This window comes from Haematospirillum sp. H4485 (assembly GCF_012102745.1).
Lineage (GTDB): Bacteria > Pseudomonadota > Alphaproteobacteria > Rhodospirillales > Rhodospirillaceae > Haematospirillum.
Genome location: NZ_JAAVSY010000003.1, coordinates 1 through 56,053 on the forward strand (window position 1 = coordinate 1; position 56,053 = coordinate 56,053).

55 protein-coding genes and 1 tRNA gene (1 of these 56 cut by a window edge) are annotated in these 56,053 nt (G+C 55.3%); 15 read left to right on the forward strand and 41 right to left on the reverse strand.

What is annotated here, in order from left to right:
• Positions 1 to 73 precede the first annotated feature (73 nt).
• From HEQ61_RS03515 to HEQ61_RS03530, 4 genes are all read right to left on the reverse strand, one after another.
• A complete protein-coding gene (locus HEQ61_RS03515; protein WP_167820868.1) occupies positions 74 to 1,357 on the reverse strand; it encodes a tyrosine-type recombinase/integrase in 1,284 nt (427 codons plus the stop codon).
• Positions 1,358 to 1,846: 489 nt separating this feature from the next.
• Complete coding sequence (locus HEQ61_RS03520) at positions 1,847 to 2,563, reverse strand: autoinducer binding domain-containing protein (protein WP_168019494.1); 717 nt, start codon at positions 2,561 to 2,563, stop codon at positions 1,847 to 1,849.
• Positions 2,564 to 2,671: 108 nt separating this feature from the next.
• Complete coding sequence (locus tag HEQ61_RS03525; protein ID WP_168019493.1) at positions 2,672 to 3,385, reverse strand: autoinducer binding domain-containing protein; 714 nt, start codon at positions 3,383 to 3,385, stop codon at positions 2,672 to 2,674.
• A 146-nt stretch (positions 3,386 to 3,531) separates the two neighbouring features.
• The gene (locus HEQ61_RS03530) at positions 3,532 to 4,251 is read right to left on the reverse strand and encodes an autoinducer binding domain-containing protein (protein ID WP_168019492.1); all 720 of its coding nucleotides are present in this window, start codon (positions 4,249 to 4,251) and stop codon (positions 3,532 to 3,534) included.
• 410 nt (positions 4,252 to 4,661) lie between these two features.
• On the opposite strand from HEQ61_RS03530, the gene HEQ61_RS03535 reads away from it, so the two are divergent.
• The 4 genes from HEQ61_RS03535 to HEQ61_RS03550 all read left to right on the forward strand — a co-directional run bounded on the left by HEQ61_RS03535 (position 4,662) and on the right by HEQ61_RS03550 (position 8,284).
• A complete protein-coding gene (locus HEQ61_RS03535) occupies positions 4,662 to 5,363 on the forward strand; it encodes a helix-turn-helix transcriptional regulator (protein WP_168019491.1) in 702 nt (233 codons plus the stop codon).
• A 193-nt stretch (positions 5,364 to 5,556) separates the two neighbouring features.
• Positions 5,557 to 6,981 (forward strand): phosphomannomutase, encoded by a 1,425-nt coding sequence (locus tag HEQ61_RS03540; protein WP_168019490.1) that lies wholly within the window; start codon positions 5,557 to 5,559, stop codon positions 6,979 to 6,981.
• Positions 6,978 to 7,931 carry a UDP-glucose 4-epimerase family protein gene (locus HEQ61_RS03545; protein WP_209315613.1) on the forward strand — a complete coding sequence of 318 codons (954 nt, stop codon included), beginning with the start codon at positions 6,978 to 6,980 and terminating at the stop codon, positions 7,929 to 7,931. Before HEQ61_RS03540 ends, HEQ61_RS03545 begins: the two co-directional genes overlap by 4 nt.
• Before the next feature lie 8 nt (positions 7,932 to 7,939).
• Positions 7,940 to 8,284, forward strand: coding sequence for a DUF2293 domain-containing protein (locus tag HEQ61_RS03550; RefSeq protein ID WP_168019489.1), 345 nt, complete (start codon positions 7,940 to 7,942; stop codon positions 8,282 to 8,284).
• A gap of 10 nt (positions 8,285 to 8,294) precedes the next feature.
• On the opposite strand, the gene HEQ61_RS03555 is transcribed toward HEQ61_RS03550, so the two are convergent.
• The 4 genes from HEQ61_RS03555 to HEQ61_RS03570 form a co-directional block, all read right to left on the reverse strand.
• On the reverse strand, positions 8,295 to 9,047 hold the full coding sequence (locus HEQ61_RS03555; RefSeq protein ID WP_168019488.1) for a metallophosphoesterase family protein: 753 nt from the start codon (positions 9,045 to 9,047) through the stop codon (positions 8,295 to 8,297).
• Between the two features lie 51 nt (positions 9,048 to 9,098).
• A complete protein-coding gene (locus HEQ61_RS03560) occupies positions 9,099 to 9,734 on the reverse strand; it encodes a hypothetical protein (protein ID WP_168019486.1) in 636 nt (211 codons plus the stop codon).
• A complete protein-coding gene (locus HEQ61_RS03565) occupies positions 9,731 to 10,681 on the reverse strand; it encodes an Hsp33 family molecular chaperone HslO (protein WP_168019484.1) in 951 nt (316 codons plus the stop codon). Before HEQ61_RS03565 ends, HEQ61_RS03560 begins: the two co-directional genes overlap by 4 nt.
• Positions 10,682 to 10,850: 169 nt before the next feature.
• Positions 10,851 to 11,666: an ABC transporter permease gene (locus HEQ61_RS03570; RefSeq protein WP_168019482.1), complete on the reverse strand. Its 816-nt coding sequence runs from the start codon at positions 11,664 to 11,666 to the stop codon at positions 10,851 to 10,853.
• A 128-nt stretch (positions 11,667 to 11,794) separates the two neighbouring features.
• Here HEQ61_RS03570 and HEQ61_RS03575 point away from each other — a divergent pair, with 128 nt between their 5' ends.
• Positions 11,795 to 12,373 carry a regulatory protein RecX gene (locus HEQ61_RS03575; RefSeq protein ID WP_168019480.1) on the forward strand — a complete coding sequence of 193 codons (579 nt, stop codon included), beginning with the start codon at positions 11,795 to 11,797 and terminating at the stop codon, positions 12,371 to 12,373.
• Positions 12,374 to 12,391: 18 nt separating this feature from the next.
• On the opposite strand, the gene HEQ61_RS11475 is transcribed toward HEQ61_RS03575, so the two are convergent.
• Positions 12,392 to 12,883, reverse strand: a complete 492-nt coding sequence (locus HEQ61_RS11475) for a plastocyanin/azurin family copper-binding protein (protein ID WP_209315612.1) — start codon at positions 12,881 to 12,883, stop codon at positions 12,392 to 12,394.
• A gap of 126 nt (positions 12,884 to 13,009) precedes the next feature.
• Here HEQ61_RS11475 and HEQ61_RS03585 point away from each other — a divergent pair, with 126 nt between their 5' ends.
• Positions 13,010 to 15,430: a PAS domain-containing protein gene (locus HEQ61_RS03585; RefSeq protein WP_168019478.1), complete on the forward strand. Its 2,421-nt coding sequence runs from the start codon at positions 13,010 to 13,012 to the stop codon at positions 15,428 to 15,430.
• Positions 15,431 to 15,711: 281 nt separating this feature from the next.
• On the opposite strand, the gene HEQ61_RS03590 is transcribed toward HEQ61_RS03585, so the two are convergent.
• Entirely contained in the window at positions 15,712 to 16,584 is an 873-nt protein-coding gene (locus HEQ61_RS03590; RefSeq protein ID WP_168019476.1) for a hypothetical protein, read from the reverse strand.
• Positions 16,585 to 16,749: 165 nt separating this feature from the next.
• Here HEQ61_RS03590 and HEQ61_RS03595 point away from each other — a divergent pair, with 165 nt between their 5' ends.
• A complete protein-coding gene (locus HEQ61_RS03595) occupies positions 16,750 to 17,787 on the forward strand; it encodes an aspartate-semialdehyde dehydrogenase (RefSeq protein WP_168019474.1) in 1,038 nt (345 codons plus the stop codon).
• A gap of 367 nt (positions 17,788 to 18,154) precedes the next feature.
• Here HEQ61_RS03595 and HEQ61_RS03600 read toward each other — a convergent pair whose 3' ends face one another.
• Both HEQ61_RS03600 and gap read right to left on the reverse strand, forming a co-directional pair.
• On the reverse strand, positions 18,155 to 19,348 hold the full coding sequence (locus tag HEQ61_RS03600) for a phosphoglycerate kinase (protein ID WP_168019472.1): 1,194 nt from the start codon (positions 19,346 to 19,348) through the stop codon (positions 18,155 to 18,157).
• 79 nt (positions 19,349 to 19,427) lie between these two features.
• The gene (gene gap, locus HEQ61_RS03605; RefSeq protein ID WP_168019470.1) at positions 19,428 to 20,435 is read right to left on the reverse strand and encodes a type I glyceraldehyde-3-phosphate dehydrogenase; all 1,008 of its coding nucleotides are present in this window, start codon (positions 20,433 to 20,435) and stop codon (positions 19,428 to 19,430) included.
• Positions 20,436 to 20,716: 281 nt separating this feature from the next.
• On the opposite strand from gap, the gene HEQ61_RS03610 reads away from it, so the two are divergent.
• Positions 20,717 to 22,324, forward strand: coding sequence for a polyphosphate kinase (locus HEQ61_RS03610; RefSeq protein ID WP_168019468.1), 1,608 nt, complete (start codon positions 20,717 to 20,719; stop codon positions 22,322 to 22,324).
• Between the two features lie 9 nt (positions 22,325 to 22,333).
• Here the strand turns inward: HEQ61_RS03610 and HEQ61_RS03615 are convergent, their stop codons facing one another.
• The 4 genes from HEQ61_RS03615 to HEQ61_RS03630 all read right to left on the reverse strand — a co-directional run bounded on the left by HEQ61_RS03615 (position 22,334) and on the right by HEQ61_RS03630 (position 27,373).
• Positions 22,334 to 24,472 (reverse strand): EAL domain-containing protein, encoded by a 2,139-nt coding sequence (locus HEQ61_RS03615; RefSeq protein WP_168019466.1) that lies wholly within the window; start codon positions 24,470 to 24,472, stop codon positions 22,334 to 22,336.
• 157 nt (positions 24,473 to 24,629) lie between these two features.
• Positions 24,630 to 25,190: an HD family hydrolase gene (locus HEQ61_RS03620; protein WP_245183112.1), complete on the reverse strand. Its 561-nt coding sequence runs from the start codon at positions 25,188 to 25,190 to the stop codon at positions 24,630 to 24,632.
• A 46-nt stretch (positions 25,191 to 25,236) separates the two neighbouring features.
• Complete coding sequence (locus HEQ61_RS03625; RefSeq protein ID WP_168019462.1) at positions 25,237 to 26,505, reverse strand: MFS transporter; 1,269 nt, start codon at positions 26,503 to 26,505, stop codon at positions 25,237 to 25,239.
• A gap of 55 nt (positions 26,506 to 26,560) precedes the next feature.
• Positions 26,561 to 27,373, reverse strand: coding sequence for a hypothetical protein (locus HEQ61_RS03630; RefSeq protein WP_168019460.1), 813 nt, complete (start codon positions 27,371 to 27,373; stop codon positions 26,561 to 26,563).
• A gap of 283 nt (positions 27,374 to 27,656) precedes the next feature.
• On the opposite strand from HEQ61_RS03630, the gene HEQ61_RS03635 reads away from it, so the two are divergent.
• Complete coding sequence (locus HEQ61_RS03635; RefSeq protein ID WP_168019458.1) at positions 27,657 to 27,920, forward strand: hypothetical protein; 264 nt, start codon at positions 27,657 to 27,659, stop codon at positions 27,918 to 27,920.
• Here the strand turns inward: HEQ61_RS03635 and HEQ61_RS11480 are convergent.
• The 3 genes from HEQ61_RS11480 to HEQ61_RS03650 are packed head-to-tail and all read right to left on the reverse strand — an operon-like array spanning position 27,866 to position 30,607.
• Positions 27,866 to 29,323, reverse strand: coding sequence for a sensor histidine kinase (locus HEQ61_RS11480; RefSeq protein ID WP_168019456.1), 1,458 nt, complete (start codon positions 29,321 to 29,323; stop codon positions 27,866 to 27,868). The genes HEQ61_RS03635 and HEQ61_RS11480 overlap by 55 nt on opposite strands.
• A 5-nt stretch (positions 29,324 to 29,328) precedes the next feature.
• A complete protein-coding gene (locus HEQ61_RS03645) occupies positions 29,329 to 30,012 on the reverse strand; it encodes a response regulator transcription factor (RefSeq protein WP_168019454.1) in 684 nt (227 codons plus the stop codon).
• Positions 30,013 to 30,055: 43 nt separating this feature from the next.
• Positions 30,056 to 30,607 (reverse strand): PepSY domain-containing protein, encoded by a 552-nt coding sequence (locus tag HEQ61_RS03650; RefSeq protein ID WP_168019453.1) that lies wholly within the window; start codon positions 30,605 to 30,607, stop codon positions 30,056 to 30,058.
• Between the two features lie 122 nt (positions 30,608 to 30,729).
• Between HEQ61_RS03650 and HEQ61_RS03655 the strand changes: the two genes are divergently transcribed.
• Positions 30,730 to 31,230, forward strand: coding sequence for an EF-hand domain-containing protein (locus HEQ61_RS03655; protein ID WP_168019452.1), 501 nt, complete (start codon positions 30,730 to 30,732; stop codon positions 31,228 to 31,230).
• Positions 31,231 to 31,236: 6 nt separating this feature from the next.
• Here the strand turns inward: HEQ61_RS03655 and rlmH are convergent, their stop codons facing one another.
• From rlmH to rplU, 8 genes are all read right to left on the reverse strand, one after another.
• Positions 31,237 to 31,695 (reverse strand): 23S rRNA (pseudouridine(1915)-N(3))-methyltransferase RlmH, encoded by a 459-nt coding sequence (rlmH, locus tag HEQ61_RS03660; RefSeq protein WP_168019451.1) that lies wholly within the window; start codon positions 31,693 to 31,695, stop codon positions 31,237 to 31,239.
• A gap of 31 nt (positions 31,696 to 31,726) precedes the next feature.
• Complete coding sequence (gene rsfS, locus HEQ61_RS03665) at positions 31,727 to 32,149, reverse strand: ribosome silencing factor (RefSeq protein ID WP_168019450.1); 423 nt, start codon at positions 32,147 to 32,149, stop codon at positions 31,727 to 31,729.
• Positions 32,150 to 32,183: 34 nt separating this feature from the next.
• Positions 32,184 to 32,825 (reverse strand): nicotinate-nucleotide adenylyltransferase, encoded by a 642-nt coding sequence (locus HEQ61_RS03670; protein WP_322099178.1) that lies wholly within the window; start codon positions 32,823 to 32,825, stop codon positions 32,184 to 32,186.
• Complete coding sequence (locus tag HEQ61_RS03675; protein WP_168019547.1) at positions 32,813 to 34,111, reverse strand: glutamate-5-semialdehyde dehydrogenase; 1,299 nt, start codon at positions 34,109 to 34,111, stop codon at positions 32,813 to 32,815. Before HEQ61_RS03675 ends, HEQ61_RS03670 begins: the two co-directional genes overlap by 13 nt.
• Positions 34,044 to 35,243: a glutamate 5-kinase gene (gene proB / locus HEQ61_RS03680; protein WP_168019449.1), complete on the reverse strand. Its 1,200-nt coding sequence runs from the start codon at positions 35,241 to 35,243 to the stop codon at positions 34,044 to 34,046. The genes HEQ61_RS03675 and proB overlap by 68 nt, the downstream gene beginning before the upstream one ends.
• The gene (gene obgE, locus HEQ61_RS03685) at positions 35,231 to 36,379 is read right to left on the reverse strand and encodes a GTPase ObgE (RefSeq protein ID WP_168019448.1); all 1,149 of its coding nucleotides are present in this window, start codon (positions 36,377 to 36,379) and stop codon (positions 35,231 to 35,233) included. Before obgE ends, proB begins: the two co-directional genes overlap by 13 nt.
• A 202-nt stretch (positions 36,380 to 36,581) precedes the next feature.
• Positions 36,582 to 36,851 carry a 50S ribosomal protein L27 gene (rpmA, locus tag HEQ61_RS03690; RefSeq protein ID WP_168019447.1) on the reverse strand — a complete coding sequence of 90 codons (270 nt, stop codon included), beginning with the start codon at positions 36,849 to 36,851 and terminating at the stop codon, positions 36,582 to 36,584.
• 34 nt (positions 36,852 to 36,885) lie between these two features.
• Complete coding sequence (gene rplU / locus HEQ61_RS03695; protein ID WP_168019446.1) at positions 36,886 to 37,185, reverse strand: 50S ribosomal protein L21; 300 nt, start codon at positions 37,183 to 37,185, stop codon at positions 36,886 to 36,888.
• Positions 37,186 to 37,644: 459 nt separating this feature from the next.
• Here rplU and HEQ61_RS03700 point away from each other — a divergent pair.
• Both HEQ61_RS03700 and HEQ61_RS03705 read left to right on the forward strand, forming a co-directional pair.
• Positions 37,645 to 37,734, forward strand: a tRNA-Ser gene (locus HEQ61_RS03700).
• Between the two features lie 475 nt (positions 37,735 to 38,209).
• Complete coding sequence (locus HEQ61_RS03705) at positions 38,210 to 38,884, forward strand: hypothetical protein (RefSeq protein WP_168019445.1); 675 nt, start codon at positions 38,210 to 38,212, stop codon at positions 38,882 to 38,884.
• Positions 38,885 to 39,013: 129 nt separating this feature from the next.
• Here the strand turns inward: HEQ61_RS03705 and argF are convergent, their stop codons facing one another.
• The 9 genes from argF to HEQ61_RS03750 form a co-directional block, all read right to left on the reverse strand.
• On the reverse strand, positions 39,014 to 39,946 hold the full coding sequence (argF, locus tag HEQ61_RS03710) for an ornithine carbamoyltransferase (RefSeq protein WP_168019444.1): 933 nt from the start codon (positions 39,944 to 39,946) through the stop codon (positions 39,014 to 39,016).
• Positions 39,943 to 41,160, reverse strand: coding sequence for an aspartate aminotransferase family protein (locus HEQ61_RS03715; protein WP_167805198.1), 1,218 nt, complete (start codon positions 41,158 to 41,160; stop codon positions 39,943 to 39,945). Before HEQ61_RS03715 ends, argF begins: the two co-directional genes overlap by 4 nt.
• A 2-nt stretch (positions 41,161 to 41,162) precedes the next feature.
• The gene (locus tag HEQ61_RS03720) at positions 41,163 to 42,194 is read right to left on the reverse strand and encodes an acetylglutamate kinase (protein ID WP_168019443.1); all 1,032 of its coding nucleotides are present in this window, start codon (positions 42,192 to 42,194) and stop codon (positions 41,163 to 41,165) included.
• A 38-nt stretch (positions 42,195 to 42,232) separates the two neighbouring features.
• On the reverse strand, positions 42,233 to 43,258 hold the full coding sequence (gene argC, locus HEQ61_RS03725) for an N-acetyl-gamma-glutamyl-phosphate reductase (RefSeq protein WP_168019442.1): 1,026 nt from the start codon (positions 43,256 to 43,258) through the stop codon (positions 42,233 to 42,235).
• A gap of 32 nt (positions 43,259 to 43,290) precedes the next feature.
• Positions 43,291 to 44,340 carry a hypothetical protein gene (locus tag HEQ61_RS03730; RefSeq protein WP_168019441.1) on the reverse strand — a complete coding sequence of 350 codons (1,050 nt, stop codon included), beginning with the start codon at positions 44,338 to 44,340 and terminating at the stop codon, positions 43,291 to 43,293.
• 608 nt (positions 44,341 to 44,948) lie between these two features.
• Positions 44,949 to 45,122: a hypothetical protein gene (locus HEQ61_RS03735; RefSeq protein WP_168019440.1), complete on the reverse strand. Its 174-nt coding sequence runs from the start codon at positions 45,120 to 45,122 to the stop codon at positions 44,949 to 44,951.
• Positions 45,123 to 45,322: 200 nt separating this feature from the next.
• A complete protein-coding gene (locus HEQ61_RS03740; protein ID WP_168019439.1) occupies positions 45,323 to 46,000 on the reverse strand; it encodes an amino acid ABC transporter permease in 678 nt (225 codons plus the stop codon).
• The gene (locus HEQ61_RS03745) at positions 45,990 to 46,670 is read right to left on the reverse strand and encodes an amino acid ABC transporter permease (protein ID WP_168019438.1); all 681 of its coding nucleotides are present in this window, start codon (positions 46,668 to 46,670) and stop codon (positions 45,990 to 45,992) included. Before HEQ61_RS03745 ends, HEQ61_RS03740 begins: the two co-directional genes overlap by 11 nt.
• Positions 46,671 to 46,689: 19 nt before the next feature.
• A complete protein-coding gene (locus HEQ61_RS03750) occupies positions 46,690 to 47,535 on the reverse strand; it encodes a transporter substrate-binding domain-containing protein (protein ID WP_168019437.1) in 846 nt (281 codons plus the stop codon).
• Between the two features lie 629 nt (positions 47,536 to 48,164).
• On the opposite strand from HEQ61_RS03750, the gene proX reads away from it, so the two are divergent.
• Positions 48,165 to 49,163, forward strand: a complete 999-nt coding sequence (gene proX, locus HEQ61_RS03755) for a glycine betaine/L-proline ABC transporter substrate-binding protein ProX (RefSeq protein WP_168019436.1) — start codon at positions 48,165 to 48,167, stop codon at positions 49,161 to 49,163.
• A gap of 30 nt (positions 49,164 to 49,193) precedes the next feature.
• Here the strand turns inward: proX and phbB are convergent, their stop codons facing one another.
• The 3 genes from phbB to HEQ61_RS03770 form a co-directional block, all read right to left on the reverse strand.
• Positions 49,194 to 49,922: an acetoacetyl-CoA reductase gene (gene phbB, locus HEQ61_RS03760; protein ID WP_168019435.1), complete on the reverse strand. Its 729-nt coding sequence runs from the start codon at positions 49,920 to 49,922 to the stop codon at positions 49,194 to 49,196.
• Between the two features lie 129 nt (positions 49,923 to 50,051).
• Positions 50,052 to 51,227, reverse strand: a complete 1,176-nt coding sequence (locus HEQ61_RS03765; RefSeq protein WP_168019433.1) for an acetyl-CoA C-acetyltransferase — start codon at positions 51,225 to 51,227, stop codon at positions 50,052 to 50,054.
• Positions 51,228 to 51,329: 102 nt separating this feature from the next.
• Positions 51,330 to 52,580 (reverse strand): alpha/beta fold hydrolase, encoded by a 1,251-nt coding sequence (locus HEQ61_RS03770; protein ID WP_168019431.1) that lies wholly within the window; start codon positions 52,578 to 52,580, stop codon positions 51,330 to 51,332.
• A gap of 345 nt (positions 52,581 to 52,925) precedes the next feature.
• Between HEQ61_RS03770 and phaR the strand changes: the two genes are divergently transcribed.
• On the forward strand, positions 52,926 to 53,501 hold the full coding sequence (gene phaR / locus HEQ61_RS03775; protein ID WP_168019545.1) for a polyhydroxyalkanoate synthesis repressor PhaR: 576 nt from the start codon (positions 52,926 to 52,928) through the stop codon (positions 53,499 to 53,501).
• Between the two features lie 451 nt (positions 53,502 to 53,952).
• Positions 53,953 to 54,348, forward strand: coding sequence for a helix-turn-helix domain-containing protein (locus HEQ61_RS03780; RefSeq protein ID WP_168019543.1), 396 nt, complete (start codon positions 53,953 to 53,955; stop codon positions 54,346 to 54,348).
• 60 nt (positions 54,349 to 54,408) lie between these two features.
• Here the strand turns inward: HEQ61_RS03780 and queG are convergent, their stop codons facing one another.
• Positions 54,409 to 55,557 (reverse strand): tRNA epoxyqueuosine(34) reductase QueG, encoded by a 1,149-nt coding sequence (queG, locus tag HEQ61_RS03785; RefSeq protein WP_168019429.1) that lies wholly within the window; start codon positions 55,555 to 55,557, stop codon positions 54,409 to 54,411.
• A gap of 32 nt (positions 55,558 to 55,589) precedes the next feature.
• Positions 55,590 to 56,053: the 3' portion of a 16S rRNA (guanine(966)-N(2))-methyltransferase RsmD gene (gene rsmD, locus HEQ61_RS03790; protein WP_168019427.1), read on the reverse strand. 103 nt of this gene lie beyond the right edge of the window; only the last 464 of its 567 coding nucleotides appear in the window; its start codon lies beyond the right edge, outside the window; it ends in the stop codon at positions 55,590 to 55,592.

Below are 56,053 nucleotides of genomic sequence, written 5' to 3' on the forward strand. Positions count from 1 at the left end.
GTGGCTGATCACCCGTGCGGAGCATTCATTATCGCGCAGCGGGTATACCACAACGCTTACATGTGAGTCGGTTTCAGACTGATTGCGCGAGAGCGATAAGGCGCTCCAGATCCCGCCGCGAAAGTCGCTTGACCAAATCTTCGACCTGCTCTGTAGGTGTCGTGCATCCAGTCAGATAGTCCGCCCAGTCCTGCATCAACGCTGTGCGTTTTTCGATCATGTCTCCGCGCCGGTAGGCGGCTTCAACCTTGTTCTTGATTGTGTGTGCGAGCGCCATTTCTGCGACAGCGCTCGGATGCTGGGTTGCCTCGGCAGCCCAGTCCCGGAAACTCGAACGGAATCCGTGCACTGTAAGATGGCCATAGCCCAGGCGGCGCATCATCATCAACATAGACATGTTTGACAGCGGCTTGTTCTGGCGTTGGCCCGGAAAGAGGTACTGGGAGCGGCGATAGTCCTTGAGGGTCTCTAGAAGCGAGACAGTCTGCCGTGCCAATGGAACCCGATGAAGCCGCCCCATTTTCATCCGTGCTGGCGGGATCGACCAGACGCGGGCTTTCATGTCAATCTCGCTCCAGGTCGCTTGCAAAACCTCATTGGTGCGGCACCCGGTCAAGATACAAAACTGGAGTGCAAGCGCAGACATTGAGGTGTCTTCGCTGTGCAGCGACATAAAGAAGTCCGGGAGATCTTTCCAAGGCATCGCAGCGAAATGGGCCTTGCTGGTTGCAGGGCGCCGCGGCAGAAGATGATCAAGGTGGCCGCGCATCCGGGCCGGGTTCTCGCCGGACCGCCAGCCCCGCGCACAGGCGTAATCCAGAATTCTTTCGATCCGTCCCCGGACCCGACGGGCTGTTTCAGGCTTTGATAACCAGATGGGGGTCAAGATCGCCAAGACATCGTCAGTTGTGACCTGATCAAGGGCTACTTTACCAATGCGCTTCCTGACGTACGAGGCCAGGGTATTGACCCACTGCTGCTTGTGCGTGGCATTCTTCCACGCGCCCATGTGAGCGTCGAGGTATTCTTTGGCGGCGTCATTGAAGGTTTTTGGCGCCGTGGGGGTGGCTTCATCAAGCGGGGCATCGCTCGTGCTGACCTGCCGGGCTCGCACCCTCAAGGGGTCGATCCCGTCGGCAAGGAGCTTCTTCGCCTCATTCTTGGCAAGCCGCGCGTCCCGCAAACTTACTGCGTCCGCCGATCCCAGTGACATATCCCGCCGTACGCCGTTGATCTGGTACCGGAATACCCACATCTTCCGGCCAGTCGGGCCTACCTTGAGCCACAGGCCGTCACCATCACCGTACTTGCCCGGAGCCGATATTGACTTTACTTGAGAGATTAAAAGTTTCGCCATGCGTCCAAGCCGTCCCACACTTTGTCCCACACTTTGGCGTCATAGCCAAGCTGGCTTTCTATGCGGGTACGAGCATTTTTTGCAACAGTCTTTCTAAAAAAGACTTATTATTCAAGATAGTGGCAATGATTCGTGGTGGCTGCCTGTGGCCGAGCCGTGGCCCGGAAAACGGGACTCTCTCTCCGCCATATTAACGCTATAATGCGTTAATATATAATTTTTTCGCCGAAGAGAAAAAGCGTTGTCGCACGCTTCGTTGAAACAAGCCAAGCTAGCCCCTCCCAGCGCCGCGCTGAGCGTAGCTACCACCAGAGAGTGACCATTCCTGAGCCACTCCCCCAGGAAGATGCAAGCTTGAACCTCATTGCGGTACCGCTGGCCAGAAGCTTTTTGAACAGCGGTGCTATGTCTTTTTAGGAATCAACAAGCAAGAGCCGACTGATCTCTTGCATGATGACGCTCCCCCCGGAGTGGCTCCATCCCCCGTTCTTATTTTGATGGTACAGACGTGATATCCATGGAAATTCCAATCATTTTTGATGAGGGTTCAGGTATCTTGCACGGGACATGGGACCCCAGTCTGTCCATCACATCGCGACGGCAGGCGGCAACGTATCGCTCTGTGACCCCAAGGTAGCTGGCGATAGCATCATCAGCAAAGCCTGACAGGGCCATTTGCAGAATCCTGGTTTCGGTTTCTTCCCGGCCATTGGCCCCGGGGCGTCGTTCAGCCCGCATGTAGTCCTGGAGGAAACGAAAAGCCATGCCTTCCAGGTCAGATTGTTGGTCGTCGCGTATTGCCATTCCCAAGCTTGTAGCAAAGCCGACTGTATAGAGTCGGCTCCCCACATGGATAGGAATAACCATGCCATCTCGTAGGCCAAAGGTCGCTGCCTCATCAAAGAGGTCTTTGTTCATGGCTCTAACGGCATCATATCTTACAGTGATATCACTGGCGGGTGCTACATAAGCAAATGGATCAACGTCTTGATACGATTGATCTACGTATCGTTGAACGAAGTCAGCTGGCCATGAAGCGGCAATGCATGGACAACCAGTATCCTTTATGACGTCCTCATCTTCTTCCCACCCGAAGAATGCCGCAAACTCGAACCCCATCGCAGTGCTGTTTGCCAGAAGCTTTTTGAACAGAGGACTGACATCTTTGTAGGAATCCACAATTTCAAACCGCTTGATCTCTTCCATAACGACGGGTCTCCTCCCTCATTCCCCTGAACAATGCACCCGGAGATTCCGCTGAATATGCGTGCAGCATACGTTCATGCGGTAAAGCAGCCAGGGTTCCGGTAAACTTTACTGTCTCGATGATACCGATGTGATACCCATCGAAATTCCAACCATTTTCGATGATGGCCCGTGTACTTCATACGGTACGCGGGTGCCTAGTTTTCCCATGGCATCTTGACGGCAGGCGGCAACGTACCGTTCCGTTACGCCAAGGGTTCTCGCTATGATATCGTTACCCAAGCCGGAGAGTGCCATCTGTAGAATTCTGGTTTCGATTTCTTCCCGGCCGTTGGCGCCGGGGCGTCGTTCAGCCCGCATGTAGTCCTGCAGAAAACGGAACGCCATACCTTCCATGGTTGACTGTTCGTCTTCGCGAATTTTGACATCGCGACTGGTTATAAAGCTGACGGAATAAAGCCGGTTTCCCACATGTATGGGAACAACCATGCCTTCCCGCAGCCCGAACGCGAACAGTTCATTGAAGAACTCGTTGTTCATATTCCGGACGGCATTATACTTGACGGTCGTGTCGCTGGCCGGAATCACGTAAGTGAACGGATCAACGTCATGATAGCCATGATCTACATACCGCTGGACATAGTTGCCGGGTGTCGACGCCGCAATGCACGGGCAGCCGAGGTCTTCTATGACATCGTCTTCCCATCCAAAGAATGCCGCAAATTCAAACCCCATCGCAGTGCTGTTTGCCAGAAGGTTCTTGAACAGGGGTGCAATATCCTTGTGGGAGTCCACAATTTCGAATCGCTTGATATCTTCCATAACAACCAAATCCTTCTGCTTGCCCCTGAATCAGCGCGTCAAGAGCAACGCGCAAAAATTAAAAATTAACGAAACCACTTTGCGAGAACGTACGAGCAAATCCGGGGTATTCGTCCCTGTTCATTCGAAAGATAGCCTCCTGACTATTATTGCTGCTGTGATGTTGTTGGCACCCTGTAGAGGGGGATGCTGATCATTCTGGACGACCGATCAGCCTCTCCGCAGATCGTACGACGACTTGCATTACCCAAGGTGTTCCGAAGGCTGGCCGAAACGTAACGTTCTTCTATGCCAAGAAAATCAGCAATCGCTTCTTGGGTGTACCCGGCTATGGCCATTGGGAGTATCTTGGCATCCGTTTCTTCCCGGTCACCAATCCCTGCTTGTCGCTCTGCTCGCATGTAATCCTGCAGGAAGCGAAAGGCCATGCTTTCCAAGGCCGACTGTTTGTCGCGGCAAACAGCGATACCCTGACTGGTGCTGAAGCTGATCAGATAAACCCGTTTTCCAACATGCAGGGGAATGGTCACGCCATCCCGCAGACCAAATGCAGCAGCTTCTCCAAAAAGATCGCAATTCATCCCCTTGATGGAGTCCCAATTTATAGCGCCATCACTTGCGGGTGCCAGATAAACCAGTGGGTCAATTTCGTGATAGGCATGCTCCACATAACGCCGGGCAAACTCATCTGGCCATGAAGCCGCAAAGCACGAGCAACCAGAATGTCGTACAGCAGCCTCGTCCCCTTCCATGCCCCAGAAAGATATGAATTCGAACCCCATACCGGCACTATCTACCAAGAGGTCATTGAACAAGGGAGCAATGCTTTTTGATCCTGCAACTTCAAGTCGCTTGACCTTTTCCATAGCAACAGGCCCTTTCCTCTCGCTCTAACCCAGCTATACCCGGAAGAAGACATTCCACGGTTGTCATGTCTAGCGTATTTTCAACAGGGAAGATACCACGTAACCGAACAAATTCCAGAAAAATTTCCAGAATACAAACATAGCGTGTTAAATGAATGCGTACATTCAATGGTGTATTTGATTTTTATGGTTGCGCGTCTGTATGCGTCTTTCTTGTGGGGCAAGACGTTCAATTTTCTTATGGGAGCCGGGTGTCTGTACTTAACCTTGTTGAGCACAGAAGTCGCCTGTGTGCGGCGAAATTTTATCTGGAAAATGTCAATTATGGTTGATACAGTGCCATCGCTGCATCGTAAGGATGTGCAGTGTGGCGATACTGTGTCGCTCCGGCTGATGGCGGGGGATTGGTAATGAACGAAGCAAAAAAAGTTTCAGGCGTAAGGTCGCCGGTTGGTCGTGATGGAGGCGAGCTGTTTACAGATCTCTGTTCCAAGGCCGGGGATTTGGGTTTCGAGTTTGTCTCGTTTCTGGGCGTTACCGGTGATGACGAGGCATCAAGAGATATAGGGTATCCCTTTATTGCGGCATCCTGCCCGCCCGGGTGGGTGGATCTTTACAAGGAACGCGCCTATCACAAGGTTGATCCGGCCCTTTTGCTTGCCCCCGTTGCCATGGGGACGATGAGCTGGGGTGATCTGGATGGTGCAAAGATGGACTTCTTCCGGGAGGCGTCTTCGCATGGCCTGCGAACTGGTCTTTCCATCCCTGTGCAGCTGCCGTTGCGGACGTATCTGTTGAACTTTGCCACGGCAAGGAAGGAGGCGATCAGCATTCCCGTCCGGTCCGAGCTGGAGGGGCTGGCGTTCATGTTCGTCCAGAACTGGTTGCGTGCTTGCCCACAGCAGGAGCCGTCGCCTGCCTTCAGTGAAAAGACTCTCAAAATTTTGCGTATGTGTTTGCTGGGGTTTGACTGCAGCTCCATCGCTACATCTCTTGGCATGACGGCCCACGGTATCTCGTGGCACCTGAAAGATGCCCGCAGGAAGTTGCGTTGCCAGACAACCATGCAGGCCTGTGGCAGGGCCTTGTTCCTGGGTCTTATAAAAGTTTAGTTGCGCTTGAGCCGCATCGCCGTGGGTGCCGGAACGTCTGTGTCCGGCACCGGCGCTTTTTGTCCACCCGCGGAAAGTAATTCTGAAGGTAAGGTTCGTTGCTGTCAGGGGCCTCGACGGACCTTGGACGGGTGGTCATTGGCTTGAGGTTGTGGTACCCGTTCAGCCATTGTCTGGCGATGCGGGTTGTCTTATGAACGTTACTCTTTCTGACATAGCAGAACGGTCTGGGGTTCGCTTTGGGACCAGTGGCGTGCGTGGCTTGGTTGATGCGATGACTGATGAGGTCTGCCAAGCTTATACGCAAGCGTTCCTGACGCTCGTCAAAGATAGAGGCCGGTCTTGTGATCTGGTTGTCGGTCATGACCTTCGCCCCAGTAGTCCCCGCATTGCGTCAGTCTGTGCCTCTATAGCTCAGGAGGCTGGTTTCCGGGTTCGCTATGCTGGCGTTCTGCCGACGCCTGCCTTGGCTTGGTATGGGCAGATGATCAAGGCTCCTGTTCTTGTGGTAACTGGCAGCCATATTCCTTTCGATCGTAATGGCATCAAGTTTTATTGTCCGGACGGGGAACTGTCCAAGGACGATGAGGTGGCCATGATGCAGATGCCTGTGGCGAAGATGGTAACGATGAAACCGGCTGTGCTGCCAGCTCCGGACACAGTGGTCGCAGAAGCTTATGTGCGTCGGTATGTGGATTTCTTCGGGGCAGGCGCCCTGGAAGGGATGCAGGTTGCCGTCTTTGAACATTCCAGTGCGGCGCGTGATATCTTGCGGGTCATTCTGGAGGCGTTGGGAGCCCGTGTTCTTTCCATCGGCAGGACAGACAGTTTTGTGGCCATCGATACCGAGGCTGTCAGCCCTGCTGATGTGCGTGCTGCCCGCGAGTGGGCGCAGAGCCTGGATTTTGATGCCGTTGTTTCAACAGACGGTGACGGTGACCGGCCCCTTGTCGGGGATGAGGGGGGTAACTGGCTACGGGGTGATACTGTTGGTCTTTTATGTTCCCGGTTTCTTGGCGCTGATCATGTTGTGACGCCGGTCAGCAGCAATACGGCCCTGGAGCACTCAGGTTGGTTTAAGGCGATAACACGTACGCGGATTGGGTCGCCTCATGTTATTGCAGCCATGCAGCACGATGCGGCTGGACAAGGCATATGTGCCGGATACGAGGCTAATGGCGGTTTCCTGCTGGGAAGTCGTATCGTTTATGAGGATCGTGTTCTTGAGCCATTACTGACCCGTGATGCCGTTTTGCCGATCGTGACGCTTCTTGCTGCGGCGCGTATGCGCGGGTGTTCCCTCTCTGCTTTGATGGCTGATCTGCCGCAGCGTTTTACGGCCAGCGATCGTTTGCAGGAGATTGATCCAGTCCGGAGTTCGGCTCTACTGGATGAGTTGCGGAAGGACGTGGATGGTTTGTTGCGTTATCTGCCCCCCGATTGTGGTGCCGTTGTCCTTGTTGACCAAACAGATGGGCTGCGTGTGACGTTCTCCTCGGGTGATATCGTGCATTTGCGCCCTTCGGGCAATGCACCGGAGCTGCGGTGTTATACTGAGTCCGGAACCCCTGGTCGTGCAGAGGCTCTGTGCCGTTTCTGCCTGGAGTCGCTGTCGTGAGGGTTCTGGTCACAGGGGCAAATGGTTTTGTCGGGCATGCACTGTGTGTGGCCCTTGCTGCATCGGATCATTTTGTGCCCGTTCCTGCTGTTCGTCTGGACGGGCAGTCCGTTGCCGGCATTCCGGCTGTTCCCGTCGGGTCTATTGATGCCGGTACTGATTGGTCCCATGCCTTGGCCGGGTGCGACGCGGTTGTGCATCTGGCGGCCCGCGTTCATGTTATGCGGGAGCATCATCCTGATCCTTTGTCCGCTTTCAGGGATGTGAATACGCAGGGAACCCTGGCTCTGGCGCAGCAGGCTGTACAGGCTGGCATCAAGCGTTTCATTTACATCAGTACCATCAAGGTTTCCGGGGAAGGTCGCGAGGCAGAAAAACCCTATCGGGAAGATGATCAACCAGCACCTTCTGATGCTTATGCCTTGTCCAAATGGGAAGCAGAGCAAGGACTACGTCGTTTGGCTCTTGGCAGTGGTATGGGATGGATTGTGATCCGCCCGCCGTTGGTCTATGGACCCGGGGTCAAAGGCAATTTTGCCACTTTGATGACGTGGTTGCAGAGGGGGATTCCCTTGCCTCTTGCCTCTGTATCCTGCAACAGACGCTCCATGATTGCCGTTGATAACCTTGTGGATCTGATCGCCCTGTGCTTGGTTCATCCAGGTGCAGCGGATCAGCTGTTTCTGGCGGCAGACGGGGATGATGTCTCGACAGAGGTGCTTCTGCGATCTCTGGCTGAGGCTATGGGGACGCGTGCGCGCCTGTTTCCTGTTCCTGTTTCCTGGCTGCGGTATATTGGCCGTTGTATAGGGATGGGACCGGCTGTTGACCGATTATGCCAGTCTCTGACAGTCGACATCTCCAAAGCTTGCTCTGTGCTGGGATGGAGGCCACCTCTTACGCTCCGGCAAGGTTTGGCACGTACTGCGGCCCATCCTGTGGAGAGGTGAGGTGTCCGATGACTCGTCGCCACCAGCTTGAGCAGGCTTTGTCCCTTTTGGCTCCCACCCTTCCACAGTGGGAGAAGCAGGCTGTGCTGGATCATGCCCAGGATTCACCGGGTTTGCGGCGGGGATCGGTTCAGGCTGCGGCTTGGCTGTCTTTGGTGGCTTTGGCCCGTCATCATTTTACAGACTATGATGCCTTGCTTGAGGACGGTTACAGTCGTGATGCAGCACGTTCCATGGTTTGCGGGCAACTCAATGCCGTGCTTTTGTCCTGGGGTTGTCGCCGCACTGTTGGGGAAGATGATCCCGCTTGGTCGGCGGATATATCTTCATCCCGGTCGTCGCGACCGGAATAGGGATGTCATCTCAGTGTGTCTGGATAAAGCTGCGATGGGTTCCCTGAAGAACAACAGCGGTGAGCACGTTACTGCGCCAAGCCCCGGTATCAATTCCGATTCGGTTTGCCCTGTTTTCTGGTGTCGGGTGTATGGTGTGACCATGTACCACGGTGTGCTCCCGCGTATCGGTGCACGACAGGAAGGGTTCCCGGATCCACAACATGTCCCGTCGGCTTTGACGGCCCAGTGAAATTCCGGGGCGTATCCCGGCGTGTACGAAAAGGTAGCCTCCGCACGTCGTCCACAGGGGCATGTTTTGCAGAAATTGGCGGTGTTCCCCGGGGAAGACAGCCCTGAAGGCACGTGACAGCTTGAAACGGTCCAGCGCTTCCGGTTCCTTGTTCGGCGTATCCACACCATAGCTGCGCAGTGTTTCCAAGCCACCGTATTTCAGCCAGTTCAACCCGTCGGCAGGGTGTTCAAGGAAGCTCAGAAGGGAGTCTTCGTGATTACCCAGCAGGCAGCATGTTTCTCCGTTTTCCAGGGAGAGAGTCCGCAAGCGTTCCAGAACGCCGGGCGTATCAGGTCCCCGGTCAACGTAATCACCCAAGGTGATCAAAAGCACCTGCTCTTTTGCCTGGCGTCGCTGGGCTATATCGTGGTCAATCTGTTCCAGAAGAGCGTCCAGAAGATCAAGGCGCCCGTGGATATCGCCTATGGCGTAAACAACCAGTCCGTCCGGAACAGCAGTATGTGTACCCGAGGACTTATCATCTGACATGACGAACCCTTCCGGTTACGCACGGCGCCCAATCTCAGTGTGGCCTTGCTGTCAGGACGTGCTCCGGTCAAGGAGAGCCGTCCCTAGGTGCTGGCGTATAGCTGCCCCAAGCTGAGCATCCACATCCTGCATCAGGTGCTCTACCAGTTCAAACCAGATCTGGTCCCGTTCAGCCAGAGATGCTTTCTCGGGAATTGTTATGGTTCTCCAGGCTGTGGCCGATGCTTCGTGACGTACAACGCCAGCGCCATCGACAATCTGGACCGCGATATTGGCTTTTGCGGCATAGCGTGCCTCTGGCTCGTTGGTAAAGAACCCGGTGATTCCCTTCTTGGTTGGAAGCTTGGTTTCTGTTACGGATGCCTCGCGTATATCAACCCGGATGTGTCTTTGGTGGGTGTGGGTTGTTGTAATCCGGTCCCGAGCCCACGCTCGCATGGCCTGTTCCGGTGACAGGGGCATACGATGTTCGACATGCGGACTGCGCAGTGGCGGGATATAGCTTGTCACAATATCCGGCCCTTGTGCTGCAAACCGGAAGGGAGCCTTGGTCAGGAAGCGTAACTCCGGTTGTTTTGAAACGGGTGGCCCTTGGTCCGAGCACCCGGCAGCAAGTGACAGCATGGCAAAAAGACAGGCCGTGCCCAGAACGGGCAGAAACCGCGAAAACGGGAAGGCATATGTCATGGTGATGTTGTACCTTGGGAGAGGACTTCGATATCCGATGCGCTGAAGATGTATTCCGTGGAACAGAACTGGCACTGGACGCTGACCGATCCATCATCAAGCTGCATCTCGCCCAAACTGTTGGGGCTGAAAGTTGCCAGGGTTTCTTCGACCCTTTGCCGTGAGCAACGGCATCCGAATACCAGGGGGCGGGGTGGGGATACAGACAGATCCTCATCGTGGAACAGGCGGTGCAGAACAGTGCCGGCCTCCAGGCCGGGATCAAGAAGTTCTGCCGTTGTCAGGCTCCCAAGAAGGATGACAGCTGTGCGCCAGGCCTCGTCCGCGTCGTCCTTGGAGATGGAGAGGATTTTGCCACCATCAACCGGCATCCTCTGGATCATCAGGGCAGCGGCCCGCCATCCGTTGTGGTTTGGGCACGGGGCTTCGGATGCAACCTTGATAGCTGTTTCCAGCTGCTCGGACTGACGGAAATAGGCGTGGAGGCACTCTGAAAGGGTTCGGCCTGTCAGTTCCACCAGCCCTTGATAGCGTTCAGGAACATTACCCTGGTCAACCGTGAAGGCCAGGTGCCCTGTTCCCAACAACTTTTGTACGCTTGCTTCCTCGGCAGTGCCCGGGTCATCCAGTCCATCCGCTGTTTCATCGAAGGTGGCGCAGGCGCGGACCTGTCCATCCGATGTTACATCAGCCACCAGCTGCCGCACAGGCCCGCTGCCTTGGGCCTGCAATGTAAAGATACCATTGAATTTCAGGGCATTGGCCAATACCGAGGCCAGAGCCGCAGCTTCCGCTACCAGCCGTGAAATGGCCGCTGGGTATTTATGCCGCTCCAGGATGGCATCCGAGGTTGCGCATGTGCGGGCCAAGCGTCCCCTCAACAAGCCGCCGTGCAATAAAAAGGGCAGGGCAAAATCCGGGGTCTGAGCGGCACTCTGGTCAGTCATGAACAATCTCGGCAACACACGACAAAAGGGCGAAAGAGGATCTGTCAACGGATCTTGGTTGTTAACAGGCTATGAACGCAGTTTATACCCCTGCCGGGAAAGACCAAACCGTCTTTCTGGAGTTTGGGGTTATTTTTCTGCTTTAGCCTGCGTGGTTATGTTAAAGGCCTCAACTTTTCAGGCGATATCCTGACCGGATCAGGACATGGCATGCAAGCACCAGCGCCACGTTTGTCAGCGCAACAACCCAGAGACCGGTTTCAGGGAGGGCTGCTTCATGCCCGATAAAGCCGTACCGGAAGCCGTCAACCATGTAGAAGAAAGGATTCAGATGGGCAATGAACAGGAAGTTATCCGGCAGGCGGTCGATGGAATAGAACGTACCGGACAGGAATGACAGTGGCGTGATGATAAAGTTTGTGATTCCGGCCATGTGGTCAAATTTCTCTGACCATACACCGGCCAGAATGCCCAGAAGGCTGAGAATCATGCTGGCACCGACAGCATGGAACAGGATGTAGCCCCAATTATGGATATGCAGGGTCACGAAAGGCAACATGCCAACCCCGATCGCCACTCCGACAACCATGCCTCGTGTCATGCCGCCAAGAGCAAACCCGACAGTCAGTTCCCAGGGCGAAAGGGGAGGCATCAGGACATCGATGATATTCCCTTGGATCTTGGAGATGATGAGTGAGCTGGACGTGTTGGCAAAAGCATTCTGCACCATACCCATCATGATCAAACCGGGTGCCAGAAATTCCATGAAGCTGACCTGTCCCACGGTTTGCTGTGCGCTGGATCCAAGGGCAAGGGCAAAGATTGCCAGGAACAGAAGCGATACAACCATTGGCGCTGCGATTGTTTGTTGCCAGACCTTGATAAAACGCCGGACTTCGCGCAGATATAGCTCCCACAGGCCAAGCCAGTTTACGGGGCCCATTGCGCGGGGCGCAGGTGGCGGGAATGCGGGGGCCTCGGTCATGGTGACAGCTCTCAGTTTCCGGTTTTGCAGGACAGCAGAAGGAAACGGCCAACACGTGCGAAGGTCAAGATGTCTTGTGTCTTGATGTCAGGGTTCCGATCATTTTGCCAGTACAGGAAACACGCTGCATGTACGAGAAGAAATCGGATCCGGACCCCTTGGGTATAGAGAGCTTGATGAAGGCTGCCCTTCATTATCTGGAGCGGTTTGCGGCCAGTCGTGATGGTGTGCGTCGCGTTCTGGAACGGCGCGTTGCCCGTTCGGATCCTGCCGGGAATATGGATGCGGAAGCTGTGTCTTCTGCGATTACGGCTGTTCTGGATCGCTTGACGGATCTTGGTTATCTCGATGATGCCTCCTTTGCGGAATCCCGTGCTCGTTCCTTGGTGGCGCGGGGTGTTTCTGCGCGGGGTGTACGGTCCCGTTTGCGTCAGAAGGGTGTATCTCCAGAACTGGTTGAACAGGCCCTGTGCGGTCTGGCTGCTGACAGGGCTGGTGATAGTGAGACCGATCCGGATTTGACGGCCGCTGTTATTTTTGCCCGACGGCGCCGTATCGGTCCATGGGGTGACCCTCAAAGCCGTAGTGCCCGGCGTTACAGGGACATGGCTGCCTTGGCCCGTCGTGGATTTGGTACGGATGTCATCCGCCAAATTCTGGATGCTTGTAACCCTGATGATCTGGAATCTGTAATGGGCCCTGTGTAGGGCTATTTCCCCCCGTACTCAGTGGGTGACGTGGATGGTTCCGGTCATTCCGGCTTCGTAGTGTCCAGGAATCAGGCAGGCAAAACCAAATGTCCCGACACGGTTGAACAGCCATACGACATCGTTGGATGTGTTTGGTTGGACATGGGCCATATGAGGCTCGGCATGGCTCATATCCGGGTTGTGCCGCATGACGTCTGCGTGTTCTGCAAGCTTGTCGGGTGTGCCAAGAACGAACTCATGCAAGGTATTGCCATGATTATCGACCTTGAAACGAACTGTTTCGCCTACGCGGACTGTAAGGGTATCGGGTGTGAAGCGCATGGTATCACTCATGCTCAAGACAATCGTTCGGGTCACGGCCTCAGGCATGCCTGCAATACCCCATTCCTGCTGCACGGGCTGGGCGGCATGTTCGTGTGAGTGATGTGCGTGGTGTTCTGCTTCATGCGCATGGGTCGGGCAGGATAGTGCCATGACAAGGCAGGCACACAAGACGAGTTTTTCCACTTTATCATTCCTGGAACGGGGGCAGATAAACGTTCAGGACAGAATCCCGGAACGAGCGTCAAATATATCACGCTCTTCTTCTGTGGTTGCTTGAGTTTTTTCTCTCTACCCGGCACTGTTGCGTGTATGGGGTACCTTCAGCAGATCATCACTTTTCTTTCTCACTACGGAATAGAGCCAACAGCTCTTTTCCCGCCACTGCTGCTGGCTCTATGGTGGTTCTGGTGGCGTTGGTACCGTGACCGTACATCTTGGCAGATCGCGGGAATAAAGTCCGAGATGCTGTCCCATGTCATGGCGGTCAGTCCGGATGGGTGGTATCTGTGGTCCGCATCGGATGACTCTGCCAAGGATGGAGATCTGCTGGGGGGAGGGCAGTGCTCGCGGCGGCTTGCTGTCATGCTGTCGTTGTTTTCCGGTCATTCGGCTTCTTTTGGTGATGTTGTTTCCGTCTTTCTGCCAGGTGATGGTGCACGTCTGTCCTCCCTTGTGCATCGCTTGCGCAGTGAAGGAGAGGGATTCTCGGTTATTCTTGGTCTACAGCCTGCGGAGGGGCAGGAAGACGTATTGCGTCGTGTCGAGGTGTCGGGGGTACGGGCCTTGGCTGATGATGGTCGCTGTCTTGCCGATGTGCTCTGGGCCCGTGATGTATCGTCCGGTGAGGAAGACCGTCGCGAGCTGTTGGCACGTTTTCACTGTGCTGCCAGCGAAGCATCCCGTTTGCAGCGCGTTCTGGATACCATTCCGCTTCCGGTCTGGGTTCGTGATGATGGTCTGGATATTATTCTGGCAAACCGGGTGTTCCTGGATGCGGTTGATTCTTCGCCCGGGCAGAGTGGATCCAGCGTGCAGGAGCTTGTTGCCGGGTCTGCTGTCCGCGATTTGCGGTCTATGGCGTCGGCAGTCCGGGCTTCTGGCCGGGCTCGCTCTGGAACGTGGCATACGGTTGTTGGTGGCAGCCGCCGATTGATGGAAATTACAGAGAGTCCTGTTATTCCTGGCCAAGGTTCGGATGATGGCCTCCACACCGTGGGGGTTGCCCAGGATATTACCCGTCTTGAGGTGTTGCGTCAGGCGACAGAGCAGCAAATGGGCAGTCATGTCGCTGTCCTGGAGCGTTTGGGCACGGCTGTTGCCATTTTTGGTTCTGATACGCGACTGCGTTTTCATAATCCTGCCTTTGCCCGGTTATGGAAGCTTGATCCATTGTGGTTGGCTACATCAAACCCGGACTATGCCGAAGTTCTGGAACAACAGCGGTTGAATCGCCTTCTTCCCGAGGTTGCGGATTACCCGGCTTTCCGGCAGCGTGAACTGGCGCGTTTCAAGGCATTGCTCGAACCGATGGAGGATCTCCTTCATCTTCCGGATGGGAAGACGTTGCGGCGAGTTCTGGCTCCTCATCCTTTGGGGGGGCTTCTGGCGACATACGAAGATGTGACTGACCGGCTGACCCTGGAGGCACGCTTGCGGCAGGTTCTGGCGGTCCAGGACCAGATTATGGATGCATTGCCCCAGGCCGTTGCTGTTTTTGATGCTGACGGGCATCTGTGCCAGGCAAATGCAGCTTTTCGGACCTTGTGGAAAGTAGATGCGGAAACTCTGGAGCGGCACCCTGCATTCGCGATGATTCTGGCCCGACAGCCAGATATTATTCAGGCTGATCCGATCTGGACGGCTGTCCAGACATTCCTGTCCGCACCTCCCGGTGATCGTGGTGCGTTTCCTTCCCTTTCCGGATCGTTGTCAGCAGGGGTTATGGTTGTGGCCCTGCCTGATGGTTGCGTTCTCCTTGTTCAGCCGGATGTTGCAGAGGGAGCATCCCTGCCCATAACGGCCAATCCTGCTTATGTATTGTCATCGCTGGCTGAACTGATAAGGGCTCCTCTTGGAACGGTTGGCAGTCTGTGTGAAGTCTTGTTTACCGGCCACATGGGAGGGCTGGATCCGTCCCGGCAGGAGTATGCCGGGCGCGTGATGGCGCTTCTGCATTTTCTGTCCGTTATCAACGATGCTGTTCTTGATCTGGACTGGTTGCGGGCGCAGTCAGAGGCCCCTTTATCCGGGACCGTGAACTTGCGTGACCTGATGTCTGTTGTTCTGGCTGATGTCCAGGCTGCTGCAACTCATCGGGATGTAGTCTTTGACTATCGCTATGATGCGTCCTGTGACAGGGTTTCTGCCGATGGTTCTTCCTTGCGCCAGAGTCTTGTCCTGGTGTTTGCCTCTGCACTTGCCGTAACTTATAATCGAGGCATCATTTGTCTTGAGGTGCATGACGAGCCGGTTGTCTCCCTGTCTGGTGCGGTTTTGCCAGGGTTGACGGTAACTGTTTCGGATGATGGGGCTGTGCCCGGTCATGATATTTGCTCTGCCATTCTGTCTCTTGCAAGAAGTGGTATCCGTCGTAATGGGGGCAGGTTATCTGTCTTCTCTGTTTCTGACCGTGGAACACGGGTTCAGATCCGGCTGCCTGCCCTTGTCAGCGGGGACGTGCCAGCAGCGGTGGTTTCCGAGCATCATGAAGCATTAACCCGAGAAGCCTGAGTCCCGTTCCGCTTTCCTTATGTCGAATGTGGCTCATTGGTGAAATAAGTCCGGTACTCTCTTGATAAGGCAGTGTTGCTGTACCACGATCTGGCCGCATGTGTGATAGCGCCGGTAGATGGCGCCCAGCACTCCGTAACCGGAAGAGGTCTTGCGCCTGTCGCAAACCGGCATCGGGTTTTTCTTGTCCCCCTGCGCACCAATCCCGGTGAAACTTCCGTCTCTTGCCCCCGGATACCGTTTCCGGGGGTCTTTTTCGGTGTTTGGCGGGGTTGTTTGTATCAGGTCCCGGTTTGTTCCTGGTCTGTATTCAGGGCTGTATCATCCGGGTTATCGGGTGTTACCTGATCATGATCAGGGGCCTGTGGTGTATTTGGCGTGGTTGGAAGAACTGACTCCCGGTTCGGGTTCTGGAAATAGTCGGCAAACAGGGTTTCTCCCAGAATCTCCCGGGCCTGGATATCGGCCTCCTCGCGTGCACCCAGCGCCTCCAGGGTCAGGGCATGGGTTTCAACCGCCATTTCGGCCGCCAGAAGGCGTTCCCGGTCCGGATCGTTGGACAGACGGTCTCGTTCTTCCTTGAGCAAAAAGAGGTACAGGCGGAACTGGCGGAAGGCCTGATCCCGTACGCCTTCCAGGCGCCGCTCTGCTTCTTCCCGCCGGACTTGTTCGGCCAGAAGCTGCTGCTGGAGGCTGTCGTGCTCCCCGGCCAGGCGTTCCCGCTCCATCTCGGCAGAAGCAGCCTGGTCAAAGACTGAATTGAACTCCTCCCTCAGGGCATTGAGTTCGCCGCGAAGCTTGGCAATCGTCAGTCGGGCTTCATCGCTGCCGGGCTCCTTGTTCTTGACCCGCGCTGCCATGTAACGGCGATAACTGATCAGGTATGGAGCAATGGTTTCATGCTGAAGATGGTATCGTTCGGATATACCGCACACGTCGCGCAGGCGCTCGCCTATATCAGCCTGACGCAGCAGGCCCCGCAGGGTGGCCGGGATAATCAGGGGAAGGGCCGTATCAGGCAGGTCACGGCATATGATGGCCCAACGTTGCAAAACCTCCGGGCTGCGGGGGTCGTCAAGCTTGTGGCCGTGCCGGATGGATCCCAGAAGCCGGTCCAGAAATGCCCGCGACGGATCCTGTTCACCACTACGCACGCCTGTTGATCCCCTCTTGCCCAGATACTTACAAGGTACGTCCGGGACCCTTGTACGGCAAGGCTTGATCCGTTGTCCGTACAGACATACCTTGCGGACCCAGGCGAGTCTGCCGGGCCTGTCCCGTACCCGGATCAAGGACTGCTGTCAGAGAAGGATAGTCTGATGAGTTCCCATACCCCTGCTGCTGCCCGTATTGTTCTGGTTGGCGCATCTGGCCATCTGGCCCGTGAGATCCTGGATACCCTTGCCGAGCGGGATGTGCCTGCCGTCCGCTTGGTAGCCTTGGACAGTCAGGCCCGTATCGGGCGTGAAGTCTCTTATGGTGATGATGATGTCCTGAAGGTATCCGGTCACGAGACCTTTGATTTCCGGGCCTCGGACCGTGTTGTTCTGGCAACGGAGCCACGTGATGCGTCTGCCGTTGCATCCCGCGCCATGCGGGTTGGTGCCTTGGTCATTGATCTCAGCGGGCACTTCCGTCGTGATCCGTCTGTCCCGCTGGTGGTGGCCGGGGTGAATCCTGCCAATGTTGACCGTGCGGAAAAGAAGGGTGTCCTTGCGGTTCCATCACCTATGGCCCTGATGGTGTCAAAAGTGCTTGCCCCGTTGCATGACCGCTTTGGTCTTGTGCGGGTTGTGGCCTCAACCTACGAATCCACCTCCGGAGCTGGACGCGAAGGGATGGACGAGTTGTTTCGCCAGACCCGGGGTATTTATGTCAATGAGCCGCCAGCCTCGAGCCGGGAGGTTTTCCCCAAACAGATCGCATTCAATGTGATCCCCCAGGTCGGGTCTTTCTCTGACATGGGAGCAACCGAGGCCGAAGATGAAGCTGCAGCCGGCTTGGCCCGGATGTTGCCGGGTACAGCTATTCACGTGAACTGCGCCCGTGTGGCTGCTTTTGTGGGTGCTGCGGCTTACATCAATATCCAGTGCGAATCCCCTGTTTCCGAGCAGGCGGTCAGGGAGCTCCTGCGTGAGAGCGACAGCGTATCGGTTGTCGATCACCGGGTGGAGGAGGGATACGTCACTCCTGCTGAGACTTCTGGCGAGGAACCTGTTTTTGTATCCCGCCTGCGCGGGGATATCAGCGTTGAAAACGGGCTCTCTTTCTGGTGTGTTGCTGATGCCCTGCGTCAGGAGGCCACAAATGCTGTGGATATTCTGGCGCTGGTGGACCGCTTGGACGAGCAGGCTTAGCGGGCAGTTTTTCCCTTGCGTTGCAGGATGCATTGCAAAGTGCGGGAATCGCTTCTTTTCGGGGGGTCTTTTCCCTTCCCAACCGTCCTTGCAGCCGATTTTGTCCGGTCTTGGGCTTGTTGGCATGGAATCTGCTATCCCCTGTTGTGCGAGGGGACTACCCCGCGCAGCGTGCAGGCAGCCAGCTGTGCCGCTCAGGCGTGGCTGAAAAGGGCGAATGTCGGTTTTCCTTCCGCGCTCGGGAAGCCGGCTATCCCTCCCGCCCGGAATGCCGCGTGCTTCCGGTGGCCGTCGGGTCATTCCCTCCCCCGCCCGACCTGACGGCCACCGCGACGCACTTATACCTATCCCCCTGACGTTCCCACCTTCAGGCCTCCAGGGCTTTGACGCCCGGCAGGTCGCGTCCTTCCAGCCATTCCAGGAATGCGCCCCCCGCTGTGGAGACGTAGGAAAACTGGTCCTGAACCCCGGCATTGGCCAATGCACCAACCGTATCTCCGCCACCGGCAACGGTCAGAAGGTTTCCTTTGCGCGTCAGGTCTGCCGCAGCCCGGGCCACCAGGTTGGTTGCATCATCAAAAGGCTTGATCTCGAAAGCGCCCAAGGGGCCATTCCAGACTAGGGTCCGGAAGGATGCCAGACGATCGGACAGAGCACGGGCTGAGTCCGGACCGATATCCAGGATCATCTGGTCTTCCGGGACAGATTGTACCGGAACAACTTGCCGTCCTGCTGTTTCACTCAGGCTGTCAGCCACAACAACATCAGTAGGCAGAATAACGGTGCATCTCGATTTTTCTGCCTTGTCCAGGATGGCCCGTGCTGTTTCTGCCATTTCTTTCTCGCACAGGGATTTGCCAATCTGGATGCCCTGTGCATGCAGGAAGGTATTGGCCATGCCGCCACCAATAACCAGCAGGTCAACCCGTTGTACCAAGTTGCCAAGCAGGTCCAGCTTGGTTGAGATCTTGGCCCCACCCACAATTGCGGCAACCGGATGCTCGGGGCGTTCCAGCGCCCGTCCCAGCGCTTCCAGCTCAGCCTGCATCAAGCGTCCGGCGGCTGCCGGCAGCAAGTGGGCCAGTCCCTCGGTTGAAGCGTGGGCACGGTGCGAGGTTGAGAACGCGTCATTGATATAAAGCTCACCCAGTTCGGCAAGTGCTCTTGCGAAGTCAGGGTCGTTCTTCTCTTCCTGGCTATGGTAACGAAGATTCTCCAGCAGGACGATGTCCCCCTGTCCCATGCCGTTGACAACCGTTCTGGCGGGCACGCCGATACAGTCTTCGGCAAAGGCAACCGGGATACCTGTTGCCGTGGACAGGGCACGGGCAACCGGGCGCAGGCTCATGGCCGGGACGCGCTCTCCCTTCGGGCGCCCGAAGTGTGACATGACAATGACCTTGGCGCCCTTGTGGGCCAGTTCGGTAAGGGTCTGGGCAGAGCGTTGGATCCGGGTTGAATCCGTAATCTGCCCGTCTTTCATGGGCACATTCAGGTCTGAACGAACCAGAACGTATTTTCCCTGTACATCAAGGTCATCGATTGTCTTGAAAGTTGGCATGGTGCAGTCCGCAAAAGGCCGGTACAAAAAGGAAGAAAAAGCCCTGCACACTTTGGGCAGGGCTTTTCAGGGTGTCAGGTCACAGTGTCTTGCCGATGGCGACAGCCGTATCCAGCATCCGGTTGGAGAAGCCCCACTCGTTGTCATACCACGACATGACACGCAGGAAGTCCCCGTCCATGACCTTTGTGCCACCGGCAGCAAAGGATGACGAGTTCGGGTTGTGATTGAAATCAATCGAGACAAGTGGCAGGTCGTAATAGCCGAGGATCCCCTTCAGCTCACCCTCTGCTGCGGTCTGCATGGCGGTGTTGACAGCTTCGACAGTGGCTGCCTTGCCCAGCATGACCTTCAGATCCACCAAGGAAACGTTGGCTGTCGGGACGCGCACGGCCACGCCATCCAGCTTGCCCTTCAGTTCCGGCAGCACCTCGCCAACAGCCTTGGCAGCCCCCGTTGACGTCGGGATCATTGACATGGCTGCAGCGCGTGCACGGTACAGATCCTTGTGGAGGGTATCCACGGTGTTCTGGTCGCCGGTGTAAGCATGCACGGTGGTCATGAACCCTTTCACGATCCCGAAGTCACGATGCAGGATGTGAGCCACCGGGGCCAAGCAGTTCGTGGTGCAGGATGCGTTCGAGATGACCTTGTGATCAGCCGTAATCTTGTTGTGGTTGACGCCATACACAACAGTCAGGTCTGCACCCTTTGACGGGGCGGAAACCAGAACCCGCTTTGCGCCATTGTCTAGGTGGACAGCAGCCTTGTCGCGGTCTGAAAAGATGCCGGTGCATTCTGCAACGATATCAATGCCAAGGTCACCCCACTTCAGGGCCTTCGGATCGCGTTCGGCAAAGCAGCGGATGGTCGTTCCGTTGATCATCAGGCTGTCATCGGCTGCACGGACATCGGCGGGCAGGATGCCATGAACAGAATCATACTTCAGAAGATGGGCATTGGTGGCAACCGGTCCCAGGTCGTTGATGGCCACGACCTCGATATCCTTGCGGCCGGATTCGACCAAGGCGCGCAGAACCAGGCGGCCGATGCGGCCAAAACCGTTAATTGCAACGCGAACAGCCATAAAGATCCTCCATTCAAACACAGTCTGCCAGACACAGGGGCAGGCCGAAAAACAGGGCGCACACAACGGGAATTTCCCAGACAGATTCTCTGTCTGTATTCATGTTGGCGGTGGCTACGTATGTCACGGAAGATTGTGTAAATCCAGACCCAAGCCAACGTAATGGAAAAAACCTCATCCTTGATGTGGATAAAAGCCCCCGAAACCGGCAATATGAGGGCAGAGGAGGGGCTGTTGTCACAGCTGTCCGAATGCTGGATTTCTCACCGGGGGTAGAATCGATGTTTCGAACCGCTGAACTGGGGCGCAAGATTTCCAGGAAAGAGTTTGACGCCGTAACACCGGCGTTGCGCACTGAGCTGATTACCCTCCAGCAGACACTGCGTCATGCTGATTTCCCGGTTGTCCTGGTGTTTGCCGGTGTGGATGGGGCAGGAAAAGGTGAGAGCATAAACCTTCTCAGCGAGTGGCTTGATCCGCGCTGGATGTCGACGTCCGCTTACGGAGACCCTTCGGATGAGGAGCGGGAGAGGCCATCTGCCTGGCGGTACTGGCGGGATCTGCCACCACGCGGCTGTATCGGCATGTTCATGGGGTCCTGGTACTCTGCCCCGGTGATGGATCGGGCCTGGGAGCGTATTTCTCTGGCCGAGATGGACGAGCAACTGGCGCGGATTGCTCATTTTGAAAAAATGCTGGCTGATGACGGGGCCCTGATCCTGAAGTTCTGGATGCATCTTGGTCGTGATGCCCAGCGGCGTCGCCTCAGAAAGCTGGAGAAAAAGCCCCATGAGGCTTGGCGGGTGACCAAGCGCGACTGGAAGCACTGGGAGATGTACGACAACTTCATCGCTGCCGCAGAGCGTACCATTCGTATGACCAGCGATGGCCATGCCCCGTGGACGATTATTGAAGGCGAAGATGTCCGGTATCGTTCCCTGACCTTGCTGATGACATTGCGTGATGCTCTGGTCCGGCACCTTGAGGCACGGGATCTGCGCCGCAAGCTGCTGGAGACTGTGAAAAAGGATGAGAATGCTGTGCGTGCCGGCCGTTCTGTTCCGGCTGCGGCCAAAACACGCAAGCGTGCCGGAGCACAGGCGGACGCCGGCCTTTTGTCTGTGTCATTGCCCCAGCAGCCGACCATTCTGGATGCCTTGGACATGAGTCTGGACCTGGAGCCTGCTGAATATGCCGAGCGCATTCGTGCCGGTCGCAGCCGCCTTGCCGGGTTGTCGCGTTTGGCACGTGCTTATGGTGTTTCCAGCGTCCTGGTGTTTGAGGGATGGGATGCCGGTGGCAAGGGTGGTGCGATCCGCCGCGTGGTATCAGCGCTGGATGCTCGCGAGTACAAGGTCATACCGACAGCAGCGCCTACGGATGAAGAGAAGGCCCGTCATTATTTATGGCGTTTCTGGCGTCATATCAGCCGTGCCGGTCGAGTAACTATTTATGACCGTTCATGGTACGGGCGGGTTCTGGTCGAGAGGGTAGAAGGGTTCGCCCGCACGGACGAGTGGATGAGGGCTTATGCCGAGATCAACGCCTTTGAGGAGCAACTGTCCGAGTTCGGAACCGTATTGTGCAAATATTGGCTGCACATTACCCCTGAAGAGCAGATGGCCCGCTTTACGGCGCGCCAGAATACGCCATGGAAGGCATGGAAACTGACAGACGAGGACTGGCGGAACCGTGAGAAATGGGATCAGTACCAGGATGCGGTCAACGACATGATCGAGCGGACATCGACGCGCAATGCGCCCTGGACCTTGGTCGAAGCCAATTCAAAACGCTATGCCCGGGTCAAGGTGCTTGAGACCTATACGGACCAGCTTGCCAAGGGCCTGAAGGCACGGGGTATCAACCTCAAGAAGGCGTTGGCTGTTTGATACAGGTTGTTACCGTGGGCCGGATGAGGACGTGTTGTCCTCTGATGGTTTTCCTTGCTTTAGACGCCGTGCTGTTTCGAACACGGTTGTCTCAAAAACATTCGGTGGGCACGGTTGTCCGAATGCGTAGCCCTGAAGCGCGTTAACGCCCAAGCTGCGGAGGTGTTCTGCCATGCCCAGTGTTTCCACGCCCTCGACAACCGCCTTCATGTTGAGGGTGTGAATCAGGGACAGGATCGACTGCATGACCTTTTCTGCATTTGATCCCGGGCTCAAGTTTTGCAGCAAGGCCCGGTCCACCTTGACCTCACGCGCAGCGACTGTGCACAGATAAGCCAAAGACGACCACCCCGTCCCGAAATGTTCAAGGGCAACCCCAACGCCAAGAGAGCGGAGGGCGGCGGCAGTTTCTTCGGGGGACTGTGTATTGTCTTCCCTGTGCATGGCCGCTATCTCGATTAACAGCCGTGCAGGGTTGATGTCTGTTTCCTTCAGGGTCTTTTCCAGCATTGCCGCGTATGTTTCTTCATTGAAGAGGTGCGGTCTGGCATTAATGGAAAGATCCAGCGTATCAAAAGGAGCGCCCATGGATTGCCAGCGCTTGAGGATTCGGCAGGCTTCACGGGCGACCCAGCTGTCAATCTCGGGCATGATGCCAAGGTGTTCTGCCAAGCCTATAAAATGGACGGGTGCCAGCATGCCACGGCTGGGGTGATTCCAGCGCAGAAGAGCCTCGGCCCCCACGATGCTGTTATCTTCAGAACGGTATTTAGGTTGAAGCAGAAGCCTGAACTGGCGATGGCGCACGGCAAGGCGCAGCAGATGGGGGAGCGACAGCATATCCGGGTTGCCAGCATTCATTTCCGGGGTAAAGAACGCATAGCTTTGTGCCCCGGTTTCTGTAATGGACAGCATGGCTGTTTCAGCCCGGCTTAATAGCTCCTGTGCCGTGCTGCCGTCATCGGGACATACGGCAATACCGATCGCCCCGGTCATACCGCAGTCATTACTGTTTGCGGTTGCGGCGTCATTCAGGCAGTCAAGGACACGTCCCGCCAAGGCTCCGGCTTCGGCAGCATCGACCAAGTCTTCGGCCAAGATACCAAAACGGTTGTTACCGAAATCGGACAAGGAGTCACGGGTTCGCAGGCACAAGGTCAAGTTAGCTGCCAGAATATCCGGAAGGCATGGCCGCAGTGTCTGGTTTTTACCGCTCTCCGGTAAGGCCGGGCCATCAATTCTGAGAAGGAGAACGGCTGTCTGGCGTCCTGAGCGGTGCGCACGTGTAATAGCCCGTTCCAGTCGGCTTTCAAAGGAAGCCCGTCCTCCTAAAGACGTTGGCTGCTGTTCTTCTTCGGTCTTCTGTCCGGATTGTTCTGGAGAAGAGTGGGGGGCACTGCTATGGGTCAGCCATCGCAGCAGTACACATATGCTGTACAGGGCAATACCGATTACGGATGCCGTAATGGCGATCAGGATGCCCATGGTTTCACGATCAAGCTTGTGGATGTATACAAGCGACCGTGACCGGGGCAGCACGGTAACAGACGGTAATGCCATGGCATACAGGGTTACAATGCCACCGATCATCAGAAGCCCTGCAATCAGGACTGTCTTTTCCGGGCCGTGCGTTCGGGGGAAGGTTACAAAAGCGGCGCTACAGATCAAAGCTGTGATGCACAATGCGCTGACAGACAGGACGGGGTCATATTCCAGATCCGGTATGATCAGCATTGACTCCAGGATACAGTAGAATGTTGCCCACAGCCCCAAGGCAACGGTTCCGCCAGCTAGCGCACTGCGTGGCAGGTTGGCTTCTGTTGTGTCGATGAGGCTCATGCCGGCATAGGCGGCGAGGACCCCGATAACAAGCCCCAGCGATAGAATGAGGGGATGAAAGCCTGGCTCCAGCGCTGTTGGCAAGGCCAAGAAGGTTGTTGTGTAGCCACCCAGTACCCCAAAGCTGAACAGGACAACGGGCCCCAGCGTGTCAATCTTGCGCCGTATTCCAGTTTGTTCTGATCGTGTTGCCAGAAGGTGGAAGGACATCATCGTGCAGATGGCAAGAAAGAGAACCCCAAAGGCGGCGAGGCCGGGGCTGCCATGTATTGCAGCTGTATCCATGAAAAGCAGCAGCGAGAGCGACATCGGGGGCGTCCTTCTCCAGAGACATCCGTCTGGAACTTGCGCACAAGCAACGGCGGCGTTGTGCTGTGCACAGCGCAGGTATTGCAATGCATACAGATAACCCTGGTATCCTGACGGTGTACACCCGGTCCATAGGAACCAGGGGCGCTCAGGAGGCCTATAAGGCCTTGTGAAGTTCGGAAAATGTGTCCAGGAAGAGACGGGCTGCCTCTGTCGCCGGGAGAGGCAATAGACGGGCCCATGCTGCTGGTTTGGCCTTGATCGACAGGACAGGGCGAATCTCGTGCAAAGAGAACCCTGCAAGTTGAACGGCTTCGGTTGCTGCCGCTATCAGGTCTGCTTTCTTGATCCGGGTCTTGTCCGGGCTGGAAAGGCGGGGCGGCAAGCCAAATCGTACGTGGATTGCACACATCAGTCGGTCCTCAACCTCGCGGAAGACATCCCCTACAACGGCTTTCAGGGGGGTAACCAGGTCATGCGTGACATATTCCGGTGCGTCATGGAGAAGTCCGGCAAGCAAAAGGCTTGGTTCCGGGCGTGGCCTGAACCGTTTCATAATGTCCACGACAAAGACGCTGTGCTGTGCAACAGACCATGCATGTGGCCCAATGGTCTGCCCGTTCCAGCGGCTGTTGCGGGATAGGCCAAGGGCAATATCGGTTATTTCCACATCCAGAGGTGACGGGTCGACGAGGTTCAGTCGACGACCCGAAACCATCCTTTGCCATGTCCTTGGAGCATGGCCCGACAGATGACGGGCTATGTCACCCGACATTGCGCCGTCTTTGTCCAGCTTCTCGCAGCCCGGACGGAACGGTGCGGTGAAGGGCAATTGGCTCGGCTGCCATTGTATCCCCATCTTCTGCTGCCCTGTGGCAATCATCTTTCTGCACAAGGCAAACAACAGACATGAAGACGCCACATGCTGCGATGAAGATGAAGAAGCCCAAGGGACCTGTTATCTCCATGGCCTTTGCCACCAACAGCGTGCCAGCCATGCAGCCAATGGCATTGAAGAGATTCATGGCACCGGCCGTTGCGGCCAGCTTGCTTGGGGCTGCCCGGTCATTCGAATAGGATATCGAAAGCGGAAATGCCACGAACAGCATGCCACTGAACACGAACACCACCGACAGGAATGTCAAGCCGGAGAAGGTGGAGGAGTCCGGACTGGTGGCGGTTATGGCTGTCAGAACAATGGAAAGACCAGTCAGAAGCAGGCTGACAGCCAAGATGACGTGGCGCCTGTTGATGCGATCCGACAATTTACCGACAGGTATCTGGAAAACCATGGCACCAAAGAAGCCGCACAGCATCAGGGTTGATACGCCCTCTGCGTCCAGACCAACTTCGACCCCATAGCGGGGCATCATGCTGTAAAAGGACCCGAGCAGGATCCCCGATACGGTAGCGCCAATCATGCCAAGGCGCGGTGTGGACATAAGAGCGGAGAGACCGATCTTCTCGGGTTCCGGACGTGCGGGGCGTTCTGCTTTTCGGGTCAGCATGACCGGCACAAGGGCCAGCGTTGCAATGCCCCCTGCCAGGAAGAACAGGATATCATCGCCGATGTCGGCCACTGTGATCAGCTTCTGTCCGCCGCCAACAGACAGATAGGCGGTCAGCATATAGATAGCTAGGAAGGTTCCCCGTTGTTGGTTGTTGGCTTTGGCATTCAACCAGCTTTCAAGCGCGACGAAGGATCCCGCCATGCAGAAGCCCGACACAATACGCAGCGCTCCCCATACAATGGGGTCTACAACAAGGCTGTGGGCCAGTGCCGCCAAGGCGAACCCGATAATCATGACATACAGGTAGCGGATATGTCCGATCGACGCGATAAAGCCTTTGGCCAGGAAGGATCCCGCAATCAGCCCGACATAAAAGCAGGCGAGAACATTACCGGAGACGGTCTCGGAGTAGCCTTCCATCGACAGCCGGACGGACAGCAGGGTGCCAAGAAAACCGTAGGCAGTGGCCAGCAAGGCCAGACCACCCAAAAGATTGGCAAGAGAGCGAAACAAATGCAACATGCCCGCAGGTATCCTTACAGCGGGGTTGAGCGGAGAAAGGACGAAACAACACGTTTCAGGGTGTTTCAGCCATTTCGGTGGTTAGAACGCGTGTCGTGCGACCGACGCTGTCCTGCTTGGGTTCGGCCCCACAGGATGGACAGGCCCCCTCGCACATTTCGCGGACAGTTGTCAGCATTTCCTCGTCATAAGGCGGAGTCCCCACGGTTTCCCTGTGGCCGCATTCCATACAGACGAGCTGCATGCTGGTTCTGTGGCGTGGTCTTGGTATCTCCTGAACTGACGCCGAGGAGGATATACGCCTGGGGGTGAAGCCAACAACCCTTTTTTCAGCCCAGCGTGCCATGGCTTTTGCCACTTCCATGGCCCCTTCAATCTTTCTGGCGGGAGCGCCGTGGCGTTCAGCCATAAAGGCCCAGAACTCAACAACTTCTGCAGCAACGGCATCCGAGGCAACGATCACAAACACGGGCTCATCAGGGTGAGCCGAGTTCAGGACCGATGCATGATCTTCCCGTTCGGAGCGTGCGGTGCGCACACAGACCCGTCCATCTGATGCGGATTGTACGGGTAGTCTTTTTTCAATCCAGAGGTCAGCTGCCCGGCGCTGGCGTTCGGCACGTTCCAGCTTGTCTGCAGGCACCCCACGATTGCGTGCACACCAGATCCACCACTCTATCGTCGTCGTTGAAACCATGTCGCGGGCACGCAGCACAAAAACAGGTTCGTCGTTGCGGGCGTTGTTGATCACGCTGTCCGGGCAGGTCAACTCATCGCGCGCCGATACGTAGTTCAGGGCAGCACGCAGGGACGAGGCTGTCGCGGAAAGCCCGTCGGCAACGGTTGTGTCTTGGGTATGTGAACTCACGTCAGAAACTCTCCCGGGTTTGCAAGGGCGTGGCGCTGGCCGTGCCATCATAGCGGCTCGGGAAGAATCAACCAAGCCCTGCCTGTATTAATTTCAAATAGAATATCAGCAAGTTGTTATTTCTATTGGTTATCTTGCTCAATGCGTTCTTGGGGCCTTATTGGGGGGTGTGAGGTGTTTTGTTGTTGCGTCTGTGCCTGTCATGATGACTTCAATCTGTTCATCCATCATTGAAGGAATACCCCCACAGGCCGTTCTTTTCACCCAGTGAAATCGTATCATCGTGCAGGTGACAACGCCATGGGCTGTGAAGGTTGAGAAAACAAAGCTCGATATCTTGGTGTGTTGCGAGAAAGAGGGATATTGTACGGCTGAGATTACGGTAGAGTCTGATGTTGCAGCCATGACATTCGGCAACATTATTCTTGGTGGTGGTACTGGTGTGGTGATTGATGCTGCTTCCGGTGCCAGTAACAAGTACAGCCCGTCCAGTTATCTGATTCCGGAGAGAGAAGAGGCGGCCTCTACCGGTTCAGCAGCGCTGTAGACCCGTTCAGTCTGTTGCCGACACGTCGTATTTGATGCGGGGAGGGTTACATGTGCCATAAGGCCCCCAAGGATTGCGGAGCGCCCAAGGTGCAGCGATCCTCCCGCTGTTCGGGCAAGGTCGTCTGCAATCGATAACCCAAGACCACTGCCTGGTTTGCTTTCATCAAGGCGATGCCCCCGGTGCAGGGCTGCGTCGATATGTGAGTCCGGTATGCCGGGTCCATCATCATCCACGCTTATCCATAACTCACCGTCAACGTTTGATCCCGCCTGTACAACGACTTGGCCCCTTGACCACTTGCAGGCATTGTCAAGAAGGTTGCCAATGATTTCCTCCAGTGTTTCCTGGTTGCCGCAAAAAGAGGGGCAGTGTTCGTCAAGGTTAACCTTGATGTCTGTCTTGTGAAGGTGACGCATGGTCCGGCACAGACGCTCAATAGATGGTTCTGGCGCCGTACGCAGGCCCCGTGTCTTTGTGGATGTTTGGGCCCGTGCCCGTGCCAGATGGTGCTCAATATGGCGTTGCATGGTTTCTGTTTGTTGCTTCAGAAGACGTGCAGCCTGATGCTGTCCCCGTTTGTCCAGTTGATCCGATTCATTCATGATGACGGCCAAGGGTGTCTTCAGGGCATGGGCCAGATTGCCGGCGTGTGTCCGTGCGTTTTTTACCATTTTGTCATGGTGAAGGAGAAGTGCATTAAGATCTTCGACCAAGGGCACAACTTCAATCGGCCAGCGGCCTTCCAGAGTATTGTTTTTTCCGCTGCGGATATCGGCCAAGGATTGCCGTAGGTGCCTGAAGGGTGCCAGACCGAATGTTATCTGTCCCCAGACGGCAGCTGTAATTCCAATGGCAAGAAGACCAAGGGCAATCGTGATAATGCGGCAGAATCTGGTAAAGAGCCGCTCCAGGCTGCGTTCATCTGTTCCTGCAACAATGCGAAACAGGCGATGTGTTTCCGGCAGGGTAATAAACCGCGTGACGGCCAGGATCTTGGATTGTCCTAGTCCACCGGCATACTCGACCTGTATTGATCCATCGAGGGGACTTGCTGCGTAGGGAAGCTCCATTTGCTCATCCCAGAGTGAACGGGATCGCAAAATGACCTTGTTTCCGTATTCCACTTGCCAGTAAAGGCCGGAAAGAGGGCGTTGAAACAGCGGGTTTGCCGGTCGGGACAGCAGGGTAATCTGACCGTCGGCACCGATATCGATGTTGGCAGCAATATGGTCAAGGATGACAGACAGGCGGCTGACCATCTGGCCCTGCACAAAATTCTCGAACAGGGCTTGCAGGCCGAAGCCTGCAATGGCCAAGGCCATGCTGACCCAGAGTGCGGCTCCGACGAGAAGACGTACCCGTAATGATGGGTTTCGATTCTGTGCAGGTGTTTTGGTCACAGAGGTCAGGATCCTGTTCTCTGGATTGTATTTTCTGGCAAGGCTTGGTAGCCAAGGCCGCGGACAGTCTGGATGATGTCGCAACCCAGTTTGCGCCTCAGTCGCCCGATGAACACTTCTATTGTGTTGGAGTCACGGTCAAAGTCCTGCGCATAAAGATGCTCCGTCAATTCGCTACGCGAAATGATTCGGCCCTGATGATGCATCAGGTAACTTAAAACCCGATATTCGTGGCTTGTCAGGGGGACAAGCTTGTCACGGACCATAACGCGACCGGTTCGGGTGTCCAGTTGAACAGGCTGACAGACCAGCTCATTGGAGGAATGGCCGTTGGAGCGACGGATCAATGCGCGGATACGGGCCAAGAGCTCTTCCATGCGAAACGGCTTTGCGAGATAGTCGTCGGCCCCGGCGTCAATGCCATCAACCTTTTCCTGCCAGCTGGAGCGGGCGGTCAGAATCAGCACAGGTGTATTGATTCCTGATTCGCGCCATTTTTTCAGGATGCTCAGTCCGTCAATACCGGGTAGTCCCAAGTCTAGGACGATGGCATCAAAGGGTATGCTTTCACCCAGAAAGTGGCCATCTTCTCCGTCCGCAGATACATCCACGGCATAGCCATAGCTCCGCAGGGTCTGGAACAGCTGAGATTGCAATGCTGGTTCATCTTCGATAACAAGAAGACGCATAAACGAGCTCTTTCTGGATATTGTGGCGTTCTTTGATGCGGTGCTACCGGTTTGTCCTGTCCTCTGGTGGAAGAGGCAGGTCTGGTTCCAGTGAAGACGGTGGTGGTGGTTCGTCTATGTCGGGTTCCAGCCATTGCAGCAGGTTATGATACCATGGCAACGTACGTGGTATATGCCCCATTGCTGTGGGGGGTGAGGGCGGCTCCTCTCTCACGCGTGATCGCATGGATCCGGGAGATGCCACTTCTGCAAGTGCAGCAGGTTCCCCCCGATACCAGCGGACAAGATCGTGACCGCGCGCGCTGACCAGTTCTTTGGTAAGGGCATCGTAGCGCACCTTCAAGATGCTTCCATTTGGGGTCAGCATTTTAAGATTGTATACCCACCCCTTAAAATCCCTTGAAAGATCGGCCTGTACGATACGGCCGGAAAAATCAGCTTCGCACGTTGTCACAACATCACGGAGAGAGGCAATTTCTCCAGCCTCCAGAGCATTCCGGGCTTGCTCGTGGCTATAGGACCGTGAGTGAACAGGAGGCGCAGCCAAGAGAACAGCGCATATGGCTGACGCTATTATTTTCGATGTCTTGTACATGGCCACATGAAATATAATTTATGCATAACGGAGTGTCTACGAATATTATTCCATTATACGGACATCATATTTGTATGACAACGTTCTATTTCATGTGGTTAATCCATGTATAAGGAGCTTCCATGATGAGGGTACGGAATCTGGCCTTTTTTATTGGATCATTTGTATCTTGCTTTTCATTACTTTCTTCCCAGGTGCTGTCCTCTCCATATGAGGACCGGACGGAGGCTATCCTGCAAGTCTTTGACCAGAATCGTGACGGGGTGATTACGCGCGATGAGCGATCGGCGGTGCGTAACTCAAGATTTCATCAGCTTGATGGAGATCAGAGCGGGTTTCTTGACCGGGCTGAGTGGATGCAGGGATATCGTAGCAGCCTGGATCATCTGTGGGTCCATCCCAAGAATGAGATCGCGCGTGAGAAGCACCATGTCTGGATGTATCGGGCTATAGACCTGAACCAAGATGGCCTGATCGCGTTGGATGAGTTTATGTCCTATGACGATGGAATCGAGGCTTTTGACCTTGATCACGATGGACGCATCAGCCGGGATGAGATTTCCTCTGTCCTGCGTAACAATGCGGAACGGCCCCGTGTTTGCGACCATCGCGAGGAGAAATAGGGGAGGTCAGTCCCGGTGATAGGGGTGGCCATCCATGATACATTTGGCCCGGTACAGCTGTTCGGCCAGCATACCGCGTACCAGCATGTGGGGCCATGTCATGCTGCCGAATCCCAGTAGAAGGTCTGCGCGGTCCCTGACAGCAGGATCGTGCCCATCAGCGCCTCCGATGAGGAAGGAAATGGTCGAGGTCCCTTCACCCAGCCACCGTTCCAATGCAGAGGCAAAGTCCCTGCTGCTCTGCATGCGCCCACGTTCGTCCAGAACAACGACTTTTGATCCCGTTGGGACGCAGGACAAGAGGAGCTTCCCCTCCCGGGCCATGCGGTCTGGCACCGGGAGGGGTTTCTTCTCTTCGACTTCTCTTAAAAGTACAGGTTCGCGCAGGCGTGACAGGTAGTGTTCATACAGCGCCCGTTCCGGCCCCGGGCGGGACCGACCCACCGCTGCGATCACAAAAGGCATTATTGCGCTCCCGGCTGCGAGATGCCTGTTGTCACGCCGTTACTTCCCAGTTCCCGCCACTTCTGTGCACCATGTTTTCCGGTACAGGTGCATTGCCGCCGCCCCACATTCTTTCCAGATTATAGAATGCCCTGACTTCGGGACGGAACAGATGGACCAAGATATCACCGGCATCGATCAGGACCCAGTCGCAGGTTTCGCGTCCTTCGGTTGCTGCCCGGATGCCGTGTTCCCTGAGCATATCGACAACATGGCCCGCCAAGGCTGATACATGACGTGGGGAACGTCCGGATGCAATGATCATGGTGTCGGCCGCTGACGTCTTGTCGCGAATATCGATAACCGTGATGTGCTCAGCCTTGTTGGCGTCGAGGCAGTCGCCGATCAGGCCCGGAAGACCATCTTTGTGGGACTGTGGTGCAGGGGTCGTATGAATGGTTCTCTCCTCTGGCATAGCCGTCTTGTCTCTGATATCCGGGTCCGGCCCTTCAGGTCCGTTCCTCAGGCTCCCTTCTCTGGCTCCGTATTGCCGTTGATGAGGCCGGGTGGAGCCGTATCCGCAGGAAAGCCCATGCCGGTGGTGTCTTGCCTGCCAGATCACTCACCTGCGATGCCGCAACACGGAACCGCAGGAAGCGCTGGGCGGCTGTGCCAACCAAGGCTCTTCCAGCATATTCACCCCGGTCCAGAATCGCAACGGGGACCAGGGAAAAGATTGTAGACCAACGATACCAGTGCGGTATCTGTAGCATATTGTCCGCTCCCATCAACCAGACAAATTGGGCGGCCGGGAATCGGGTTTTCAGGGCACGCAGGGTATCGGCTGTAAAGCGGGAGGGCAAATGGCTCTCAAGGCCGCTGACCCGGATTCTCGGGTGGCGTGCCATGTGGCGTGCCTTTTCGATCCGGATCGGAAGGGGGAGCATGCCTGCCCTTGGTTTCAGCGGGTTTTGCGGCGAGACCAGCCACCAGACCTCATCAAGGCCCAGCCGGCGAATCGCTTCCAGGCTGATATGACGGTGTCCGTCGTGGGCTGGATTGAAAGATCCCCCCAGAAGCCCGATCTTCCGCCGGCGATGGTCGCCCCGGCTGGGTACCGGGCCGGGAAATGTCAGGTCTATGCCCGACACTGTCCGTTACCGCGCACGTGGTACTTGAATGTTGTCAGTTGCTCTGTCCCAACCGGCCCCCGGGCATGCAGTTTTCCGGTCGCTATGCCAATTTCGGCCCCCATGCCAAATTCTCCGCCATCTGCAAACTGGGTTGATGCATTCCACATGACGATGGCGGAATCAACTGTGTTGAGAAAGCGTTCAGCAACACTAGCGTCTTCGGTGATGATGGCGTCTGTATGGTGGCTGGAATGACGTTGGATGTGCTGGATGGCCTCATCTGGCCCCCTCACAATCCGGATTGACAGGATCGCATCCAAGTATTCCGTGTCCCAGTCGTCATCATGGGCGGGCTGCATGGAGGGCACAAGGGTACAGGCCTCAGGATCGCCCTTCAGCATGCACCCGCGTTCTGCCAGCGCTTCTGCCACACGTGGCAGAAGCGCTGGAGCAACCGTGCGATCAACCAGAAGCGTTTCCGTTGCTCCGCAGATGCCGGTACGGCGCATTTTGGCATTCAGTACCACCGATACGGCCATATCGGGATCAGCTGCTGTATGAAGGTAGGTGTGGCAGATCCCGTCCAGGTGCTTCAGAACAGGAATCCTGCTTTCGGCCGTGATACGTTCAATCAGGGACCGTCCACCGCGTGGAATGATAACATCGACATAGCGATCCATGCGCAGTAGCGCCCCTACGGCAGCGCGATCCGTTGTTTGTACCATCTGCAGGCATTCTTTCGGCAAGCCCGCTTTCTTGAGGCCGGTATGCAGACTCCCCAGGATGGCCTGTGATGAATGGAAGCTCTCCGATCCCCCCCTTAGAATGACAGCATTGCCGGACTTCAGGCAGAGACCACCGGCGTCGGCTGTTACATTGGGGCGGCTTTCGTAAATAACCCCGATGACCCCCAGGGGAACACGAACACGGGAAATCCGCAGGCCATTCGGGCGTTCCCAGTTGGCCAGCACAGTCCCCAGAGGATCCGGCAGAGATGCAATATCTTCCAGGCTACGGGCCATGGCCTCGATGCGATGAGCATCAAGACTCAGGCGATCCAGCATGGATGGCGTGATACCTGCCGCCTGTGCCGCCGAACGGTCTTGCACATTGGCATCCAGAATAAGGTTCTGATCACTCCGCAAGGCCTGTGCAGCCTCTGTTAATGCCAGGTTACGGGCAGTACTCGGGGCTATTGCCAGAATGGACTGTGCCTGCCGCGCTTTTTGTCCAATATCATCCAGGGAAAGACTGTCTGTCGCGTTCACCTTGTGCCCCCTGTATCGGGTCAATGACCATGTCATCACGATGTATCAGCTCTTTGCGTCCCTGGCAGCCCAGAATATTGGCAATATCCGCGCTGTGGCGACCCATGATCTGTTGCGCTTCTGTTGTTGTATAGTTGGACAGGCCATGGCCCAGAACAGACCCGTCCGGGCCCATGATGCGAACCGTATCACCGCGGGAGAACTCTCCGTCAACATGTGTAACGCCTGCGGGCAAGAGAGACCCACCATTCTGCAGGGCCTGTGCAGCCCCGGCGTCAACAACAAGGCATCCCATGGGAGATATAGAACCGGAAATCCACTTCTTGCGTGCCGGTGGTACGGTTCCTGAGGGTAGGAACCAAGTTCGCTGACCTGGCTGATTGATGGCTGCCAGCGGGTGAAGGGTATGGCCGCTGGCAATCACCATGGCACAACCGGCATTCATGGCAATCCGGGCTGCCATCAGCTTTGTGACCATGCCACCTGTTCCGACGCTGGTACGTGATTCCCCGGCTGCTGCTGTAATATCGGGTGTCAGTTCCCGAACCTCGGGAATTAGACGGGCCGAGGGGTCCGTTGAAGGATCGGCTGTATAGAGACCATCAATGTCGGACAGAAGAACCAGTGTATCCGCCGCCACCATTTCTGCAACCCGGGCTGCCAGGCGGTCGTTGTCGCCGAAGCGTATTTCCTGGGTGGCAACGGTGTCGTTTTCATTGACAACCGGTAATGCCCCAAGCCGGAGCAGGGTATCCAGTGTATTGCGTGCATTCAGATAGCGGCGGCGATCTTCGGAATCACCCAAGGTCAGCAGGATCTGTGCAACCGTAATCCCGTGTTCAGCCATGGCTTCCTGCCACGCATGGGCCAGGCGGATTTGCCCTGTTGCCGCTGCCGCCTGTTTTTCTGCCAGTCTTAACCGTGTTCCTGTCAGACCCAAGTGGTGTCGTCCGACAGCAATGGCGCCGGACGATACCACGATGACCTCTGCCCCATGTGCGCGCAGAGCCTTTATGTCCTGCGCAACTGAAGCCAGCCAGTCCCCGCGGATGGTTTCGCTGGGCGCATCAACCAGAAGCGCCGACCCGATTTTGACAACGATACGCCGTGCCTGCTGCAAGGTCCGTTGTTGTATATCAGGGTCGCATCGTGTCGTCATGGACGCCATTCTCCATCCTCGTCAAGAGGCGTGTACCAGTCTCCCTCGTCCTCATCAAACTCATCCTGACGATCGGGCAGGGGTGGCATGGGTCCCCTTTCATAGCGACGGACACCGGTGTCCAGGGCTGCGCGTGGAATATTCCCATGTTCGGCCCGGTCTTCCTGAACAAAACGGTTCAGCAGGCGTAGGATATCCGGCAGATTGAGTCCAGCGGCTCCTGACATCGTGTAGACACTTTTACCCGCTTCCGCTTCAACCAGTTTCTTCTGCTCTTCGACCAGTTCCGGGAACAGGGCATCAATCTTGTTCAGGACGATGATTTCACGCTTGTCAGCCAACCCCCCGCCATAGGCTTCCAGTTCGGTCCGTACGATACGGTAGTCTTGGCCAGGATCATCCTGGGTCCCATCAACCAGATGCAGGAGAACGGCTGTTCGTTCAACGTGTCCCAGAAAGCGATCGCCCAGACCATGCCCTTCGTGGGCTCCCTCGATCAGGCCGGGGATATCGGCGATAACGTATTCATCCCCGTCAATCTGGGCGACGCCCAGGTTGGGGTGCAGGGTTGTAAAGGGATAGTCCCCAATTTTGGGGCGTGCCCGCGTAACCGCAGCCAGGAACGTAGACTTGCCGGCATTGGGAAGGCCAACCAGCCCGACATCGGCAATCAGTTTCAGGCGCAGCCACACTTCAGCTTCCTTGGCGGGCTCCCCCGGGTTGGCATGGCGGGGCGCCTGGTTTGTTGATGACTTGAATCGTGCATTGCCCCAGCCACCGTTTCCGCCCCTCAGAAGCACTGTGCGTTGTCCCGGCGTTGTCATGTCGGCAAGAACGGTTTTCTGGTCAGCGTCCAGGACCTGTGTTCCGACCGGAACCTTGATGACGCAGTCGTGCCCATCACGACCTGTCATATTGCGCCCGGCCCCGCCGATTCCGCGTTCAGCCTTGAAGTGCTGCTGATAACGGAAATCGATCAGGGTATTCAGGTTCTGGACGGCCTCTACGATGACGTCGCCCCCGCAACCGCCATCACCGCCGTCGGGACCGCCATATTCGATGAATTTTTCCCGGCGGAAACTGACACAGCCGTTTCCGCCGGCGCCGGATTTAATATAGATCTTGGCCTGGTCCAGAAACTTCATGTGCTTTCTGCCCGTCTTTCATGCTGTGTAACGTCCTGTCTGCCGGGAAAAGCACAAAAGCTTCAGAGGGCTGACCCCCTGCAATGCAGGCTTCCGGCTTGGACGCCAAAAAGGGGAATGGACACTCCATTCCCCTGTCGGTCGTTACAGTCTGTCAAGGACTGTATCCGATAATGAAAAGGGATCTCTCCCGTTTCCTGTTTTATTCCGCAGCCTGCGCAGCTGGAACGACAGAGACGTAGGTCCGACGCTTGAAGCCCTGACGAAACTGCACATTGCCTTCTACAGTGGCAAATATGGTGTAGTCACGACCCAAGCCCACACCCTGACCCGGGTGCCACTTTGTGCCGCGCTGACGGATGATGATATTGCCCGGAACGACAGCTTCGCCACCGAACTTCTTCACGCCAAGGCGTTTGCCCTCTGTGTCGCGACCGTTACGCGAAGAGCCGCCTGCCTTTTTATGAGCCATTTCTCTGCTCCCTTATCTGACCGAACCAGCGTTCTCAGCCGCTGATGCCGGTGATCTTCACCAAGGTCAGAGCTTGGCGGTGACCATTCTTGCGGCGATAGTTCTGGCGACGTTTTTTCTTGAAAACGATCACCTTCTCGTCGCGGAACTGTTCCAGCACCTCGGCGGTGACGGAGGCACCGTCCACCACGGGGGCGCCGACCTTGTCGCCGACCAGCAGGACCTGGTCAAACTTCACGGATGAACCCGTATCGGCAGTGATTTTCTCAACTGCGATGATGTCATCCTTGGCGACCTTGTACTGCTTGCCGCCGGTCTTGATGACTGCGAACATGGTGCTGCAACCTTTTTTTATAATCATGGGGCGGGAAACCATCAGGCAACCCGCTGAAAGAGGGCGCAATAATACGCACGCGACCCCAACTGTCAATGGGGGAGGCTGAAAAACCCCCCGGTTTGCCCTGACTTTTCTGCCAGGTCCTGAAATATCTCCGTAATTATGGCTTGGAAGGTGGGAGTCGTCGGGTTTTGGATTGCGTATTTTGGGCTTCTTCAGGTGCGGGTACTTGTCTTTCCGGGGGCTGGGATCCCTTATTCTACTGCGATTCGGGCTCTTGTTATGAGTTTTTGAGGTCTTGCCGCTGCCTTCTCAGGTCATTCTTGATAAAAACAGGGGTTGCAAGAGGATGCTGCCCGCGATATGGTCCGCCGCCTCCGACGACTGCGGTTTTTGCAGAAAAACCAGAAATTTCGGAGCAGCTGCTATCAATAAATCAAGGTAGCAGATCAAGGTGGAGAGGTGCCGGAGCGGTCGAACGGGGCGGTCTCGAAAACCGTTGTACCCGCAAGGGTACCGTGGGTTCGAATCCCACCCTCTCCGCCATTTTCGTTCTCCAACGCATTGATTTATAAGCACCTTCAAAAAGAGAAGCGGCACTGTCCCACACTTTGACCACACTTCTGTGGGATGGGAACTGGTGTTGCCTGCTTGCAGATGCCCTCTGTGCGGCTGATGTGACCATATAATCCAGGTATCGACCCTATGGTGTAGGGGGCAGCCCCTTCTCACGATGTCTTGCCCAATCACAATAATACCATGATTTGACATGATATTCTTTCTTATGAGGAAAGATCATGTATTGTGTCTTATGCGTTTTCCAGGGTGGAATAATGCCAGAATGATCCAATGTATTGGATAGATTGATGCGATATGGGGGGATTGCAAAATGATCCATAAAACGGACAGTGATTTTCGATCCAAAGTATTCTGGTTGGCTGCAGCGCTTTCGCTTCTGTGCATGATTGTGTTTGCATATTAATTATATTCACCGGGGCCGGGTATAAAGACGTGGCGTGGGATGTCGCTGGATGAACGGGGGGAATTCATTTCAGGCTTTTTCTCTCCCTTGGCTCTGATATGGGCGCTTGTTGCCGTCATTCTCCAGCAAAGGGCCTTGAGTCTGCAAAAAAAGGAAATGGAGTTGCAGCGCGGAGAGGTCGAGGAGCAGACCAAAATCTTCAAGGAGGAACCCAGAAATATGGAAAGGAGTGACTTCAGGGGGCATCTGGCAAGTCTTGATCGGCAATTGCAACGGCACGCGCTTATGATCCGTGAATGTGCAGATCCGTCCTTCAGCCGTTTCGATTTGTCAGGGTATGGAGAAGAGGATGTTGAGAAGACAATCCAGAGCCTGAGATCTCTTGATCAGTCTGCTATTAAAATCCTTGGAAAGGGTAATCAGCAGAAGATGGCCGACAGAATGTGCAGCTATGTTGCGCGTTTTGAACGGCTGAAAGAACGGGCATCAGCCTGCGGTCTTGATGAAGAGTACAATTATTACAAGCGCTATACACCTTATGGTCATTTTCTGGAGTCGTGCAGGAGAAAGCTTGAGCTCTTGGCAGAATGCGGCATCACAAGCAGTCGTTACTGGCGATATGATAACAAGAAGCGGCGCTGGGTGAACAATTATCAGGAAAAGATAACCGCAGCGTATGACCGGCAGGATGAGTTGGTTCCTGAATATTCGTGACAGTGACAGAAAAGCATCTTTTCAGGGCTGTGAATGCGATCATGTCACACACGATACCAGCCCTGTCGCTCCGCCTTCTATCCTGTCTTCGGAAGGGCGGAAGGCGGACACTTTGTCTGTTTGGTACCGTTATGACGGGTTGTGCGCCATATTATTATGTTCCGGTCGGGGTATCTTGACCCCCGCGTCTTTAAGGCACCATGCCAGAACAGCTTTTTGGGCGTGCAGGCGATTTTCCGCTTCATCGTATATGACAGATGCTGATGATTTTGCGACCTCTTCGGATACTTCTTCCCACTCGTGGATCGGCAGGCAGTGCGTGAAAATAGCGTGGGGCCGGGCCAGTGACATCAGGGTGCTGTTGACCTGATAGGGCAAAAACGGCTCAATGCCCTTGCCTTCCTGCCCCATGGATACCCACGTATCGGTGATCAGGACATCGGCATGATGGGCGGCCTTCTTCGGGTCCGGCTCATAAGGAAAGTCGGGTGAAGGAGGCATAACCTCTTCCGGCCCGCTGACAACCATCTCATATCCGAACAAGGGCGCTGCCAGTACATATGTTCTGGCAACGTTGTTGTAATCCCCGAACCAGGCCAGTTTACGCCCGTTGATGCTGCCCAGGTGTTCTTCGATCGTCATCAGAGAGGCGATAATCTGGCAGGGATGTGAGCGATCCGTCATGCCGTTGATCACCGGGATGGTGGCATGGTGGGCCAGCTCTTCCAGTGCGCTGTGGTTGCTCATGCGCACCATGATGGCATCAACAAACCGGGACAGGACCTTGGCGGTGCTTTCAATGCTCTCGGCGCCGCCTATCTGGGATTCCTCCTTGCTCATCACGACGCTGTGGCCCCCCAGCTGTTTCATCGCCACTTCAAAGGACACACGTGTGCGTGTTGATCGCTTGTCAAACAACATGGCAAGAGAAAGGCCAGAAAACATTTGTGGCGGCTGGTGTTTGAGAGCTTTCAGCTGGCGTGCATGCCGGATAAGACCGCGCAGTGTGCCGGGCGGAATCTCTGGCAGGTTTATGAAGTGCCGTGGTGTGTTTGGCGTCATTGAAGGTCCCCCAGTGTTTTCTCAATGATCTCCAGAACATCCTGTGCCTGGTCGTTGGTCATGATCAGTGGTGGTGTTATGCGTACCGTGTTCTTTCCGGCTTGGGTGGTCATCAGTCCGTTGGATTGCAGGGCATGGATCAAGGTCTTCACATCCATGGATGTTTCCAATCCGAGCATCAGCCCTTTTCCCCGAACATCGCTAATCAGGGCGCTTTTTCTTTGCAGCCTGCGCAGGCCGTTCTGCAGAATTTCTCCAACATTCCTGACCTGTTCCAGGAAGCCGGGTTTTTGTATTTCCGAAATGACGGCATGGGCCACCGCGCATGCGAGAGGATTTCCGCCATAAGTGGAACCATGTGTGCCGGGAACAAGGGCTTGTCCGAACCGTTCCCTTGCTCCCATGGCCCCGACAGGGAAGCCCCCGCCCATGCCCTTGGCCCAGGTGATGATATCCGGTTCGGGTATAGCGCCATTCTCATCGGAAAAGGCTTGATGTGCATGCAGAAAGCCAAGCCTTCCGAAGCCGGACTGCACCTCGTCAAAGATCAGACAGATGTCATGCGCATTACACAGCATTCGCAGTCCGTGCAGGAATGCCGGCTCCGCCACTGTCAGCCCCCCTTCGCCCTGCACGGGTTCGACAAGGATCGCGGCTGTCCTGTCCGATATCAGGGCAGTTACACTCTCAAGATTATTGAACGTGGCCCATTTGATGCTGGGGAGATAGGGGCCAAAGAACGGTTGGGCGTGGCATTTCTCTGTTACGCTTGCAGCGCCATAGGTTCGTCCGTGGAACGAATTCCGGAATGTGATGATTTCGTTGCAGGCGGTGCCCTTGGTTTCGCTGGCCCATTTGCGGGCGCATTTCAGGGCCGCTTCCACACTTTCGGTCCCGGAATTGCAGAAGTATACGCGATCAATGCAGGATGTTGTGACGATCAATTCTGCGGCTTTTAGCCTTTCCGGTGTTGCGTAGGAATTCTGGACAGCCATCAGCCGCTTACCTTGCGTTTGCAAGGCGTTGAGTACAGCGGGATGCGCATGCCCAAGGGAGGCGACCGCTATGCCGGCAGCACAGTCGATATACCTCTTTCCCTCGGTATCATGGACATAGATGCCACATCCGTAATCCATCACCACGGGCTGGGGTTCATAGGTTCTGACCAGGAGATCAAAGGTGCGATCAATGATATCGTGTGTTGTGTCTGCCATTATTACCCTGCCAGCTCTCCACCCAAGGCCGCTTGGGCCTCGATTTCATTCAGGTAATGCATGCGTTCGGATTCCCTGATCAGCATGGTGCCGGGGCTGACAGGTTCGTAGATTTCCTTTTTCAGGGCGTCTCTTCGCAGTCCGGAAATCAGGTGAATGCGGCGAACCCCGCCATGCAGGGCTTTCAGGCAGTTCTCCAGCTTGACTTTCATGCCACCGGTTGCGGTGCCGTTGGCAATCAGCCCCGGAATATCCTCTGCCATAATCATCAGCGCGGTTTCTCCCTGAACCTGCACGCCGTCAACATCAGAGAGGAAGATCAGTTTCTGCGCCTGTGTCCCAATCGCCAGTGCTGTGGCAACTGTGTCGGCATTGATATTCACAAGGTGATGATCTTCTGTCATGGCCAGGCAGGGGCAGGCGACAAAGCGTGTCACCTTGAACAGGCGTTGCAGCGGACGGGCAGATACAGTGTTGATATCGCCCACCAGACCAAAATCAACCGGTACCTTTGGGCGGAGTTCCACATTCATCCAGTCTGGCGGCACCGCATTCAGGCTTATGCCTTCCAGACTGGCCCGTGCCATTGCCTGATAGACTGCAAGCGAGAGGCGTCCCCCCAGAACATCGATCATGATTTTCAGGTCATCCGGCGTTGTGATGCGGCGTCCTTGGTGCTTGTTTATGGTGATGCCGCGTTCTTCTGCCTCTGCATCCATGGCGGCGCCGCCACCGTAAACCAGCAGAACCCTGACGCCATGCAGGGTCAGGTCCCGTATATTTTCCAGAAGGTTCTGCCGTGCAGTATCATTTTCTATGACCTTGCCGCCGGCTTTTATAACGAACAGGGTGTCGCGGAATTTACGTTCGTAGAAGGCATTGATACAAAACTGGGGCATCCTCGTTTTATTTGATTTCCGGATGTCTGACACATCGGGAAGCAGATCGGTCCCGGCCCCGGCGCCAGATGCCCTGTCTGTTGTCGTGTCCCCGGTCTCTGTCTTGAGTGTTGTCACCGTTGTCATCCTTTTCATGCCGTTGCCTGATGTCCTGTGCGGCTGGTGTGTCGTGGCTACGGGTACATGGGCGTAAGCGTATCCAGCCCCGTTGTTTCACTCAGTCCGAACATGATGTTCATGTTCTGCACAGCGTTTCCACCAGCGCCCTTCACGACGTTGTCCAGCGCACCCTGAATCAGAATCTGTCCATTGTTGCCAAACTGATAGCTGAGGTCACAGTAGTTTGATCCCACAACATGTGCGGCCTCTACCGTCTCTTGCAGGCGGACAAACGATGTTTTGGCATAGGGGCCTGGCTTTTCTTTGTTTGGCAGGAGGGAGGCAGGGGTTGTAGATCGGCTGTTCAGCGTCACGAAGCCTTGTGCGAAAATACCGCGTACAAAGGGGCCGGAGCTTGGCACGAAGTTCATCTGTGCTTCCGTTATGCCTGCCCCGCGGGCGATTTCCGCAATATGGCGGTGTGTGTTGATGCTGTAGGACTTCAGGTTATGACTGCGGACAGGGTGATGTGTTGTATCTGACGCTGTTTTCCCGGCACCACTGGATCCGGTTATGGCAAAAAGGTTTGCGTGTGCAATGTGTCCCTTGAACGGCAGAAGCATAAGCTGCATCAGGAGAGCGAAGCAGCCTGGGTTGGATACGGTGGATGCACCGGCTATTGTCGTGTGTCCGCTGATCTCGGGGGCGCCATAGACGACTTCTTTCAGCAGATGGGCATGCCTGTGCGGGCCATAGTATTTCTCGTACTGTTCCGCATCATCCAGGCGGTAATCGGCTGAAAGATCGATGACTTTTACCTTTCTGTGCAGTTCGGCCACGATGTCCTGCGCTGCCTTGTGTGGCAGGCAGATGAAGACCACGTCGCTGTCTGCAATCAGTATATCGGTTGGGCAAGGCGTGATGATGTGGGGCAGATGGGCAAGGTGAGGGAAGATCTCACCAATACGGGTCTCTTGTTCCACGCGTGCGGCAAGCTGGGCAATCCTGACATTGGGGTGTGCCAGCAAGATCCGCAAAAGCTCCACGCCGGTATAGCCGGTAATACCAACAATGGAAGCCCTGATTTTTGTGATGCTCATAACCGGAAATCCCAAGCTGTCATGGCTGGTTTTTAGGCTGCTGTTGACCAGCGGTTGATGACAAGGTCAAGCCAGTCATTGTGGGGATGAAAGGCGTTGTAGGTCAGAATGCCGGGTAGATGTTCACGGACCAGATCCTGACCGACCTGGTTGTCTGTTACCGGGCCGCTGATGATATCAAGGGGGACACCCATGGCGGCACATTCACGCGCCAGCATAATGGCCCCGGCAGGATCACGGGCACAGCCGATATGCAAGCGGATGTTCGTCTGAATCTGTGCGTCTTTCAGGATTGCTGCCACACCATAACGCCCCAGAAGACCATCGCCGAATTCCACAACAATGGCATCGGGTTTGCCGAGGCTTAGATGTTCGATGGCACCCTTGGCAATGCGGATGACTGTTGTATCGTCCAGATTGGCAGTGGATGTTATGCCGCAATCGACGAACGATACCGTCTTTTTTACGCCATGGTCCTGCATTTTGTAGGTATCACGTTGTAACCCCACTCCGGTTACCTTTGTTCCTGCCAGATTCATGCCGATACGGGTAAGGGTTTTGATGATTTCCGCTGCGACCGTTGTTTTTCCACTGTCCATAGATGTGCCGGTGGTGATGATCAGGGGCGTATCCGATTTCATGATATCAAGGGGGGTAAACACGGTTCCGTCGGATATGTTGAGCAGCGCGTTGTGTCGCATGATACCGCCCAGAACCCGGATTCTCAGGGGCTCGCCTACTTCCTGTACATTGGCTGATGTGCAGATCCCGGCTACACCGCCTGCGTTGAGCAGGTGAATGGTATCATTGACCTTGAGCGAAGCAGGCAGGTGGCCGGCAAATCCCTTGAGGGCCATGCGTTGCCCCAGTGCGCAGGCAATAATGTCTCCTTTCTTCAAAAGGGACATGCGGCCAGAGGGCAGTTCAAGCGTGTTGTAGAGCTTTTTGTCTTCCAGAACTTCGGCTGCCAGCACTGTACCCATGCAGCAGGAAAGTTGGTTTGTCAGTTCCTCTTGATGTCTTAGTCCGAGATTTTTTGTGACAGAAGCGATTTTATCAATCTGGATATTTTGTGTGGTCATGTGGATCAACCTTTTCAGACATGCGCCCAGCCCCGGTCTGGCCGCTTTTCCAAGCCTTCAGACGGAGGTTCAATGTTGGGGTCAAATCGTCAGGAAGAACGCTTTATAAATCCCGGACCCTGACAGCAAAGCCTGCCGCGAAGGAGAACTTCGGGCATCGGGGGCGTTGCAGGAAGGATTCACGCGTCAGGGTCATGACATTCCGGGACAGCAGGACTAAAACGGTTTTGGCAGTGGTGCCGGTAACACAATAGAAAGCAGGCTGGGCACGCAATTACCAAAACGTGCCAAGAGGATTGTATCTCAATCTTCTATTTATGGAAGCATGATCGTCATCAAGGGTTGATATATTTTCCATGTGGTTCGATTTTTTGCAGAGAGAGCAATCCGGAATCATCTCTATGCCATTGAGAGTGGCCTTTACCTGTATCCCTGTGTGCGGCTGTAGCTGCACTGGATTTTGTCTTTGGATGATCTTGGTATCAGGGTTAACCGATGGGGCCGCCGCCAATTTTGCAGATCACTGTATGGATGCTCTTGGTGGCATGAATTCATGGAAATCCGGCCAGCGTGTTGACGATGTGTCATAGGTGCTTCCGGGTTCATTTTCAGGATGCTGGATCCGTGCTGATCGCATCAGGTTGGCCGGCGCATTCTGACAAGACATCCAGGAATGAGGGAGCTGTTGATGTATTGGAAATCCGGTCATCGGCGCCAAGATCTTCAGGAGGGTGTGTGCGACCGGAGCAAAGGTGTGAACGTGCCATAAGATGTTTGAGCACGACGGTGAGAATGCTGGTGGAAAGAGAGCGTCACCTGAAATTGAAGGTTTTTTGAAATTTATCCATGGCAGTGCAACCAGATTTTATCGGCTGTTTCGGCACGAGGCGGTCAGTTTTTTACCTTACTGCCCAAGGCGTAATGTGCTTGTGAGAGGGGATAAGGATCTTGGTACAAATCTGCAATCACAGCGCCGGAAGTGCTATGCGCGTGTTGTTGCTCCTGGTCGGACCATGTGCCGGGTCATACGTTTCTCGAGGCACCGACCCAGCCAGGCTGTTAATTCCACCAGCCCCCAATAGCACAAGGCCAAGGCCAGGAATGGTTCTGCATAGTGAAAGGTCTCGGATGCCATGCTCTGGGTTTCATACAGGAGTTCCGGCACCGTGATGACAGAAAGAACAGCCGTTTCCTTGATCAGGATAATGGTGACGTTGGTCAGCGGGGCAGTAATCGAGACCAGCATGTGTGGCAGGATAATCCGCCGCAGGATTGTTGCCTCGGAAAGTGCGATGCAGCGGCCGGCTTCAATATGTCCGCGGGGTACAGACTGGAACCCGGCACGGAAGACTTCGGCGTAGTACGGTGAGCCGTAGAGGGCAAAGCCAAGCACGCCAGCCTCCAGAGGCTCCAGAACAAGTCCGAGTTCAGGCAGGCCGTAGTATAGCAGGAACAGCTGGATCAGCAGTGGGATGCCGCGGATTGTTTCCGTCAGGCTGGCAAGGAGACGTCTGGTCATGACGCCTCCCCATTGAACGGAACAGGCAACGGCCAGGCCCAGGAGCAGGGCACCGGTTGATCCCGTTACCCAGCACAGGGCCGTGACGCCAAGACCAGATGCCAAAGCCGGGGCGTAAGCAAGGAACAGTTCAGCGTCCACGGGAGCCTCTTCCGGTGTATGGGGCCAGCAATCGCTTTTCTGCTAGGCGTCCGGCTGTTGCAATGATCAGGCTGAGAAGCAGGTACAGGGCACCTGCCGTTACATAGATCTCGAAGTGGCGGTATGTTTGGCCGGCAATGTTCTGTGCTGTGCGCGTCAGCTCCGCGATGCCGATAACCGATGCCAGGGATGATGCCTTGATCAGGAGAACCAGCTCATTCACCAGGGATGGCAACCCGATGCGAACAGCCTGTGGCAACAGGATGCGTCGCCAGAGGGTGATGCGTGTCATGCCCGTTGCATAGGCTGCTTCAACTTGGCCATGCGGTATGGACTGGACGGCACTGCGCAGAATCTCGGCATTATAGGCGGCGGCACACAGCCCGACGCTCAGGATGGCGCAGGCCAATGCCGGAAGATCTATGCCAATATGGGGCAGAAGATAGAACAAGGCCAGAATCTGGACCAGAAGAGGGATGCCCCGGAACAGGCTGATATAAAGACCAGCGGTGCGTTGCAAGGTGGTGGTGCCGGAAACCTTGGCAATGCAGAGGACCGTGCCAAGCACCAGGCCTATGATCATGCCCACCCCTGATACTGTGGCCGTGTATCCAGCTGCATCGAGGAGAAAAGGTATGTTCCGGCCTATAACCTGAAGAGCGGTATCCATCGCAGATCTGTCTATGCCGCTAGGACTGGGGCATGACACGGGGCAGCCGGGGAGCCGTTCCCAGCCAGCGCGTGTTAATGGCATCCAGGCGTCCATCTTCGTGCATGCGCAGCAGCGCGGCATTGACCGCCTCAATCAGGCTTTCTGAATCAGCGTCCTGGCGTCCCAGCCATGCGAAGTGCCCAGGTTTGCCAAAGGGGGGCAGAACCATTTCGAAGCGATCGGGTCGTTGTCTGGCGGCATAAGCCTGTAGCGGGAGGGCATTGGCAACAGCCTGAATGCGGCCTGTTCCAAGATCAGCCAAGGCTTCATCAATATTGACATATTCCCGGATCCTGACGCCACCCAAGCTGGTGCCCAAGGCTTTCAGCTGTGTCAGTTCGGCAGATCCTTTCTGGGCGCCGACTGTCAGGCCGACAATATCGTTGGGTGTCCTTATGGCTTCATTGCCTGCCTGTTTCAGAAGAGCCACAGTTGCATCCCCTACAGGTAGGGTGAAGGCATAACGCTTCGCACGCTCTGGCGTTATTGTGACCGGGGCATTCACAAAATCGAATTTTCCGGCATCCAGACCGGGCAGAATGCTGGACCAGGGGAGGTCGACATAGCGTACCGAAACGCCAAGATCCTTGGCCACTTCGTCGAAAAGATCTTTGCACAGGCCTTGGTACTGGCCGTCAACCAACATGTCAAAGGGGGCATAATGCATTTCGGTTGCGACTGTGATCGTGCCCGCAGCCCTTATTTCGGACAAGCGGTCAGCCCGGGTTGCAGCTGGAAAGAACAGTGAGGAAACAATTCCGGAGATCACCGCCAGGTTGACCCATGAAAGGCCAGCCAAGGCACGACGTGCCAGTTTGCGCATTGTACAGAGTTCCATTTTGGGGTTCAGGCTGTTTGTTCATGGCCGCATCAATCGGGCGGCCCCCGTGTTGACTACGGGTGTCGATGAACAGGGCAATGCAGGTGCAGCAGGGCAGCGAAGGCTTCCTGTTCGGGCATCCTGACCCCAAGGCCACAGGACGACACTACAGCCGAGAAGATAGGAGCGGATCTGAAATCCGTACCTGCTTGCTTCGGTGCTGTGCCTGTGAGGGCTGGGCGGCCCATGTCTCAATTCCTGCGTTTGAACAGCTTTATAAGATGTCACTTATTTTTATAATAGGGGAGCTTGTCAAGCTAAAGCATGGCTTGTGTCTCTTTTTTGGCGTCGATCTGTTCATGCGCGTTATCATTATACAGCATGGCATCCCGATTTCCTTGCCCGATAGCATGATCTTCCGATTGATTTGTTTCTGTGCCTCCATCCTCCTCTGGGAGTGGAAAGGAACATCTTGCAGGGTTTGGTTTTTGGATGGATTATTCGGAATTCTACGGGGACGTGTATAAGCTGCCCGTTCCTGCCAGGGGTGATTCGGCCAGGTTTTTGTGTGCAGCTGGTTCATGTGTCTGCCTGGTGTCTGGCTTGGCAGAGTGCCTTTCGGGGGGCGAAAGATGTTGAAGGCTTTGTTCTGCTTGTCGGGTTCTGCTGTTGCTGTCTTGGGTATCTTTGTTCATCAGATGGCTTTTGCTGCTGATCCCGAGGGGCATGAACTTGAGGCCATTCCGGCGGGTGTTGCCACGATTGAAGAGCAATTCCAGGTTCGTATTGTTGCCGAAGGGCTGCGTCGCTTGGGGTATCATGTCCCTGCGGTGTCAGAGGCAAACTACCCGCAGGCGCACAAGGCTGTTGCCGATGGTCATGCACACTGGTCAGCCAATCACTGGGATCCGTTGCATCAGCCTTTCTTTGAGGCCGTCGGGGGTGAGCGCAGCGTTGTGCGTGCCGGCAATTTGGTCAAGCATTCCATGCAGGGTTATCTGATCGATCGCAAAACCGCTGAAGAGTACAATATTACGGATTTGTCTCAGCTCAGGGATCCACGGATTGCCGCCCTGTTTGATGTCGATGGTGATGGGAAATCCGATCTGACCGGGTGCAATGTTGGCTGGGGATGTGCCTTGGAAATCAAGCGCCATATAGCGGAACAGGGTCTTGGTGCCGCCATTTCCCAGAAACAGGGTGATTACTTCACGATGATGATGGATGTTGTTGCCCGATACAATGCAGGAAAGCCCATTCTGTACTATGCGTGGACACCTTTGTGGGTTTCAGCGGTTCTTGTGCCTGGGAAGGACTCACGCTGGTTGACAGTTGGTGGTGGATCGACCGAGCGGACTCCTTCTCCTGCTCCCGGGGCAATTGACACCGGGTTTGCCGTGAATACACAGATGATTCTGGCTAATAAACGTTGGCTGGAACAGAACCCGGCTGCAGAGAGGTTCTTCAGTCAGGTTGCTATTGATGCCGCCGAAATTTCTTCCCAGAACATGCGGATGCGCAGTGGTGAATCGTCTTCCGAGGATATCGATCGGCATGTCCAGCACTGGATACGCACCCACGAGAAGGAATTCAATGCATGGATCGAGGCTGCCTCGAAGACAGCCTCCTGATCATTTGTGTCCTGGAGGTGGCAGCCCGGCTCAGTACATGTGCTGGCCACCATTGATGGACAAGGTTGACCCGGTAATAAAGTCTGCGTTGTCGGCGACAAGAAACAAAACGCCCCGGGCGATGTCTTCTGCTCGTCCCAGGCGCCCAATCGGGATGCGGGCAATGATTTTCTTCAGAACATCCGGGGGTACGGCGCGGACCATATCGGTGTCCACATAGCCTGGGGCAATAGCGTTAACAGTAATTCCTTTTGCCGCACCTTCTTGGGCCAAAGCTTTTGTGAAGCCATGTATCCCTGATTTTGCCGCTGCATAGTTAACTTGTCCGTACTGACCGGCTTGTCCGTTAATCGAGCCGATATTCACGATGCGGCCAAAGTTGCGTTCCCGCATGCCCTCTATAACGCACCGGCACATATTGAAACATGATGCAAGGTCGGCCTGTATAACTTCGTTCCATTGTTCGAATGTCATGCGATGCAGCGTGGCATCGCGTGTAATGCCCGCATTGTTGACCAGAATATCAATAGGCCCCAGCTCTGCGACAATCGTGCTTACAGTTTGCTCGCATAGAGGGAAGTTGGCGACGTCAAACTTGTAGACATGAATGCCTGTTTCTGCGGCAAGTTCATGCGCCGCCGTATCATTACCGGCATATGTTGCCGCTACTGTGTAGCCGGCCTCTTTCAGGGCCACCGTAATGGCCCTCCCTATGCCGCGGGTTCCCCCTGTAACAACAGCGACACGGCTTTTGGACATGGCATATTTCCTCCCTGTATTTTTATCTTTTCAGGTCCAAAATGACGGCATCTTCCGTCAACACGAGCCACCCTCTCCGGCAGTCGAATAGACCCGGTGGTTCCTGCGAAGGTGGAGCATGGGATCAGCTCATGCTTTCTCTACCGCCAAGGCAACGCCCATGCCGCCGCCAATGCAGAGTGTTGCCAAGCCTTTTCTGGCTTCCCGTTTTTGCATTTCGTGCACAAGGGTGACAAAGACACGAGCGCCGGATGCACCAATGGGATGCCCAAGAGCGATGGCACCGCCATTTACGTTGACCTTTTCGGTATTCCAGCCCAGTTCCCGGTTTACACTCATAGCCTGGGCGGCAAATGCCTCATTGGCTTCTATCAGATCCAAGTCATCAGGTGTCCATCCTGCCTTTTCCAAGGCTTTGCGTGTTGCCGGGATCGGGCCTGTTCCCATGATGGCTGGATCAACACCAGCCGAGGCAAATGATTTGATGCGCACCAGTGGTTTCAGGCCCCTTTTGTGTGCGGTGTCCGCAGACATAAGAACAACGGCAGCTGCGCCATCGTTGAGGCCGGAGGCATTTCCTGCTGTTACAGTCCCATCTTTTGTGAAGGCAGGACGCAGGCGTGCCAGTGTCTCGATCGTGGTACCGGCACGTGGATATTCATCCTGATCAAAAATACTTTCTTCTTTCTTGCCTGTGATTTTGACGGGGACAATTTCATCCTTGAAGCGCCCGTTGCGCAGGGCGGCTTCGGCCTTTTGTTGGGAATGTACGGCAAACGCATCTTGCTCCTGACGCGTAAAGCCCCAGCGGCTGGCAATATTCTCCGCTGTATTACCCATATGGTAGTTATTGAAAGCGCACCACAAGCCGTCACGAATCATGGTGTCCACCAGCTCGGTGGATCCCATCTTGATGCCCGATCTCAGCCATGCGCAATGAGGGGCGTTGCTCATGCTTTCCTGACCGCCGGCGACCACAATATCGGCAGTATCTGCCATAATCGCCATGGCACCCTGTATAATTGCTCTCAGTCCAGACCCGCACACCATGTTCAGTGTCCAAGATGGAACATGTTCGGGTATGCCGGCTTTTATGGATGCTTGCCGGGCCGGGTTCTGCCCGGATCCTCCTGTCAGCACCTGTCCCATGATGACTTCTGATACCGTGTCGGCTCCAAGATTGGCCCGCTTCAGCGTTTCACGAATAACAAGAGAGCCAAGTTCTGGTGCTTGCAGAGGGGACAAGCTGCCGTTAAAGGCACCAATGGCCGTACGCGTGGCGCTGACAATCACAACATCGGGCATTGAACGCTTCCTTGTGTATGTGTTTATCGTCTCGCAGGAACTATGTATGCCATCTTTAGGCGTTATTGATGGCGTTATTCTATTTTAAGGGGCATTTCCTGTCTATCGTCTGTCTTGCGATGCTGCGTCATGAATCCACTGCACAAGGGGGCGATACATGGCATAAGGTGCCGTGTGACCAGTTACCATACCGATATGTCCCAAGTGCACTTCCTGGGTTTGTGGGTTTGGAAGGGCTTTGGCCAGTGCGTGGGCGCAGTCTGGTGGGACAATTCGGTCCTGCGTCGGAATGACGAGCAGCGAAGGAGCTTTCAACATATCAGGTGCAATACGGGTGCCCCCTACGGTCCATTGTTTCCGTGCCGGTTTGTTGTGAACGTACCAGTCGATCAGACATTCCTGTGCAACCGGGCCTGCCAAGGGTACGCCATCGTTGAGCCAGTCTTCGACAGCAACAAACATGTTGGCCCGTGTGGATCGTGGTTGCATGTTCGCAAATGCCCGGAACTTCTTGCCAACCGTACTGGGGTCCAGCATGGAGAACAGCGCCTGGATCAGGTCTGTTGCCATAAAACCAGTCTTGTGAATCAAGGTAGAAAGATGGGGAGCTACCGTGCGCAACGCAGCTCTTCCATTGTCAAGTCCGGCATGAAAGTCCCATGGCGTAGCCAGACCGATGTAGCCGGCACAAAGATCCGGCCTGCACAGTGCCAGTGCCAGTGCCAGCAGGCCCCCCATGCAATAGCCCAGAATGATGGGAGGTTGTCCGCTTTCTGTGTGGATTGCCTGAGCGGCGGGTATCAGACGGCGCTGAATATAATCGGCAAGACTGAAATGGATTTCTTCCGGTCCAGGGGTATCCCAGTCCATCAGGAATGGTCTGATACCGCGGCGCGCCATATAGCGAACCAAGCTGCGACTGCCTGTCAGATCAAGAATGACAGCCCGGTTGACAAGCGAGGGAATCAGGAGGACCGGAATACCATGTTCCGAGAATTGGTGCAGGCGTGATGTTCCGGCCTGCCAGAACAGGGGTGGAGGAGCCAGTCGTCTGGGTAGACGATACTGACGGTAGCGTGTGATACCTTGCAGAAATGTGGCGTAACGCTGTCTGGCTTCTTCTTCAAGAGCCAGGGCGAATCCGTTTTGATCCAGTCTTGCTGCGGGGGGCAGCCGATCGTTCCAATAGGGAGACCCGTTCCTCAAGACTTGCGATACGCTGCAACATCCACCCAGGATCATGGCTTCTGTCATCAGATGCAGCAGCAGGGGGCGTGGTCCCTGGCGGGGTTCTGGTGGACGCGGCAGCGTTTGGTCCGGTTGTTGGTTCGGGATGCTGCGGTGTGGGGGCATGTTTGTCCGGGTCCGGTCTTTCGGGCGTCAGGCCAGCCAGAACGGAGAGGAAACGTTCTGTCAGGACGAGCATTTCGGGATCCATGCTGGTTCTGAAAATTTGCTCCTGCCATAGGTCAAGAGTCTGGCTGGCCAATTCAGCCAAGCTTGGTGCGGAGTTGTTTGGAGGCGGTTCTTTTTTCATGGCAACAACCATAACATGTACGCTGTTTTGTGCCACCACACTATCTGGTTTGCTGCACATCATTCCAGATTATGCTGCGCAGCATTTTACTTGCTGCAAAGCAGTCCGGGGGGCAGTCTGGATGATCAGAATGACAGGACTGTGCAAGCAAGGAAAGTATGATGGCCGAACCTCAGAAAGATCCCGTAACGATCAAGAAATATGCCAACAGAAGGCTCTATAATACGGCGACGTCAAGTTACGTTACGCTGGATTACCTGTCGCGTATGGTCAAGGAAGGAACCGATTTCGTCGTCTATGATGCGAAAAGTGGTGACGATATTACCCGCTCTGTTCTGACCCAGATCATCGTGGAAGAAGAAAGCAAGAGCGGACAAAGCTTGTTGCCGATCAGTTTTCTGCGTCAGCTCATCGGCTTCTATGGGGACAGTCTGGGAGGCATTCTGCCGCGTTATCTGGAGCAGAGCATGCAGTCCTTTACCCGTAATGGTGAAAACATGCGGGATATTATGAAGAATACGTTCGGTGGCATGTTCCCGATGGAGCAGTTCGAGGAGCTGAACAAACAGAATATGACCTTGTTTGAGAATGCCTTGAAAATGTTCGGACGCTTCTATGGTGAAGAAGCAAACCGGAATCAATCGGGAGAAGGCAGTGGTCCCGATACGGCAATTGAGGACCTGAAAGCCAAGCTTAATGCGATGCAGAGCCAGCTTGATTCCTTCTTAAAGAAATAGATTGTATGTGCTGTGGGGGGGGGATGAAACTCTCTTCCTCCCCCTCTCTCTTTCCGCTCGCCGCTACCATGAACTGTGTCTGTCGAGACAACCACCGTTGGACCGTAATGGGCGATCGTTTTTCTGTCGCCGTATGCGCCCGGGCATTGTTCTGCATCTTTTCATGCAAACAGGCCGTTTCTTTCCTGTAGGTTGACGATTCTGTACATATGTGTACGAATGATATTTCGCCGTCCCGTTGATTGGGTGGGTGCAATTATACGTTTTGGTATCGGGGATCCCCTAGTATTGCTTGCGACTATTGGGGAAACCGCGTATCCCTGAAGTTGATGAGCAAAGAGGCAATGGTCGCATGAGACGACCTGTTCTTGCTCCGGTCTGCCCGGTTTCCCTGTCTGGAGGGGCCACAACCCGGGCGACAGCGCATGTTGAGTGGAAAGGAACTGGAATAATGAACTATAGCGCTTCTCCTGACCGTGGTGATCAGCCTGCAAACCGTGCCACAGATACGGACCGGCACGTTGGTGCCCGTATTCGCGACCGCAGGATCAAGTTAGGACTTTCCCAGCAACAGATGGCTGACATGATTGGTGTGACCTATCAGCAGGCTCACAAGTATGAACGCGGCATCAACCGTATATCGGCTGGTCGCCTGCGTGAGATTGCCTTGGTTCTGGATGTGGAAGTGGGTTACTTCTACGAGGAACTGGGGCAGGCCACGTCCAAGGAAGTCCACCCGCGTCAGCGTATGTGTCTGGAGCTGGCTCGCAATTTCGCTCTTATAAACAATGAGCGTCATCAGGAAGCTCTGTGCAATCTGGCACGTGCTTTGGCTTCCGGGGCTTGATTTACACATATAACGACAAAAGCCGGGGCGGTCATAACAGGACCTTTCCGGTTTTTGTTTTCAGGGCTGGATGCTGGATGGTTTTTCCCCCAGCATCCATTCTTCCCTGACGCAAGGATTGCTTTCATCCTTCCCGTATGTTTTTGCCAGGTCGTGAAAATCCCGCGTGTCCAGAAGGCGGGACAGTGCCCAAATGGCTGCGCCGCGAATAACAGGGTTCGGATCATTCAGGTGCGGCGTTATTTTCTTTGTTATAGAAGCATCACCGCTGTTTCCAGCTGCTATCAGGACGTTGCGTATGAAGCGTGATCGGCTGATTCGTTTGACGGGGGACGCCGAGAATAACGTGCGGAAAGCAGCGTCATCCAGTTCAAGCAGGTCAGCCAGGCGGGGAGCTGTCAGTTCGACGCGCGGCTTGAAGGCATCATGGGGTGTTGGCGGGGCGAAGCGGTTCCAAGGGCATACCGCCGTACAGTCATCACAGCCATAGATGCGATTGCCAAAGCGCGACCTCAAGGCATAGGGAATGGGGCCTTTGTGTTCGATTGTCAGATACGATATGCACTTGCGGGCATCAATTTTTCCTGCTGAATCAAAAGCAGATGTCGGGCAAATATCCAGGCACCGCGTACATCGCCCACAGTGTTCCGATGCAGGGGGATCAGGCGGCAGATCCAGAGTCGTCAGGATTTCCCCCAGGAACATCCAAGATCCAAAGCGACGTGATACAATATTGGTGTGCTTGCCTTGCCATCCCAGACCCGCAGCGGCTGCCAATGGCTTTTCCATCAAGGGTGCTGTATCCACAAAAACCTTTATGTCTTGGCCGCATATGTGCTGTATCCGTGCTCCGAGTTGCTTCAGGCGTCCCTTGATCAGATCGTGATAGTCGCGATTACGGGCATAGACACTGATATACCCCCGACGGGAATGCATAAGGCCGCGAAGAGGATCGTGACCCGGTGCATAGTTGGTTCCAAGGGAGATAACCGTTGCGGCTTCTGGCCACAGGGTCCGTGGATCCGCACGGCGTGACTGCGTTTCAGCCATCCAGCCCATTGTGCCGTGGCACCCTTGGGCCAGCCATGAAGACAGTCTGCGGCGTGTTTTCTCATCCAGCTCAGCGCGCGCAAAACCAATACAGTCAAAGCCTTCCTTTATGGCGGCCTTGCGGATACGCTCCTTGATTTGCTCCGTTCCAGTGTGCATGGTTCCGCTATTCTCGCGTGAGATGACTTTATTCAGTCTGGTCTGTACAGGAGAAATCGGGTCATGGCCTTGCCGTAACGGCGCTCTTTAAGGATCTGGAAATCCGGCACATACGCATGGTGTGCGCTTGTTGCGGTTTCTACGACGATGATGCTTCCGGTCTTGACCCACCCGTTTGTTGCCAGATTTTGCAGGACTGTTCCAGCAACGGTTTCTGCATAAGGCGGGTCCATAAAAATCAAGGAAAAAGGCGCCATAGCCCTTGGCAGGTTCAGAACATCGCCAGCAATGACCTGTGTTTGCTGATCAAGGGGCAGGGCCCGTATATTACGTTTCAGCGCAGCAAGAGCGGTCGGTGCCCTGTCAACGAATGTTGCACTTTGTGCACCGCGTGAGAGTGCCTCCAGTCCCAAGGCACCTGTTCCACAAAACAGATCGGCGACGGTGGCACCAGCCAGCGTAAACCCTTCTCTGTGCAGACCATGGAGAAGGATGT

What these genes read in the sequence shown, in the direction of transcription:
- gap (WP_168019470.1), bottom strand. Translation starts at nt 20,435, where the DNA reads ATGGCTGTTCGCGTTGCAATTAACGGTTTTGGCCGCATCGGCCGCCTG.
- HEQ61_RS03780 (WP_168019543.1), top strand. Translation starts at nt 53,953, where the DNA reads ATGAACTATAGCGCTTCTCCTGACCGTGGTGATCAGCCTGCAAACCGT.
- rsfS (WP_168019450.1), bottom strand. Translation starts at nt 32,149, where the DNA reads ATGCCAGAGGAGAGAACCATTCATACGACCCCTGCACCACAGTCCCAC.
- obgE (WP_168019448.1), bottom strand. Translation starts at nt 36,379, where the DNA reads ATGAAGTTTCTGGACCAGGCCAAGATCTATATTAAATCCGGCGCCGGC.
- HEQ61_RS03520 (WP_168019494.1), bottom strand. Translation starts at nt 2,563, where the DNA reads ATGGAAGAGATCAAGCGGTTTGAAATTGTGGATTCCTACAAAGATGTC.
- HEQ61_RS03515 (WP_167820868.1), bottom strand. Translation starts at nt 1,357, where the DNA reads ATGGCGAAACTTTTAATCTCTCAAGTAAAGTCAATATCGGCTCCGGGC.
- HEQ61_RS03625 (WP_168019462.1), bottom strand. Translation starts at nt 26,505, where the DNA reads ATGTTGCATTTGTTTCGCTCTCTTGCCAATCTTTTGGGTGGTCTGGCC.
- HEQ61_RS03600 (WP_168019472.1), bottom strand. Translation starts at nt 19,348, where the DNA reads ATGCCAACTTTCAAGACAATCGATGACCTTGATGTACAGGGAAAATAC.
- HEQ61_RS03770 (WP_168019431.1), bottom strand. Translation starts at nt 52,580, where the DNA reads ATGCCCCCACACCGCAGCATCCCGAACCAACAACCGGACCAAACGCTG.
- HEQ61_RS03675 (WP_168019547.1), bottom strand. Translation starts at nt 34,111, where the DNA reads ATGACATGGTCATTGACCCGATACAGGGGGCACAAGGTGAACGCGACA.
- rpmA (WP_168019447.1), bottom strand. Translation starts at nt 36,851, where the DNA reads ATGGCTCATAAAAAGGCAGGCGGCTCTTCGCGTAACGGTCGCGACACA.
- rlmH (WP_168019451.1), bottom strand. Translation starts at nt 31,695, where the DNA reads ATGCCTTTTGTGATCGCAGCGGTGGGTCGGTCCCGCCCGGGGCCGGAA.
- HEQ61_RS03540 (WP_168019490.1), top strand. Translation starts at nt 5,557, where the DNA reads ATGAACGTTACTCTTTCTGACATAGCAGAACGGTCTGGGGTTCGCTTT.
- queG (WP_168019429.1), bottom strand. Translation starts at nt 55,557, where the DNA reads ATGCACACTGGAACGGAGCAAATCAAGGAGCGTATCCGCAAGGCCGCC.
- HEQ61_RS03620 (WP_245183112.1), bottom strand. Translation starts at nt 25,190, where the DNA reads ATGGTTTCGGGTCGTCGACTGAACCTCGTCGACCCGTCACCTCTGGAT.
- HEQ61_RS03550 (WP_168019489.1), top strand. Translation starts at nt 7,940, where the DNA reads ATGACTCGTCGCCACCAGCTTGAGCAGGCTTTGTCCCTTTTGGCTCCC.
- HEQ61_RS03650 (WP_168019453.1), bottom strand. Translation starts at nt 30,607, where the DNA reads ATGTACAAGACATCGAAAATAATAGCGTCAGCCATATGCGCTGTTCTC.
- HEQ61_RS03705 (WP_168019445.1), top strand. Translation starts at nt 38,210, where the DNA reads ATGTCGCTGGATGAACGGGGGGAATTCATTTCAGGCTTTTTCTCTCCC.
- HEQ61_RS03575 (WP_168019480.1), top strand. Translation starts at nt 11,795, where the DNA reads ATGTACGAGAAGAAATCGGATCCGGACCCCTTGGGTATAGAGAGCTTG.
- proX (WP_168019436.1), top strand. Translation starts at nt 48,165, where the DNA reads ATGTTGAAGGCTTTGTTCTGCTTGTCGGGTTCTGCTGTTGCTGTCTTG.
- argC (WP_168019442.1), bottom strand. Translation starts at nt 43,258, where the DNA reads ATGAGCATCACAAAAATCAGGGCTTCCATTGTTGGTATTACCGGCTAT.
- argF (WP_168019444.1), bottom strand. Translation starts at nt 39,946, where the DNA reads ATGACGCCAAACACACCACGGCACTTCATAAACCTGCCAGAGATTCCG.
- HEQ61_RS03560 (WP_168019486.1), bottom strand. Translation starts at nt 9,734, where the DNA reads ATGACATATGCCTTCCCGTTTTCGCGGTTTCTGCCCGTTCTGGGCACG.
- HEQ61_RS03655 (WP_168019452.1), top strand. Translation starts at nt 30,730, where the DNA reads ATGATGAGGGTACGGAATCTGGCCTTTTTTATTGGATCATTTGTATCT.
- HEQ61_RS03565 (WP_168019484.1), bottom strand. Translation starts at nt 10,681, where the DNA reads ATGACTGACCAGAGTGCCGCTCAGACCCCGGATTTTGCCCTGCCCTTT.
- HEQ61_RS03530 (WP_168019492.1), bottom strand. Translation starts at nt 4,251, where the DNA reads ATGGAAAAGGTCAAGCGACTTGAAGTTGCAGGATCAAAAAGCATTGCT.
- HEQ61_RS03715 (WP_167805198.1), bottom strand. Translation starts at nt 41,160, where the DNA reads ATGGCAGACACAACACACGATATCATTGATCGCACCTTTGATCTCCTG.
- HEQ61_RS03610 (WP_168019468.1), top strand. Translation starts at nt 20,717, where the DNA reads ATGTTTCGAACCGCTGAACTGGGGCGCAAGATTTCCAGGAAAGAGTTT.
- HEQ61_RS03750 (WP_168019437.1), bottom strand. Translation starts at nt 47,535, where the DNA reads ATGCGCAAACTGGCACGTCGTGCCTTGGCTGGCCTTTCATGGGTCAAC.
- HEQ61_RS03645 (WP_168019454.1), bottom strand. Translation starts at nt 30,012, where the DNA reads ATGCGTCTTCTTGTTATCGAAGATGAACCAGCATTGCAATCTCAGCTG.
- HEQ61_RS03585 (WP_168019478.1), top strand. Translation starts at nt 13,010, where the DNA reads ATGGGGTACCTTCAGCAGATCATCACTTTTCTTTCTCACTACGGAATA.
- HEQ61_RS03595 (WP_168019474.1), top strand. Translation starts at nt 16,750, where the DNA reads ATGAGTTCCCATACCCCTGCTGCTGCCCGTATTGTTCTGGTTGGCGCA.
- HEQ61_RS03555 (WP_168019488.1), bottom strand. Translation starts at nt 9,047, where the DNA reads ATGTCAGATGATAAGTCCTCGGGTACACATACTGCTGTTCCGGACGGA.
- HEQ61_RS03745 (WP_168019438.1), bottom strand. Translation starts at nt 46,670, where the DNA reads ATGGATACCGCTCTTCAGGTTATAGGCCGGAACATACCTTTTCTCCTC.
- HEQ61_RS03535 (WP_168019491.1), top strand. Translation starts at nt 4,662, where the DNA reads ATGAACGAAGCAAAAAAAGTTTCAGGCGTAAGGTCGCCGGTTGGTCGT.
- HEQ61_RS03570 (WP_168019482.1), bottom strand. Translation starts at nt 11,666, where the DNA reads ATGACCGAGGCCCCCGCATTCCCGCCACCTGCGCCCCGCGCAATGGGC.
- HEQ61_RS03615 (WP_168019466.1), bottom strand. Translation starts at nt 24,472, where the DNA reads ATGTCGCTCTCGCTGCTGCTTTTCATGGATACAGCTGCAATACATGGC.
- HEQ61_RS03720 (WP_168019443.1), bottom strand. Translation starts at nt 42,194, where the DNA reads ATGAAAAGGATGACAACGGTGACAACACTCAAGACAGAGACCGGGGAC.
- HEQ61_RS03525 (WP_168019493.1), bottom strand. Translation starts at nt 3,385, where the DNA reads ATGGAAGATATCAAGCGATTCGAAATTGTGGACTCCCACAAGGATATT.
- proB (WP_168019449.1), bottom strand. Translation starts at nt 35,243, where the DNA reads ATGGCGTCCATGACGACACGATGCGACCCTGATATACAACAACGGACC.
- phbB (WP_168019435.1), bottom strand. Translation starts at nt 49,922, where the DNA reads ATGTCCAAAAGCCGTGTCGCTGTTGTTACAGGGGGAACCCGCGGCATA.
- phaR (WP_168019545.1), top strand. Translation starts at nt 52,926, where the DNA reads ATGGCCGAACCTCAGAAAGATCCCGTAACGATCAAGAAATATGCCAAC.
- HEQ61_RS03730 (WP_168019441.1), bottom strand. Translation starts at nt 44,340, where the DNA reads ATGACCACACAAAATATCCAGATTGATAAAATCGCTTCTGTCACAAAA.
- HEQ61_RS03765 (WP_168019433.1), bottom strand. Translation starts at nt 51,227, where the DNA reads ATGCCCGATGTTGTGATTGTCAGCGCCACGCGTACGGCCATTGGTGCC.
- rplU (WP_168019446.1), bottom strand. Translation starts at nt 37,185, where the DNA reads ATGTTCGCAGTCATCAAGACCGGCGGCAAGCAGTACAAGGTCGCCAAG.